Here is a 56,662-nt window from a genome sequence, read left to right on the forward strand (position 1 = left end):
GTGTGCGTCATGCCCTGCCAGTCGCCGAGATGCGTTTCGCGCAACCGGTTGTCGACCCGCAGCTGCAGTCCGGTGCGCTCCCCCAGCACCACCGCGGTGTCGTAGGCGCGCCGCAAATCCGAGCTGACGATCAGCAGCGGCTGATGCTTGCTCAGCACCTCGGCCGCGGCGACGGCCTGCGCGCGGCCCAGCTCGCTCAGCTCGGTGTCCAGCTGGCCCTGCATCCGGCTGCCGAGGTTGAAGTCGGTCTGCCCGTGCCGCAGCATCAGCAGCCGGCGGATTTTCACTGGGAGGCCTCCAGGTTCACGTCCACCGTGGGGCAGTCACGCCAGAGCCGGTCGAGGGAGTAGAAGTCGCGCTCGTCTTGGTGCTGGATGTGGACGACGATGTCGACGTAGTCGAGCAGCGTCCACCGGCCCTCGCGGGCGCCCTCGCGGCGTGCCGGCTTGTAGCCGGCCCGTCGCATCTTCTCCTCGACCTCGTCGACGATGGCGTTCACCTGTCGCTCGTTGGACGCCGACGCGATCACGAAGCAGTCGGTGATGACGAGTTGCCCGGAGACGTCGATGACGACGACGTCGTCGGCGAGTTTGGCCGCGGCGGCGCCGGCGGCCACCGTCGCCATGTCGATGGCTTCCTGGGTGGCCGTCATGTCTTGCGGTAGAGCTCGCGTTTGGAGATGTACTGCACGACGCCGTCGGGCATCAGGTACCACAGCGGCCGGCCGTCGGCGGCGCGCCGGCGGCAGTCGGTCGACGAGATCGCCAGTGCCGGAATCTCGAGCAAGGTAAGTGCGTCGTCCGGCAACCCCTTGAGGACGTCCGCGAGATGTTCACGGCCCAGTTCGTAGCCTGGCCGGTTGACCCCGACGAACCGCGCCATCGCGAACAGCTCCTCCAGGTCATGCCACGACAGGATCGATGCCAGCGCGTCGGCGCCAGTGATGAAGAACAGCTCGGAGTCGGGGTTGAGAGTGTGGAGATCGCGCAACGTGTCTTTGGTGTAGGTGAGACCACCGCGGTCGATGTCGACCCGGCTCACCGAGAACCGCGGGTTGGACGCGGTGGCGATCACCGTCATCAGGTAGCGGTCTTCGGCCCCGCTGACCTGCCGGGTCTTCTGCCAGGGCTGGCTGGTCGGCACGAACACGACTTCGTCGAGGTCGAACCGGTCAGCCACCTCGCTGGCCGCGACCAGATGGCCGTTATGGATGGGATCAAACGTCCCACCCATCACACCCAGCCGCCGCTTTCGCACGATTTGCCAGCTTACTGGAGGGGCCCGGGCTGGCCCGAGTGAGCCACCGCGCTGAATGGTAGTTTTAGGGCATGCGCGCAACCATTGATAAGGCAGGACGATTGGTTATTCCCAAGGCATTGCGCGACCATCTTGGGCTCCGTTCCGGCGAGGTAGAAGTGACCGCCGACGGTGCAGGTCTCCGAGTCGAGCCAATAGCGGGCGAGTCCCTCGAAGAGCGCGACGGGCGGCTGGTCATTCCGGCAGCCGGCGTGCCGATCAGCGATGCTGTCGTGCGGACATTGCGCGATGCCGACCAGCGCTAGGGCGTCCACAGTCCTCGTCGACACCAGCGCCGCCGTCGCACTAGTGGTTGCCGATCACGATCATCACGAGGAAACATTCCGTGCGCTGGGCGGCCGGACTCTCGGTCTCGCCGGCCACGCGGCATTCGAGACGTTCTCGGTCCTCACGCGCTTACCGCCGCCGGCCCGTCGCACTCCTGCGACGGTCACGAGGATGCTCGCGGATACCTTCCCGGAAACCAGGTTCCTCGGGCCTCATGCGGCAACAGCGCTGGTATCTAGGCTCGGAGCGATCGGCATTGCCGGCGGCTCGGTCTACGACGCGCTCGTCGGCGCCACCGCAAACGAGCATCGGCTCACGCTCGTCACGCGTGATCGTCGCGCACTGGAGGTTTATCGGAAGCTCGACGTCGAGGTCGAGCTTCTGGGCTGATGACCTACGCGAGTGTGAATGCGGCGACGGCGCACCGGCGTGTCGCGTCGCGAGATTCACAGTCGCCGACACAGCAAGCCAGACACTAGACCGGCAGCAGTTGGTCGATCACCGCGGCCAGCTGCTTGGCCGACCGGCATTCGTGCATCGTGATCACCTCTTGGTAGCGCGGCACCGCCGAATCGCCACTGCCCCACAGGTGCTTGGGCTCGGGGTTGAGCCAATGCGCATGGCGGCTCGCGGTCACCATGTGCGACAACACATCGATGGCCGGGTCGCGGTAGTTGGTCCGACCGTCGCCGAGCACCAACAGCGAACTGCGCGGCGACAACACGTTGTGGAACTGATCGGTGAACGACACGAACGCGTTGCCGTAATCCGAATGCCCGTCGCGGGTGTAGACCCCGGCCTCCCGGGTGATCCGCTGAATGGCCACCGCCAGGTCGGCGTCGGGCCCGAACAGGTGCGTCACCTCGTCGGTGGTGTCGATGAACGCGAAGACGCGCACGCGCGAAAACTGTTGGCGCAGCGCATGTACCAGCAACAGCGTGAAATGGCTGAACCCGGCGACCGAGCCCGACACGTCGCACAACACCACCAGCTCAGGGCGGGCCGGCCGCGGCTTGCGCAGCACCAGGTCGATCGGCACCCCGCCAGTGGACATCGAGCGGCGGAGCGTCTTGCGCAGGTCGATTGCACCCGCGCGGGCGCGACGCCGTCGGGCCGCCAACCGGGTGGCCAATGTCCGGGCCAGCGGCGCCACCACCCGGCGCATCTGGCGCAGCTGGTCACCGGAGGCGCGCAGGAACTCGACGTTCTCGGAAAGCTGTGGGATGCCGTACATCTGGACGTGATCGCGGCCGAGCTGCTCTGCAGTGCGCCGCTTGGTCTCCGCGTCGACCATCTTGCGCAATTGGGTGATGCGTTGTGCCGCCAGCGCTTTGGCGATCTCTTCCTGCGTCGGTGTCGGCTCGTCGCCGTAAGGCGCCAGCAGCCCGGCCAGCAGGCGCCCCTCGAGCTGGTCCAGCGCCATCGCCTTGAGCGCCTGATACGACGAGTACGACGGGCCGCGGCTGGAGCTGTATTTGCCGTAGGCCTCGACGATTTGGGCGATCATCGCGACCAGCCGCTCGTCCATGTCGACCAGGTCGGCGTTCTGCGTCAGCAGATCCACCAGCATCTGGCGCATGGCCTCGAGGTCGTCGGGCGGTAGCTGAAGTTCGGGTTCGGCGGCCTCCTCCTCCTCGACCACCGCTCTTGCGCCCAGCGCCGCCGGCCACCACAGGTCGAACATCGCGTCGTAGGTCTCGCGGTGGTCGGGCCGGCGCAGCACCGCACAGGCGATGCCTTCGCGCAGCACCTCCCGGTCGCCCAACCCGAGCACCGCCATCACCCGACCGGCATCCACCGTCTCCGACGGACCAACCGAAATTCCTTGCCCACGAAGCGCTTCCACGAACTCCACCAGATGGCCGGGCAGCCCGTGCGGGGCCAGCGGCTGGCTGGGACGAACGCGGCTAACGGCCATCAGTTCAAACGAAGCTCTGCGCCAGCACGTTGCTGGTCCGATTGATGTTTGAGCACGACACCCAGCGTGGCCGCGATCGTCGCGTCGTCGATGGTGTCCAAGCCCAGTGCCAGCACCGTGCGGCCCCAGTCGATGGTCTCGGCCACCGACGGCAGCTTTTTCAGTTGCATGCCGCGCAGCACGCCGATGATGCGTACCAGTTCGTCGGCGATGTGCGCGGGCAGCTCGGGGACGCGAGACAACAGGATTCGGCGCTCCAGCTCGGGACTGGGAAAGTCGATGTGCAGGAACAGGCAACGACGTTTGAGCGCCTCGGACAGCTCACGGGTGGCGTTGGACGTCAGCACCACGAACGGCGCCCGCTCGGCAGTGATGGTGCCCAGTTCGGGGACCGTCACTGCGAAGTCGCTCAAAACCTCCAGTAGCAGGCCCTCGATCTCGATGTCGGCCTTGTCGGTCTCGTCGACCAGCAGCACGGTCGGCTCGGTGCGCCGGATCGCGGTCAAAAGCGGCCGGGAAAGCAGAAACTCCTCGCTGAACACGTCGGTCTTGGTCTGGTCCCAGTCGCCCGAACCGGCCTGAATGCGCAGGATCTGCTTGGCGTGGTTCCACTCGTACAGCGCGCGGGCTTCGTCGACACCCTCGTAGCACTGCAGGCGGACCAGGCCCGACCCGGTGGCCTGCGCGACGGCGCGGGCCAGCTCGGTCTTGCCGACCCCGGCGGGGCCTTCGACCAGCAGCGGCTTGCCGAGCCGGTCGGCGAGGAACACCGCCGTCGCGGTGGCGGTGTCGGGCAGGTAGCCGGTTTCGGCCAGCCGCCGGCCGACGTCGTCGATGTCGGCGAACAGCGGGACGGGCCGCGCGGGAACGGTCACAGGGATTCTCCTAGGGAACACGGGTGTGGCCGTCACCCCAGACGATCCACTTGGTCGAGGTCAGTTCCGGCAACCCCATCGGGCCGCGGGCGTGCAGCTTCTGCGTGGAGATGCCGATCTCGGCACCGAAACCGAACTGCTCACCGTCGGTGAACGCCGTCGACGCGTTAACCATCACCGCGGCGGCGTCGACCCGCTCGGCAAACCGTTGCGCCGCAGCCATATTCGTGGTCACGATCGACTCGGTGTGCCCGGTGCCGTATTCGTTGATGTGCTCGATCGCGGCGTCGACGCCGTCGACCACCGCCACCGCGATGTCCATCGAGAGGAACTCGCGCCGAAGGTCCTCGTCGGACGCGTCGAGGTGCACGGTGACACCCGCGTCCTGCAGCGCCCCGACCAGCCGCGGCAATGCCTGCCCGGCGATCGCCGTGTCGACCAGCAGAGCCTCGGCGGCATTGCACACGCTGGGCCGCCGGGTCTTGGAGTTCAGCAGCACCCGCTCGGCGACGTCCAGGTCGGCGGACTCGTCAACGTAGACGTGGCAGTTGCCGACACCGGTCTCGATGGTCGGCACCTGCGCGTCGCGCACCACGGCGTCGATCAGACCTGCTCCCCCGCGCGGGATCACCACGTCGACCAGCCCGCGGGCCTGGATCAGGTGGGTGACGGTCGAGCGGTCTTCGGCGGAAAGCAGCTGCACCGCGTCCGCCGGCAGGTCCTCGCTGCGGAGCGCAGTGCGGAGCACATCGACTAGCGCGGCATTGGACTTGGCCGCCGACGAGCTGCCGCGCAGCAGCGCGGCGTTGCCGGACTTGAGCGCCAACCCGAACGCGTCGACGGTGACGTTGGGCCGGCCCTCGTAGACCATGCCGACCACGCCCAGCGGCACCCGCACCTGACGCAGTTGCAGCCCGTTGGGCAGGGTGTAGCCGCGCAGCACCTCCCCGACGGGGTCCGGCAGGCCGGCGACCTGGCGCAGCCCGTCGGCAATGCCGTCGATGCGCTGCGGGTTCAGCGCGAGCCGGTCGAGCATGGCCTCCGGGGTGCCGGCGGACCGGGCGGCGTTCAGGTCGTCGGCGTTGGCACCAAGGATCTGGTCGACGTGGGCCACCACCGCGTCGGCGGCGGCGCGCAACGCGTGATCCTTGGCGACCGTCGGCAGCGTGGCCAGCACCCGAGCGGCAACTCGGGCCCGGCGCGCGGCGTCGTGCACCTCTTGGCGCAGGTCGGGACGCGGCGGGGCGTGCACACTCATCAACCCAGGGTATCGGGCGTCGACGAACTGCGACGAGGCGGCTGAGTCGTTGTGGAACCTGATGCGACTCCATAACGTCGGCGGGGTGGCGGCGCGGATCTGTGTGGTGGGCAGCGTGAACATGGACACGGTCTTCGACGTCGAGGTGTTACCGCGCCCGGGCGAAACCGTGCTGGCGACATCGGTACGCGCCACCCCCGGCGGCAAGGGCGCCAATCAGGCGGTGGCCGCGGCGCGCGCCGGCGCGCGGGTGCAGTTCGTCGGCGCGGTGGGTGACGACTCGGCGGCCGAGCATTTGCGCACACATCTGGCGGTGAACGGCGTTGGCACCGAAGGGCTGATCACCGTGGCCGGGCCCAGCGGGACGGCGGTCGTCATGGTGGAATCCGCCGGCGAGAACGCCATTGTCGTCGCGCCGGGTGCCAACGGCGACTTGACGGTCGATTCGGCTGCGGTCCGCGCGATCATCGCCGACTGCGATGTGTTGTTGCTGCAGTTGGAGATTCCGGTTGCGACGGCCGCGGCGGCCGCCCGCGACGCGCGCGCAGCCGGCGCGGTCGTCATGGTCAACGCGTCACCGGCGGGCCGCGACCCGCACGAGCTGGCCGAGCTCACCGACGTGCTGATCGTCAACGAAACCGAAGCCGGGCACTGGGTTTGGCCGGTGGAGCATCGGGTGATCACCCGCGGCGCGGCCGGGGCAACCTACACGGGCGCCGACGGGGACTTCACGGTTGCGGCGCCGACGGTGCAGGCGGTCGACACTGCCGGCGCCGGCGATGTGTTCGCGGGAGTGCTGGCCGCGGGGTGGCTGACGGGTCGCGACCACGCGTTGCGGCGGGCCTGCGCAGCCGGTGCGCTGGCGACGCTGGTGCCCGGCGCCGGGGACTGCGCTCCGCTGAGCGAGGCCATCGACGATGCCGTCGTGGGTAACTGAGTTATCGTCACCTGGTGTCGCTCGACAGCAACCCACGCCCGCCCGACGGCGATTGGTTGGGAACCAAGTTCCTGAAATTCACCCGCGAAGGTCCGTTCGCGATCGTCACGCTGGACCGGCCGGAGGCGCGCAACGCGATGACGCCGGCGATGTACTTCGGCATCCGTTACGCCGTCAGCCGGGTCAACGCCGACGCCGACCTCGCGGGGCTGATCATCACCGGCAGCGGTGACGTGTTTGCACCGGGCGGCGATCTTGGGGGTGGAGGCGACGACAACTGGATGCAGTGGGGCTCGGCGCTGTCGCTGGATGTGACACCGTTTGACACGCTGCGGAAGTCGGCCAAGCCGGTGGTATCCGCAGTCAACGGCCTGTGCCAGGGCGGCGGGCTGCAGATCGCGATGTGCAGCGACGTGGCCGTCGTCAGCGACCGCGCGACATTTCGGGTGCCGGAGTTGTACCGCGGCATCGCCGACACCTACTACAGCCAGATGCTGGCGCGCATCATCGGGCCGGTGCGGACCCGCGACCTGATGTTCACCGGGCGGACCTTGACCGCGGCGGAGGCCGTGGAGTGGGGCATGGTCGCGCGGATGGTTGCCCATGACGAGTTGATGGACGCCGCGCGCGACGTACTGGCCCGGTGCTGCCGCACCGCGCCCGGCGCGCGACGGGTCGTCAAGGCAAGCCTGGACAACTACCTCGGGCTCTACGACCGGATCGGTATGGAAGCCAGCATCGAGGGACCCGAGGCCGTCGAGGGCTTCCTCGCGTTCAGCGAGCGGCGGTCGCCGAATTGGGTGCATCCCGATCTGCGGGTCGACGGCCGGTTGTAGCGCGTTGAGATTGCAGCTACGGCTGTAGTTTTTGCCGATCCACGACCCTCCGCGCAATCTCAACGCAAATCCGTCACTCCTCGGGTATGTCGCGCTCGATCTCCTCGAGCCACGCCCGCGCCGACATGTCCGACGGTGCCCGCCAATCCCCGCGCGGCGACAACGAGCCACCATGCGACACCTTGGGCCCGTTGGGCAGTGCCGAGCGCTTGAACTGGCTGAACGAGTAGAACCGCTGCACGAAGACATGCAGCCAGTGCCGAATCTCGCTCAGCGAATACGACGGCCGCTTGTCCTCCGGGAAGCCGGCCGGCCAGCCGCCGCGGTCGGGATCGCTCCACGCATGCCAGGCCAAAAATGCGATCTTCGACGGGCGGAAACCGAAACGCAGCACCTGGAACAGCGAAAAGTCTTGCAGCACATACGGTCCGACCTTCGCTTCGCTGCTCTGAATCTCCTCGTCCTCGCCGGCCGGCACCAGTTCCGGGGTGATCTCGGTGTCGAGCACCGACTGCAGGGTGTCGCACACCTCCTCGTCGAACTGCCCCGAGGAGATCACCCAGCGAATCAGATGCTGGATCAGCGTTTTCGGCACCCCGCCGTTGATGTTGTAGTGCGACATCTGGTCGCCGACACCATATGTCGACCAACCCAGCGCCAGCTCGGACAGATCGCCGGTGCCCAACACGATGCCGCCCCGCTGATTGGCCAGTCGGAACAGATAGTCGGTGCGCAGCCCGGCCTGGACATTCTCGAACGTGACGTCGTAGACCTCTTCGCCGCGCGCGAACGGATGATCCATGTTGGTGAGCATCAGCTTGGCGGTGTCGCTGATGTCGATTTCTTCGAACGTCACACCCAGCGCCCGCGACAGCCTGATCGCGTTCTTCTTGGTGCGATCCCCGGTGGCGAATCCCGGCAACGTGAACGCCAAAATGTCGCTGCGAGGCCGGTTTTCCCGGTCCATCGCCCGGGCGGCGACGATCAGCGCGTGCGTCGAGTCGAGCCCGCCGGAAATACCGATGACGATCTTCGGATAGTCCAGTGCGCGCAGCCGCTGCTCGAGCCCGGCGACCTGGATGTTGTAGGCCTCGTAGCAATCCTGTTCCAGCCGGTTCGGATCGGACGGCACGAACGGGAACCGCTGGATCTCGCGCAACAGCCCGATGTCGCCGGCCGGTGGATCCAGCCGAAACTCGATGCGCCGGAACGACGCTGACAACTCACGATGGTGGCGACGGTTGTCGTCGAACGTGCCCATCCGCAGCCGCTCGGAGCGCAGCAATTCCAGGTCGACGTCGGCGACCGAGCGTCGTTCCCCTTTGGGGAAGCGCTCCGACGTGGCGAGCAGCACCCCGTTTTCCCAGATCATCGTCTGGCCGTCCCAGGCCAGGTCGGTGGTCGACTCCCCTTCCCCGGCAGCGGCATACACGTAGGCGGCCAGGCAGCGCGACGACGCCGAGCGGGCCAGCAGGCAGCGGTCTTCGGCGCGACCGATCGTGATCGGGCTGCCGGACAGGTTGGCCAACACCGTCGCGCCGGCCAGCGCCGCCTCCGCGCTCGGCGGAATCGGCACGAACATGTCCTCGCAGATTTCGACGTGCAGCACGAAATCGGGCACATCCGACGCTGTGAACAGCAAGTCGGGCCCGAACGGGGCCGCGGTGTCGCCGATCCAGATGGTGCCGCGCTCGTCGTTGCCCGGCGCGATCTGGCGGCGTTCGTAGAACTCGCGGTAGGTCGGCAGGTACGACTTGGGCGCCACCCCGAGAATCGCGCCGCGGTGGATGACGACGGCGGTGTTGTAGATGCGGTGCCGGTAGCGCAGCGGCGCGCCGATCACCAGCACCGGCAACAGGTCGGTGGAGGCCACCACGATGTCGCGCACCGCATCCTCGACCGCGTCGAGCAGCACGTCCTGTAGCAGGATGTCCTCGATCGAGTAGCCCGACAGCGCCAGCTCGGGGAACACGGCCAGCCCGACGCCGTCGTCGTGGCATTCCCGGGCGAGCCGCAGCACCGAGGCGGCGTTGGCCGCCGGGTCGGCGATCGTGGTGTGATGCGTACACGCGGCGACCCGGATAAAGCCCTGGCTGTAGACGTTGTAGAAGTCCATCGTCCCCTCATTGTCGCCCGGCCGGTGTCAATAGTTGCCCATCGGGTATCAACTGATCATGAGCGACACCGCTGTGCTGGTCGTCGACATGCTGAACACCTATCAGCATTCCGACGCCGAACTACTGATACCCAATGTCGAAGAAATCATCGACCCGCTGGCCGATCTGGTGCGACGGGCACGTGAGCGCGACGACGTCGACCTGGTGTACGTCAACGACAACTACGGCGATTTCACCGCCCAGTTCTCCGACATTGTCCGCTCGGCGCTCGACGGGTCGCGGCCGGATCTGGTGCGCCCGATCGTGCCGGCCGAGGGCAGTCGTCAGGTGACCAAGGTGCGCCACAGCGTGTTCTATTCGACGCCGGTGGCGTATCTGCTGGGCCGGCTGGACACCAAGCGGCTGATCCTCACCGGGCAGGTCACCGAGCAGTGCATCCTCTACAGCGCACTCGACGCCTATGTGCGCCACTTTCCGGTCGTGGTGCCGCGTGATGCGGTCGCCCACATCGACGCCGAGTTGGGCGCGGCGGCGCTGAAGATGATGGAGGCCAACATGGAAGCAGAGTTGACGACGGCGGCGGACTGTCTCGACGGCTAACCTCGATTGCGTGGAATCTCCCGAGCTGGTCGCTGTGCTGGCCGGTCGTCGGGTGGCGGTGCTGACCGGCGCCGGGATCTCCACCGATTCGGGCATTCCCGACTACCGCGGGCCGGATTCGCCGCCCAGCAATCCGATGACGATTCGGCAGTTCGTTGGCGATTCTGCTTTCCGCCAACGGTATTGGGCCCGCAATCACGTCGGGTGGCGGCACATGGACGACACGCTGCCCAACGCCGGGCATCGTGCGCTGGCCGCGCTCGAGCGCGCCGGCGTGGTGACCGGCGTGATCACCCAGAACGTCGACCTGCTGCACACCAAGGCTGGTAGCCAGACGGTGGTGAACCTGCACGGTAGCTACGCGCAGGTGGTGTGTTTGCGGTGCGGGCTGACGATGTCGCGGGCAGCGCTGGCCGAAAAGCTGGAGGCGCTCAACCCGGGATTCGTCGAGCGGGCCGAGGCCGTCGGCGGCTTGGCGGTGGCTCCCGACGCCGACGCCGTCGTCGCCGACACCGCGTCGTTTCGCTACGTGGACTGTGAGCGCTGCGGCGGGATGCTCAAACCCGACATCGTCTACTTCGGCGAGAGCGTTCCGAAAGACCGTGTGGCCCAGGCATATTCGTTGGTCGAGGGTGCTGACGCGCTGCTGGTGGCGGGGTCGTCGTTGACCGTGTTCTCGGGCTACCGGTTTGTGCGGCACGCCGCGGCGCGCGGGATGCCGATCGCGATCGTCAACCGCGGCCCCACCCGCGGCGACGACTTGGCCACCGTAAAAGTCGACGGCGGCTGCTCGGATCTGTTGGTGTTGTTGGCTGGTGAGTTGCCGGCGAGTGTGGACTTTTTCCACGGTTCCTGTCAAAAGGCGTGACGCAAGCCCACATTCGGCGCTAGAACGTGCATGGCATCGTGCGGATGCCGTGAATGAAGCTGCCCGCCAGGTATTCCGGATCACCGGCCTCGATATCGGGCAGCGCTCGAAGCAACTCGCCGAAGATGGCACGGAGCTGCGCCCGGGCCACATGTGTCCCCAGACAGTAATGCTGTCCACCGCCGCCGAAACCCACGTGCGGGTTGGGGTCTCGACTCAGATCGAACCGGTCCGGTTGGTCGAATACCGCCTCGTCCCAGTTGCCGGACGCATAGAACATCGCGACTTTCTCGCCGGCCCGGATCGTCTGGCCGCCCAGCTCGTAATCGGTTGCGGCCGTGCGCCGGAAGTTCATCACAGGAGTGGCGAAGCGGATGAACTCCTCGACCGCCACGCCGATGCGGTTGTCGAAATCCTCTAGCAGCCAGGCTCGTTGCTCTGGGAAGTCGGTGAGCGCCTTGAGGGCGTGGCTGGTGGTCTGGCGGGTGGTGTCGTTGCCGGCCACGGCGAGCAAGACAAAGTACGCGGCCACGTCGGCGTCGGTCAGGCGATCGCCGTCGACCTCGGCGTTGACCAGGCTGCTGAACAGGTCGTCGCCGGGGTGGTCGCGCCGCTCAGCGGCCAGCCTGCCGGCGACCTGATGCAGATACATCACGTTTTCGAACATGACCTCGAGCGGATTGCGGCCGTCGAGATAGACAGGGTCGTTGGTCGACACCAGGGCGTCGGCGGCGTGTGCGACCTGCTCCCGCTCGGCGTCCGGAATTCCCACCATGTCCGACAGCGTGCGCAGCGGCAGCTCTTTAGCACAGTGCTCGACGAAATCGGCACCGCTCCCGGCGGCCCGCAGTTCTTCGACGATGGTCTTGGCGTTCGCTTTGATCGAGTCCTCGATCCGCCGGACCTGGCGGGGAGTGAACGCGGCCGTGGCCAGCTTGCGCAGCATGGTGTGCCTCGGCGGGTCCATCGCCAGAAAAGACTGGGTCGATTCGAGCAGCTCCTCGGGATAGTTCTCGAACATCACGCCCTTGCCCGACAGGAACACCTCATTGGTGCGGCTCACCGTGACGATGTCGGCGTGGCGAGTGATCGCCCAAAAACCGGGGTCGTCGGGATCGTTCAGCATGGCGTCTTCGACCGGCGGGTGCCAGCTGACGGGTCGCTCGGCTCGCAGCACTGCAAACGAACGTTCCCGCTCCGCGGCCGTGGTGGACCAGAACGCACGCGAGGACAAGTCGATCGGGTCGTAACCGCGGACAGCCATAGCGCGACGCTATGCCTAGACATAGTGTCTAGTCAAGATGTCAGTTACTCTTTGATGCATGCCCTCGGTAACCCGCAAGCCGCAGGCCAAGCGGCAAGAGCGGCGCGAGCAGATCGAGCGCCGATTGCTCGACGCCACGGAGCGGCTGATGCGCGACGGCGCGAGCTTCACCGAGCTGTCCGTGGACCGGCTGGCCACCGAGGCCGGGATGTCCCGCGCCAGCTTCTACGTCTACTTCGAGGACAAGGGCGATCTGCTGCGCCGGCTCGCCGGCCAGGTCTTCGGTGACCTCGCCGACGCGGCCGAACGCTGGTGGAGCGTGGCGTCGCGGCGCGATCCCGACGATGTCCGTGCCGCGATCAGCGGCATCATCGCCAACTATCGGCGTCACCAACCGCTACTGGTCGCGTTGAACGAAATGGCCGGCTACGACGCCTTGGTCGGCGCTGCTTACCGCGATCAACTGGACCGGATCTCGGGACGGGTGACCCGGGTCATCGAGGACGGCCAAGCCGACGGCTCCATCCGGCACACGCTGCCGGCGACCACTACTGCCAAAACGCTGACGTGGATGGTCGAGCGGACCTGCCAGCAGAACCTTCCGGGCGCGCCGCACGAATACGACGCCGAGTTGGCGGGAGCGCTCACCGAAATCATCTGGGGCGCCCTGTATCTGGAGCCCGTCAGGTAGCGCGAAGAGACGCAGAATCGCACATTCGGGCGCCGGATCGTGCGATTCTGCGTCTGCTCGGCCTCTAGAAGGCGACCAGATCGTCGGCGTGCACGGCGGGCCGGCGCAGTTCGGCGGGCAGCTCGGACGTCGAGCGTCCCATCATCGTGGCCAGCTCGGCGGCGTCGTACGCGACGACGCCGCGGGCCACCGCCGTCGCGTCCGGGCCGCGCAGCTCCACGACGTCGCCGCCATGAAAGCGACCCGACACTGCGGTGATCCCCGCGGGCAGCAGCGAGCGACGCTGTCGCAGCACCGCGCGCACCGCCCCCTCGTCCAGCGTCAGCGAACCCGCCGATTCCGCGGCGTAGCGCACCCAGAACCTTCGCGCCGACATCCGGGCGGGCCGGGCGGCGAACACCGTGCCCACCGAGGCGTCGGCCAGCGCAGTGGCGGCGTCGGTGGCGGCGGCCAGGAGCACCGGCACGCCCGCGTCGGCGGCCAGCATCGCCGAGGACACCTTCGACGCCATCCCGCCGGTGCCCAGGCGGCTGCCCTGCCCGGCGACCACACCGTCGAGATCCGGCGGGCCGGACACCTCCGGGATGAACGTCGCGGATCCTTTGCGCGGGTCGGAGTCGTAAAGCCCATCGATGTCGGAGAGCAGCACCAGCGCGTCGGCGCCGACCAGATGCGCGACCAGCGCCGAGAGCCGGTCGTTGTCGCCGAACCGGATCTCGTTGGTGGCCACCGTGTCGTTCTCGTTGACGATCGCCACCGCGTGCAGGGCCCGCAACCGGTCCAGGGTGCGCTGGGCGTTGTTGTGCTGCACTCGCATCGAAATGTCGTGCGCGGTGAGCAGCACCTGCCCGACCGTGCGCTGATAGCGTGCGAACGCCGCGCTCCACGAATTCACCAGCGCGACCTGCCCGACGCTGGCCGCCGCCTGCTTGGTCGCCAAATCGGTTGGGCGCCGCGACAATCCGAGCGGCTCGATTCCCGCGGCGATCGCACCGGAGGAGACGATGACGACGTCGGAGCCGGCCTTCATCCGTGCCTCGATGGCCTCGGCCAGCCCAGCGAGCCGGCCGGCGTCGAACATCCCGGTCGGCGTGGTCAGTGCAGTGGTGCCGACCTTGACGACGACGCGGCGCGCCGTACGGATGGCGTCGCGCGCGCTACTCATCGACGCCATGCTCGCGACGTTGGCGGCGGGCGGCCTTGCGTTCGGCGGCGCCGACACGCTCGTTGCGTTCCAGCCGTGTGTCCGTGCCGCGGCCCGACAACGGCACATCCACGCCCGCGGCGGTCTGCGGCTCCCAGTCAAATGTCATGTCGCCGATGGTGACTGCGCATCCCGGTTGCGCGCCGAGTCGCAGCAGCTCGTCCTCGACGCCGAGCCGAGCCAGCCGGTCGCCGAGATAGCCGACCGCCTCGTCGTTGTCGAAGTTGGTCTGTGCGATCCAGCGTTCGGGCCGCTCGCCGCGCACCACGAACCCGCCGTGCCCGTCGGCCTGGACGGTGAAACCGGTCTCGTCGACGGGGATCGGGCGGATCACCGGCCGTCGCGGCACCACCACCGGCTGCGCGGCGTGGTATTCGTCGACCATGTCGGCCAACGCAAATATCAACGGCTGCAAGCCTTCTCGTGCAGCCGTCGATACCGAGAACACCGGCCAGCCGCGCTCGGCGACGTCGTCGCGGACGAAGTCGGCCAACTCGCGGGCCTCCGGCACGTCGATCTTGTTGAGCACCACCGCCCGTGGCCGCTCGGCGAGGTTGCCCAGCGTCGAATCCCCTTGCAGGGTGGGCTGATACGCGGCCAACTCGGCTTCAAGCGCGTCGATGTCGGACACCGGGTCGCGGCCCGGCTCCGCGGTGGCGCAGTCCACGACATGCACCAGTACCGCGCATCGCTCGATGTGCCGCAGGAAGTCCAGCCCAAGGCCGCGGCCCTGCGACGCACCGGGAATCAGGCCCGGCACGTCGGCGACGGTGAACGTGCGCTCCCCCGCCGAGACCACCCCGAGGTTGGGCACCAGCGTCGTGAATGGGTAATCGGCGATCTTGGGCTTGGCCGCCGAAATGGCCGACACCAGAGACGATTTCCCGGCCGACGGAAACCCGATCAGCCCGACGTCGGCGACGGTCTTGAGCTCGAGGGTCAGATCGCGGGCTTGCCCTTTTTCGCCGAGCAGCGCGAAACCCGGCGCCTTGCGGGCCCGTGATGCCAGCGCGGCATTGCCCAGACCGCCGCGGCCGCCGGCGGCGGCCTGGAAGCGGGTGCCGGCGCCGACCAGGTCGGCGAGCAACCGCCCGTGTTCGTCGAGAACGACGGTGCCGTCGGGAACCTTGACTTCCAGATCTGCACCGGCGGCGCCGTCGCGGTTGCCGCCCATGCCCTGCTTGCCGGATGGCGCGACGACATGCGGGTGGAAGTGAAAGTCGAGCAGGGTGTGCACCTGCGGGTCGACGACCAGGATGACGCTGCCGCCGCGACCGCCGTTGCCGCCGTCCGGGCCGCCGAGCGGCTTGAACTTCTCGCGATGGACCGAGGCGCAGCCGTTACCGCCGGAGCCTGCCCGCGCGTGGATGACGACGCGGTCGACAAACCGAGCCATCAGGCTTCCTCTTACTCATCGAGTGGGCTGCCTACTCGCGGCGTTCAGCCCTGCCCGGCCGGGACGATGCTGACGGTCTTGCGTCCCCGCTTGACACCGAACTGCACGGAGCCGGCCGCCTTGGCGAACAGCGTGTCGTCGCCGCCGCGGCCCACGTTGACGCCCGGGTGGAAGTGGGTGCCGCGCTGGCGGACCAGGATCTCGCCGGCCTTGACGAGCTGGCCGCCGAACCGCTTCACGCCGAGCCGCTGGGCGGCCGAGTCGCGGCCGTTGCGTGAGCTGGAAGCGCCCTTCTTGTGTGCCATGTCGTGTCGCCTCCGCTGCTACTTGATGCCGGTGACCTTCAGGACCGTCAGCTGCTGACGGTGACCCTGACGCTTGTGGTAGCCGGTCTTGTTCTTGAACTTGTGGATACGGATCTTGGGGCCTTTGGTGTGCTCGAGCACCTCACCGGTCACGTTCACCTTGGCCAGCGCTGCGGCGTCGGTGGTGACCTTGGCGCCGTCGACCACCAGCGCGACCGGCAGCGACACCTTGGCGCCGGGCTCGGAGTCGAGCTTTTCGACCTTGACGACGTCTCCGACCGCGACCTTGTACTGCTTGCCGCCGGTCTTGACGATTGCGTAGGACGCCATCGGTACGTCTACCTCTTCTTCGGGCGCGCGCTACCCGGGGGCTGCGCGCGGTGGGTCTGGGGGATCGCCTAGCAGAGCCTGGCGACAACTGGTCAAGGATACGTGACCAGCGGCTACAGGATCAAACCGGCTCCGCCCCGGCTAGTCCTCGTGGATCGGGGGGCCCGCCGGCCGGGCCGCGGCGCGACGCCGCCGCGGTCGCTCAGCGGATGCGGCGACGGCGGGTTGGTCGGCCGCGTCCTCATCGTCGGAATCAGAGTCCTCGTCGAGGTCGTCGATGTCGAGGTCGTCCTCGTCGTCTTCGTCCTCGTCGTCGAGATCCTCGTCGATGTCCTCGTCGTCGTCGAGTTCGACCTCATCCTCGTCGTCTTCGGTTTCGTCGAAGTCGGTGTCGTCCAGATCCTCTTCGGCGACCTCGCGGGCAACTTCCTCTTCGACCTGCGTGTCGGGTTCGTCGGCAGCCGTCGGCGCCTCGGTGTCTTCGGTGTCCTCGTCCTGGCGGCCGCCGTTGGCCGCAGCCATCGCCTTGAACATCGGGTGCTCGCCGGGAGCGTGCGCAGGCACTTTGGCCACGGGCACCTCGTCGGCCTTGCCCTTCTTGGAGCGCCGGCCGCGCCGGCCGCCCTCCGACTTGCGACCCGTCGCCGAGGTGGAGTCGACAGGGTCGGCATGCAGCGTGATGCCGCGGCCGCTGCAGTGCGGGCAGGTGGTGGAGAACGCTTCGATCAGCCCGGTGCCCAGCCGCTTGCGGGTCAGCTGCACCAAGCCCAGCGACGTCACCTCGGACACCTGGTGACGAGTGCGGTCGCGGGCCAGCGCCTCCGTCAACCGGCGTAGCACCAGATCCCGGTTGGACTCGAGCACCATGTCGATGAAGTCGATGACGACGATGCCGCCGATGTCGCGCAGCCGCAGCTGACGCACGATCTCCTCGGCCGCTTCCAGGTTGTTCTTGGTGACCGTCTGCTCCAGGTTGCCGCCGGACCCGGTGAACTTGCCGGTGTTGACGTCGACGACGGTCATCGCCTCGGTCCGGTCGATCACCAGCGTCCCGCCCGAGGGCAGCCAGACCTTGCGGTCCATGGCCTTGGCCAGCTGCTCGTCGATGCGGTGCACCGCGAAGACGTCGGGCCCCTCCTGGCCGTCCGAACCGGGGGCCTCGTATTTGGTGAGCTTCGAAACCAGCTCCGGCGCAACCGAATTCACGTATTCGGTGATGGTGTTCCAGGCTTCGTCGCCGGAGACGATCAGCTCGGCGAAGTCTTCGTTGAACAGATCGCGGATGACCTTGACCAGCACGTCGGGCTCTTCGTAGAGCGCCACCGCGGCGCCGGCCGCCTTCTCCTTGGTTTCGGCGGCCTTGGCTTCGATCTGGCCCCACCGCTCCTGCAGCCGGTTGACGTCGGCGCGGATGTCTTCTTCTTTGACGCCCTCGGACGCGGTGCGGATGATCACCCCGGCGTCGGACGGCACCACCTCACGCAGAATTTCCTTGAGCCGCTGGCGTTCGGTGTCGGGCAGCTTGCGGCTGATGCCGGTCGACGACGCGCCCGGCACATACACCAGGTAGCGGCCGGCCAGCGACACCTGGGTGGTCAGCCGGGCGCCCTTGTGACCGACCGGGTCCTTGCTGACCTGCACGACGACGTAGTCGCCCGGCTTGAGGGCCTGCTCGATCTTGCGGTTGGCGCCGCCGAGGCCGGCGGCCTCCCAGTTGACCTCGCCGGCGTAGAGCACGCCGTTGCGCCCGCGGCCGATGTCGACGAACGCCGCCTCCATCGACGGCAACACGTTCTGCACGATGCCCAGGTAGATGTTGCCCACCAGCGACGCAGAAGCAGCAGAGGTCACAAAATGCTCGACGACGATGCCGTCTTCCAGCACCGCGATCTGGGTGTAGCGGGCGCCGGGGTGCGGGGGCTCGGTGCGGACCTTGTCGCGCACCACCATCACCCGCTCGACCGCCTCGCGGCGGGCCAGGAACTCGGCTTCGCTCAGCACCGGCGGGCGGCGCCGTCCGGCGTCGCGGCCGTCGCGGCGGCGCTGCCGTTTGGCCTCCAGCCGCGTCGAGCCGTTGATGCCCTGGATCTCGCCGCTGTCGCTTGCGGCGGTGTCCTTGTCGTTGCGGGGGGTGCGCTCGTGCACCACGGTGTTGGGCGGATCGTCGGGCGATGGACCGTCGTCGCCGTCGTCGCCGGACCCGGACTTGCGGCGACGACGGCGCCGGCGGCGGCGGGTGGCCGTCTCGGTCGCGTTGTTGTCGTCATCGCTGTCGGTGTCGTCGGCGTCGGTGCCCTCGGCGTCCGCGGAATCCTGGTCGTCGTCGCCGTCGTCGCCCTGCCCGCGGCTGTCCCCTGCGCCCTGCTCACCGCGTCCGCGGCCACGGCCGCGACGGCCCCGCCGGCGGCGCCGGCCGGCCGGGCGCTCGGCCTGTTCCTCGTCGCCTTCGTCGTCGGTCTCGTCGTCGTCCGAGTCCTCGTCGGCGTCGCCGGAGTCGTCGGCTACCTCGATCGGTTGCGGCGCGACGAACAGCGGCATGTACTCGGGGCGCTCGGCCGTCGTCTCCAGCATCAGCCGGGACTCGGGTTCGCCCGCCTCATCAGCCGGGGCCTCGGCCGCCGGCGCGTTAGCCAGCAGATCACGCACCCGGACCGCGTCTTCGCGGTCCACCGTGGAATGCGCGCTGCGGATCCGGCCGTCGAGCTCGGTAAGCGCGTCGAGCACGCGTCTGCTGGTCGTGCCCAGCGCTCGGGCCAGCGAATGGACCCTTAGCCGATCGGGCAGGTCCTCGTGCTGGGGCGCGTCTTCTGGAAGGTCTGAGGATGGGGCACCGTCTATCACGTAATCTCCTCAAGCCCCCGGGCGCGTCCTGCAGACGCGGCCACGCGAGGGCTTCGCTATGTGCCCGGGTCACTTCTCCCGGGCTTGTATTGGTCTCGCGCCGAGCGGCTCGTGTCGAACTCACTAGGCGCCGGTCTGAATGATGGCTGGACAGTCGGCGCCGCACCGCGGGTAGCGATGGTCGCGCTTGTCGAAGTCTTCATTCGGGTGTCGGAAGCCGGTCCGGCGACGTTCACCCGCGCTCCAGTATCCCACACGGTGCCGTCGTGTCGGAAAAAGTGCGCCAAAGCTAGAGCGCCAGACGCCAGCCCCACCGCTGCCGAGTCTGCGCCCAGGGCGTCCAGCCTGCGCTCAGAGTGCAAATCCGCGGCGAATGACGCTCTCAGCGCAGTCTCGACGCCCGAGCCTCTGTCAGCCAGGGAACCAGAGCGCGATTTCGCGCTCGGCCGACTCGGCCGAATCGGAGCCGTGCACCAGGTTGAACTGTGTCTCCAGCCCGAAGTCGCCGCGGATGGTGCCCGGCGCGGCCTTCTCCACCGGGTCGGTGGCGCCGGCGAGCTGGCGGACCGCCGCAACCGCTCGCGGGCCCTCCACGATGGCCGCGACCACTGGCCCCGACGTGATGAACTCCAGCAATGACGCGAAAAACGACTTGCCCTCGTGCTCGGCGTAGTGCTGGTGGGCCAGCTCGTCGGCGACGTTGCGCAATTCCAGCGCGGCGAACGTCAGCCCCTTGCGCTCGATGCGGCCGATGATCTCGCCTACCAAGCGTCGCTGCACGCCGTCGGGCTTGATCAACAGCAGGGTCCGCTCCACGGCGGAAAGCGTACCTGGCCAGTCACTCAGGGGGCGGTTGTTGGCCCGGCAACAGGCCGCGTCGCTGTCGACGCAGCACCTCGGCGCGGAAGTAGGCGATCAGCGCCCACACCCCGGCGAAGAGCAGCCCGATGAACCCGATCCCCGGATACACCAGGAAGCCGGCGATCGGCACCGCCTGCACCGCGAGATTCGCCCAGATGGCCCAGGACCGGCCCTGCACCCCGGCCAGCAGAACCAGGACCACGGCCAAGCCGATCAGATAGCCCAGTGCGACGGGCGTCAGCCCGCCGCCGACCGCGCCAACCACCGGCAGCGCCAGCAGCACCACGATCGCCTCGAGGATCAGCGTGCCAGCCATCACGCCGCGGAAGCTCTTCCACGGGTCCGGCGCGGTCATGCCGGGTCCTTCCCGAACAAGGTGCGGGCCGCGCCGGCGGTGACCACCGAGCCGGTGATGACGATCCCGGTTCCGGAGAACTCTTCACCCTCGGCGGCGGCCTCGTCGACCAGCGCGGTGGCGGCCTCGATGGCGTCGCGCAGGTCGACGGCGGTGAGCACCCGGTCCGGCCCGAACCGCTGCTCCGCCGTCAACGCCAGCGTCTCGACGTCCAGCGCCCGCGGAGATCCGTTGTGGGTCACCACGATTCGGTCCAGCACCGGCTCGAGCGCGGCCAGGATGCCGTCGACGTCCTTGTCGGCCAGCACGCTGATGACTCCGACCAGAAACCGGAAGTCGAACTCGTCGGCCAGCGTCTGGGCCAGCGCGGCGGCGCCGGCGGGATTGTGCGCGGCGTCGATGTAGACGGTCGGGGCGCTGCGCATCCGCTCCAGCCGGCCAGGGCTGGTGACGGCGGCGAACCCGGCCCGCACAGAGTCGACGTCGAGTTGGCGGTCCTTGCCGGCTCCGAAGAACGCCTCGACCGCCGCCAGCGCCACCGCCGCGTTGTGGGCCTGGTGTTCGCCGTGCAGGGGCAGGTGGACGTCGGAGTAAACCCCGCCGAGTCCTTGCAGCGTCAAAAGTTGCCCACCGACGGCGATCTGGCGGTCCAACACCGCGAACTCCGAGTCCTCCCGGGCGACGGCGGCGTCGGTCCGAACCGATTGCGCCAGAAGCACTTCCATTGCTTCGGGCCGCTGTCGGCCGATCACCGCGACGGTGTCGGACCCGGTGATGATGCCGGCCTTTTCGCCGGCGATCCCGGTGATGTCGTCGCCGAGGTAGTCGACGTGGTCGATGCTGATCGGGGTGATGACGGCGACGGGTGCGTCGATGACGTTGGTGGCGTCCCAGCGTCCGCCCAGCCCGACCTCGATGACGCCGACGTCGATCGGCGCGTCGGCGAACGCCGCGAACGCCATCGCGGTGAGCACTTCGAACTTGCTCATCGCCGGGCCGCCGGCCTCCTGCGACTGCTGGTCGATCATCTGCACGAACGGCTCGATCTCCCGGTAGGTTTCGACGTACTGCGCGGGACTGATCGGCTGCCCGTCGATCGCGATGCGCTCGACCGCGGACTGCAGATGCGGGCTAGTGGTGCGGCCGGTGCGGCGATTGAACGCGGTCAGCAACGCGTCGACCATCCGGGCCACCGAGGTTTTGCCGTTGGTGCCGGCGATGTGGATGCACGGATAGCTGCGCTGCGGCGAGCCGAGCAGGTCCATCAGCGCGTTGATCCGGGTCAGGCTCGGCTCGATTTTCGTTTCCGGCCAACGCTGATCGAGCAGGTGCTCGACCTGCAGCAGCGCCGCGATCTCGTCTGGCGTCGGAGCGTTCACATTGCGGCCAGGCGGCTGGTGATCCGGTCCACTTCTTCTTGGGCCACCCGCTGGCGGTCGCGGATCTTGTCGACGACGTGCGCGGGCGCCTTGTCCAAGAACGCGCTGTTGTCGAGTTTCGCGCTGGTGCCGGCCAATTCCTTTTGCGCGGCGGCCAAATCCTTTTCCAGGCGGCGCCGTTCGGCCTCGACGTCGATGGTGCCCGAGGTGTCGAGTTCGACGACGACGGTGGCACTACTCAGCCGGACTTCCAGGGACGCCGACGGGCTGAAGTCGGCGTCGGGCGCGGTCAGCCAGGCCAGCGACGTCACCGCAGGTACCTGGGCGCCCAGACCCGCCTCATCGATGCCCGACAGCCGGGCCGGCACCTTCTGCCGGTCGGCCAGGCCTTGGTCGCTGCGGAACCGCCGGACCTCGGTGACCAGCTTCTGCATGTCGGTGATCCGTTGTGCAGCAACAGGATCCAAGTCGATACCGGACGGCTGCGGCCAGTCGGCGATCACCAGCGACTCCTGTCCGGTGACCGCCTGCCACAGCGACTCGGTGATGAACGGGATGACCGGATGCAACAACCGCAGCAGCGTATCCAGCACGGCGGCCAGCACGGCGTTGGTGTGCGAAAGCCCGGCGGCCAGTTGCGTCTTGGCCAGCTCCACGTACCAGTCGCAGAACTCGTCCCAGGTGTAGTGATAGAGCGCCTCACAGGCCCGGCTGAACTCGTAGCGCTCGAAAGCCGAATCGACCTCGGCGCGAACCTCTTCCAGTCGACCCAGGATCCACCGGTCGGCGTCGGTCAACTCGTCGGGCAGCGGCGCCAGCGCTGCACCATTAAGCAACGCGAACCGCGTCGCGTTGAACAGCTTGGTGCCGAAGTTGCGCGACGCCCGGACATGGTCCTCCCCGATGGACAGGTCCCCGCCCGGGCTGGCGCCGCGGGCCAAGGTGAACCGCAGCGCGTCGGCGCCGAACTTCTCCACCCAGTCCAACGGGTCGACGCCGTTGCCTTTCGACTTGCTCATCTTGCGGCCGAACTCGTCGCGGATCAGTCCGTGCAGGAACACGTCGGTGAACGGCACCTGCGGACCTCGGCGCCCGCCCAGCGTGATGGCGTCATCGCCGCCGACGAAGGTGCCGAACATCATCATCCGGGCCACCCAGAAGAACAGGATGTCGTAACCGGTAACCAAAACACTTGTCGGATAGAACTTTTCCAGCTCAGGAGTGCGCTCAGGCCAGCCCATCGTGGAAAACGGCCACAGCGCCGAGGAGAACCAGGTGTCCAGGACGTCGTGGTCTTGCTCCCAGCCGTCGGGCGGGGTTTCGTCGGGGCCGACGCACACCTGCTCACCGTCCGGGCCGTGCCAGATCGGGATGCGATGCCCCCACCACAACTGCCGCGAAATGCACCAGTCGTGCATGTCGTCGACCCACCCGAAGAAGCGCGGCTCCAGGCTGGCCGGGTGAATCACGGTGTCGCCGTTGCGCACTGCGTCGCCGGCGGCCTTGGCCAGCGACTCCACCCGCACCCACCACTGCAGCGACAGCCGCGGCTCGATAGGCTCGCCGGTGCGGTCGGAGTGCCCGACGCTGTGCAAATACGGCCGTTTCTCGGCCACGATGCGGCCCTGCGTCGCGAGCGCTTCCCGCACCGCCACCCGGGCTTCGAAACGGTCCATGCCGTCGAATTGTGTTCCGGTGCCGGCGATTCGACCTTTGGTGTCCATGATCGACGGCATCGGCAGCTGATGGCGCAGGCCGATCTCGAAGTCGTTGGGGTCGTGGGCCGGGGTGACTTTGACTGCGCCGGTGCCGAATTCGGGGTCGACGTGCTCGTCGGCGACGACGACGAGCCGCCGGTCGACGAACGGGTGCGGCAGCGTGGCGCCGACGAGGTCGCGGTACCGCTCGTCGTCGGGATGCACCGCGATCGCGGTGTCGCCCAACATCGTCTCGACCCGGGTGGTGGCCACCACGATGCTGGGCCCGTCGGGTGAGCCGTAGCGGAACGACACCAGTTCGCCCTCGACGTCCTCGTAGCGCACCTCGAGGTCGGAGATCGCGGTTTCCAGCTCCGGCGACCAGTTCACCAGCCGCTCGGCCTGGTAGATCAGCCCGGCGTCGTAGAGCCGCTTGAAAATCGTGCGCACCGCGCGGGACAGGCCCTCGTCCATGGTGAAACGGTCGCGGCTCCAGTCCACGCCGTCGCCGAGCCGGCGCATCTGGGCGCCGATCGTGCCGCCGGAGTCACGCTTCCAGTCCCACACCTTCTCGACGAACAGCTCGCGGCCGAAGTCCTCTTTGGTCTTGCCGTCGACCGCGAGCTGCTTTTCCACCACGATCTGGGTGGCGATGCCGGCGTGGTCCATGCCCGGCAGCCACAGCACCTCGTAGCCCTGCATCCGCTTGCGGCGGGTCAGCACGTCCATCAGCGTGTGGTCCAGTGCGTGGCCCATGTGCAATTCGCCGGTCACGTTCGGCGGCGGCAGCACGATCGAGTACCCGGGCTTGGCACTGGTCGGATCCGCCGTGAAGTAGCCGGCGTCCACCCACCGCTGGTAGATGGTGCTCTCGACCGCGCCCGGATCCCAGGACTTGGGCAGGGCATCGGCGGCGCGGCTCGGGCTGGTCACCGGTCAATTCTATGGAGGGCGACGGCCCGCCTCGACGTCCGCCCTTGTGGGGCTGGTTACTTCTTGCCGAAAAGTCCGCCGAGGATGTCGCCCGCTTTGCTGCCGAGCGCGTCACCCAACACGCTGCCCAGCGACTTGTTGCGGCTGCCGGACATCCCGCTGATGATGCTGCCCAGCACGTCGTTGAGCGCGCCGCCGGACGCCTTCTCCTCCGCGGGCGCTGCCCCGCCCTTCTGCTGCGTCATCTGCTTGCCGATGTAGGCCAGCACGATCGGGGCCAGGATCGGCAACAGCTTCTGGATCAAGTCGGCGTTGCCGGCTCCGGAACCCGAGAGCGCCGCCGCAACCTGGCTGGTGTCGTTGCCGCCGAAGATCTTTGCGATCGCCTGCTGGCCCTGGTTCTCGTCGACCTGGTTGACGTTGACACCGGTGTCCAGCAGACCCCGGACGGCGTGGCTGCTGACCTCCGACTCGATCGCCGACGCGTTGTCGGGGTCCTGCGCGTTCTGGTGCACACCACCAACCAGCACCGGCACCAGCAACTGAACCGCGTTGTTGACCTCGGATTCGTCGACGCCGAGCTTGCCTGCAATGTCGCTCGTGGGAATTTGGGCGAAAAGATCATCAAGGCCGGCCATGGACACGTCCACCTAACGTTTCTCGATTGTGTAGTGAAGCGGTACTGACCCTAGTCCAGTTGATCTTGTCGGACAGCGGTTCAGCGCCGCTCAATTCAACCGCGCAGTGTCCAGCGACACCCCCGCGCCGGGGAACCGCGCCAACAGGGCGTCGCCCATCGCGGCGGCCGGCGTGAGCACGCCGCGCAGGTCGGAGAGTTTGTCGCGGTCCAGGGCCAGCGCCAGGCCACTCTCGCCGAGCAGCACCGACGTCGCCTTGTAGCCCGGGTCGCCCCGCTGCGCCATCTTCGCCACATAGCGCGCACCGGTGGTCGTGGTGGTGTAGGTCTCGGCCTGGTAGAAGCCGCGCTCACGCGTGGCCGCGCTGGGGCCGCTGCCCGGTTTGGGGGCCAACCGTTCGACCAGCCGTCGCGGAAGCAACCGGAAATAGCGGCTGCCCAGCGCAAAAGTTGCGTTGCCGACCCCGGTGACCACCGCGGACGCCGCCGGCGCCGCGAACGACGAGCCCACACTCATGTGTTCGCTGTAGCGGAACTGCCTACCGTAAGCCCAGTCCTGTAATGCGTTGCTGCGCCGCACAATTCGCGTGTTGTATGGCGCCATCAAAAATCCCGCGGTCCAGCTGCCGGCCAGCTCCGGTGCGATGTCGCGACCACGGCGCCTCGGCAGATCGGGCTGCGGGCCGAGGTCCGGTTCCGCGGAGCGGTCGGGACTCAGCGTGTACGGGTCGTCGAGCTGGCGCCGCGCATCGGGGTCGTTCGACGCGGTGTCCATCACTTCCATCATCGAGGCGATGGTGCCGCCGGAAAGCCCACCGGAGAACCGCCGCAACACGAAGTCGGTGTCGGCGAGCTGACCGGTGCCGTCCTCGCTGACCGCCCGATGCAACGCATACACCGTCAAATCCGAAGGGATGGAATCGAATCCGCATGCATGCACAATCCGCGCGCCGGTGTCGGCGGCCTGCTTGTGGTACAGGTCGATGCTGTTGCGCACGAACATCGCCTCGCCGGTCAGGTCGGCGTAGTCGGTGCCCGCGGCGGCGCAGGCGCCGACCAGCGGCAGCCCGTAGCGGGTGTACGGCCCTACCGTGGTGATGACCACCTGCGTCCGCGCCGCCATTGCATCCAGCGTGGACGGCGACGAGGCGTCGGCCTCCAACAGCGGCCAGGATTGGGCCGCGGCGCCCAGGGTTTCGCGCACCTTGGCCAATCGCTCGGTCGAGCGTCCGGCCAGCGCGATGCGGGCGTCACCCCCTGCGCTGGCGAGGTATTCGGCGGTCAGCCTTCCCACGAAGCCCGTCGCCCCGTACACGACAATGTCGAACTCTCGCTGGGTTCCTGTCACGGCGCCGACGCTACTCCCAGGATTTCGGGCAACTCGCCGGTCTCCCCGAGCACATGTTCGGCCAGGAACGCCAGCACCACCTGATACCAAATCTTGGTGTGCTGCGGCGCCACCACCCAGTGGTGCTCGGACGGAAAATACAAGAACCGGTGCGGGCTGGTGCCGTCGTCGGCGGCGGGCAGGCCGGACTGCGCGAGCAGCTCGTACCACAGCCGCAGCGCTTCGCCGATCGGCACGCGATAGTCCTTGTCGCCGTGGATGATCAGCATCGGAGTGGTGATCGCCTCGACGAAGCGGTGCGGTGAATGCGCGGCGGTCATCTGCGGGGTCATCTCGCGACGCCAGTAGTAGGCCACGTCGGTGGTGGGGCCGAATTGGTCGAGCGCCCACAGACTGGCGTGCGTCACGATCGCGGCGAACCGGTCGGTGTGGCCGGCCACCCAGTTGGCCATGTAGCCGCCGAACGACCCGCCCATCGCGGCCGTGCGGCCGGCGTCGATGCGCGGATGCCGGCCGGCGGCGTCGCTGGCTGCCATCAAGTCCTCGAACGGCGGCCCGCCCCAGGCACCCCAGCCACGCTGAACGAACGCCTGCCCGTAGCCGGTGGACAGCGCGGGGTCGGGCAACAGCACCGCGTAGCCCTTGGCGGCCATCAGCCACGGGTTCCACCGCCACGACCAGCTGTTCCAGCTGCCCAGCGGCCCGCCGTGAATCCACAGCAACAGCGGCGCCGGCGCGGTGTCCTCTGGCAGCACAAGCCAGGACCGCACCGTCGCGCCGTCCGGCGCGGTTGCGCTGAGTTCTGTCAATGTTCCTGGCAGCGTGGGCAATTCGACACACGGCAACACGGTGACCGCGCCGCCGGGATCGATCCGCACCGGGTGCGGCGGCGTCGCGTAGGAGCTGCGCAGTGCGAACAGCACCCCGCCGGGGGCGGCGACGACGTCGGTGTAGCCGAAATCGTCATTGGTGAGTTGGGTGACGGCGCAGCTGGCGACGTCGACCGCGAACACCGGAATGCGCCCGGCCTGGTCGGCGGTGACGATCAGCGCGGCGCCGTCGCTCGACCACGTCACCGTGGCCGGCCAGCGGTCCCAGTCCTCGGCCAGGGTCACCGGCTGCTCGCCGAACCGTAAGCATTGCAACGTCGTTCGAGGCGCGCGCTCCGGTGTGGAGATGGTTTCGCGGGTGAACGCCACGGCCGACCCGTCGGGCGAGATCGCGGGATTGCCGAGGTCGGCGTCCGGATCGTCCGCGATTACGCTGCGTTCGCCGGAGGTCAGGTCGATGCGCATCAGCACCGACCGCTGCGCAGGTCCGGGACTGGCCACCCGCCACGTCGTCACCAGGAACCGGCCGTCGGCGCTGATGTCGAAGCCGGCCTCGCGCAGCGCCCCACCCGGATTCGGGGTCAGGTCGCGCGGGCCGGACGCATCGAAGAAGTGCGGCTGGTCGGGGCCAAGATCCTTGTCCCAGAAGCGAACCGGGAATCCGGCGTGCAGGATCGCGGTCACCTTGGAGTCCTTGCGCAGATCCCGCAGCCGCCGATCGTCGTCGACGCCGTCGGCCGAAGCCAGCAGCGGCGCCGCGATCACTGCCGCGTCGGCGTCACGCGCGGTGCGCACCACACTGACTCCCCCGGGCATGCTGAGCACTTCCACCGCTTCGCCGCCGCCCGCAGGCAATCGCCACAGCGAGGCCGGCGGCTTCTCGTCATCCGATGTCGGCCGCGACGACACGAACAGCAGGTCGCCGTCGACGGTGAAGGCCGGCGACGACTCACCGTGCGCGCCGCGCGTCAGTCGGCGCGCGGGCGCCCGGCCGGCCGGATCGACTTCCCAGACCGCGCTGATGTACTCGGCGCGCTTGTCGTCGAGTTCGGCCACCGTGGTCACCAGCCGGGACCCGTCGGCCGACACGGCCAGGCCGGAAACCCGCGGCAGCGCGAGGTAGTCGTCGAGATCGTCGAATGCCGTTGCCGTCATCCGTCTTGGGTAGCACAAGCACCCACCCGATAAGTTCGGCCGCATGGCGCAACGCATCGTCGTCGTCGGCGCGGGCATCGCGGGTCTGGCAAGCGCGGTGGCGCTGCAGCGGTGTGGCCGCGAGGTCTCGGTGATCGAAGAACGCACCGACACCTCGGCCGGGGCCGGGATCAGCATCTGGCCCAACGCGCTGGCCGCACTGGACCACATCGGCGTCGGGGATCGGGTCCGCGACGCCGGTGGCCGGGTCACCGCCGGTGCGCTGCGCTGGCGCGACGGCTCGTGGCTGCGCCGTCCCGCCGACGAAAGATTGGTCACCGCGCTCGGGGAGCCGATGGTGGTGGTGCAGCGCTCGGTCTTGCGGGACATCCTTGCCGCAGCGCTGGCGCCCGGCACGGTGGAATACGGCCTCTCGGCCGCCGGCATCGTGATGAACGGAGGCGTGCGGCTCGAGCTGTCGGACGGCACGGACCGCACGGCCGATGCGGTCGTCGGCGCCGACGGGATCCGCTCGCTGGTGGCGCGGCACCTCAACGGCACGCTGGAACACCGCTACGCGGGCTACACGGCGTGGCGTGGGGTGGCCTCCTGTGCCATGGACCCGCAATTGGCGGGCGAGACGCTGGGCCCCGGGGTGCAAACCGGCCACGTCCCGATGGGGCCGGACCGCACCTATTGGTTCACCACCGAGCGGGCGCCGGAAGGCCGGGTGTCGCCCGACGGCGAGTTGCCGTACTTACAGAAGAAGCTGGCCGGCTGGCCGGAGCCCATCCCGGGCATGCTGGCGGCGACGGCACCGGCCGACGTGTTGCGCAACGACCTCTACGACCGCAGCCGCGCCCGACGCTGGGCGCGCGGCCCGGTAGTGCTGGTCGGCGACGCCGCCCATCCGATGCGCCCGCATCTGGGCCAGGGCGGCTGCCAGGCGCTCGAAGACGCCGCGGTACTGGCCGCCTGTGTCCGGCAGGCCGCCGACCTGGCGAGCGCATTCGAGCGGTTCGCCGCGTTCCGGCGGCGACGGGTTGCCTCGATCGTCCGGGAGGCGGCGCTGATCGGCCGGGTGATCAATGCCCGCCCGGCGATTCTGAGCGCCGTCGCCAGCCGGGCCAGCGTGCTGGTTCCCGAAGCGGTGCTGACCCGGCATCTGGCGTCGGTGGCGGCCCGGTCGGCCTTCGCCGTCCCTAAATAGACGACGGTGCCGGACCCGAAGGCCCGGCACCGTCTTGTCTAGCTGTTGGGTCAGCCGCGGCGGCCGCAGACCGGCCACGCGCCGATGCCCTGCGTACGCAGAACGTTCTCGGCCACTCGGATCTGCTCCTCGCGGCTCGCGCTGGCCGGAGAGCCGGAGCCACCGTTGGCACGCCAGGTGCTCGGGGTGAACTGCAGACCACCGACGAAGCCGTTGCCGGTGTTGATCGACCAGTTGCCACCGGACTCGCACTGCGCGATCGCGTCCCAGTTCACGCTGTAGGCCTTCTTCACCGGCGCAGGAGCGGGCTCCTCGGGAGCGGCCTCCGGGGCCGGGGGCGCCTCGGGAGCCGGAGGAAGGCCCTCGGGAGCCGGAGGCAGGTCCTCCGGAGCCGGGGGCAGGTCCTCGGGAGCCGGCGGCAGGTCCTCGGGAGCCGGCGGCAGGTCCTCGGGGGCCGGAGGCAGATCCTCCGCAGGCGCTGCGTCACGCATGGTGCCGAGGGCGGCGTTCGAGTCCCAGGCCTCGCCTTCCGCGTAGGCGGTCGCGGCAAAGGGCGCGAGCGGCGCAGCGGCAAGCGCCCCGGTGATCGCGGCCATGATGAGCGTCTTGTGGACGTTCTTCAACATCGTTCCTTTCGCGGTGCGCGCGCCAAAGCAAGCCCACGAACGTGGGCTTGGGGTGCCTGTGCAGGCCGGGTTGGTGCTTTGGACCGTGCCGTCTCGTTCAGGCACGACAGCGGGGGCGTGGTCCGCCCGACGGGCTAGTGCCCGATGGCCGCGACGGCCGTGCCGTTCGCAGCCCCGCTCACACGCGGGTCCGTGGATTCGATTTTGGTGGCCGTTGAGGGCCGACACGGACCGTACGAGACCGGATTGCATTCGTCATCTCACGCGACACGCATATCTCGGTTCGATAACGACCGGATTATCGGCGGTTCGGATAATTGTCTTCCCAGGTCACCGATGTCTTTTTCGCCGGCGTCAAACCGGAGAAATCAGTAGTGCGCCGTGAGCCAAATCACGCAAATATTGTGAGCTGGGACACCGATTTGCCGTACGCAAACTGCCCGTTTCACGACTGACGCGGTGTCAGCAAGGCTGTTCGCGACCTGGAGCGCGCCGGAACGCTGACACGCCCCGATTCGGGTTCCGTGAACGGGGCTCCCCTTCCGAATGCGCTAGAATTGCCCTAAACCTTTGTGCGGCAGACGTTTTAGTCTCCACTTCCGTGGAGAAGGCTGCGCAAGGTGACAATGCCCAAATTTGAGCAGTACGAGCCGAACCGGCTTTTGGTCTCGTCAACCACGCAGTGCTACAACAGCTTTCGGTACGCCAGCACTGCGGGCCAACAAATCTCCGGCACCCCGGCCGGCTCGGGGCCCAGGTCACCCGCGGGCAGAAGGGCGATGGCCGCAGTGGGCAGCAATTTGCCGCGGAACATCCAATTTCGACGGGGCCAGCACGTCCCTTCAGACTCGTCGGCAGCTGTAATCCCTTCTGCAGCAAGGGTTTACCGGCTCGCTCTCAGCGAACTTTCGATATTAACAATGCTGTCCGGTGAATACGCCGCCGAATTTCTCAATTTTTGCGACGGGAATTTGCACCAAGAATTGGCGGAAATACCGCAGAATTGTGCGGGCTCAGCGACTGGATTTGACCAGCGCGCGCAGATCGTCCGCCGAATTCACATTGCTCAGCGGCCGGGAATCGGAGACCACGATCCGTTGAGTGTCGGCGCCGTCGACCAGCGCCCGCATGGCCCGCTCGCCGGCGGCCACCAGCGCGTCGATCCTGTCAGCCAGGTCGGTCCGGTACACCGCGGCCAGGTAGTGGTCGCGGCCGTCCCATGGCAACGTCACCTCGGCGTCCACCTCAGCTGCCCGGTCGGCCAGCGTGTCGATCAAATCAACCGTCAGCAACGGCATGTCGACGGCGCAGACGAATGCCCACGTGGTGCCGGCCTCCCGGGCGGCGCGCAGCCCGCGTCCGGTCGCCAACAGCGGACCCAGCCCGCGCACCTCGTCACGCAGGATGTCCGCCCGCAGGTCCGGCAGCGGCTGTCCCGGGGCGGCGACGACGAATACCGGCTGGCAACGCTTGCCCAGGATCCCGACCACGTGCTCGACCATCGTGGTTGGGCCTTCGGAACCCGAAATCTCCTCGGGTACTGCGAGAGTGGCCTTGTCGCGACCCATCCGCCGTGACGCGCCCCCCGCCAGCACTACCCCTGCCAACGAGGCCGGCCCGTTCGCCACGTCAGGCGACGGTCCAGGTGTCGCGGCCCCGCAGCAGCGATTGCAGCCCGGCGCGATCCGCCGGCGCAGTCGCCGCCGCAGCAGTCACCTGTGCGCGTGCGGCGTCGTCGTAGGTTGGCCGGCTCACCTGGCGGAAGATGCCCATCACGGTGTGCTCGAGGTTCTGGTCGGACAGCCGCGACAGCGCGAATGCGTAGGCCGAATCGGCGGCGTGCGCGTCGTGCACGACGATCTCGTCGGCGCTGACGTCGGCGGTCTTGGCCACCTCGAGCCCGAATCCCGAACGCACCACGCAGTATTCGTCGTTGGCGCCGAAGACGATCGGCTCGCCGTGGTGGACGTTGATCACCCGCTCCTCGGAGCCTTCTTTGCGCAGGGCGTCGAACGAACCGTCGTTGAAGATCGGGCAGTCCTGCAGGATCTCGACCAGCGCCGAGCCGCGGTGGGTGGCCGCGGCGCGCAGTACCTCCGACAGCCCCTTGCGGTCGGAGTCCAGCGCCCGCCCGACGAAGCTCGCCTCGGCACCCAGTGCCAGGGACACCGGGTTGAAGGGCTGGTCGAGCGAACCCATCGGCGTCGACTTGGTGACCTTGCCGACCTCGGAGGTGGGCGAGTATTGCCCCTTGGTCAGGCCGTAGATGCGGTTGTTGAACAGCAGAATCGTCAGGTTGACGTTGCGGCGCAAGGCGTGCACCAAATGGTTGCCGCCGATCGAGAGCGCGTCGCCGTCACCGGTGACCACCCACACCGACAGGTCCTCGCGGGCCAGCGCCAAGCCGGTCGCGATGGCCGGCGCGCGGCCGTGGATGGAGTGAAGTCCGTAGGTCTCCAGGTAGTACGGGAACCGGCTGGAGCAGCCGATGCCGCTGACGAACACGATGTTCTCGCGGCGCAGCCCGAGCTCGGGCAGGAAGTTGCGGATGGTGTTGAGGATGACGTAGTCACCACAACCGGGGCACCAGCGCACCTCCTGGTCACTGGTGAAGTCCTTGGCCTTCTGCGGCGCATCCGTGGTCGGGACTCCGCTGACGGCGCTCAACCCCAGGTCCTGCCCGATTACGTCAGTCATGCTTCTGCTCCCACCGTCGCCGCTGCCATCCTGGCGACCATTGCCTTGTCTTGCTCGATCTCGGCCAGCGTCCCGCCCAGCGCGGCGCTGATCAGCCGGCTCACTTCGTCGGCCAGGAAGGACAGCCCCTGCACCTTGGTGACCGACTGGATGTCGACCAAATACTTCCCGCGCAGCAGCAGCGCCAGCTGACCCATGTTCATCTCCGGGCACACCACCTTCGGGTAGCGGCGCAGCACGTCGCCCAGATTGGCCGGGAACGGGTTCAGATAACGCAGGTGGGCGTGCGCCACCTTGATGCCCCTGCGGCGCGCCCGCCGGCACGCTTCGCCGATCGGACCGTAGGTGCTGCCCCACCCGATCAGCAACAGCTCGGCGTCACCGGTCGGGTCGTCGACCTCGAGGTCAGGGACGCGGATCCCGTCGATCTTGGCCTGGCGCAACCGCACCATCAGGTCGTGGTTGGCCGGCTCGTAGGAGATGTTGCCCGACCCGTTGGCCGCCTCCAGCCCGCCGATGCGGTGTTCCAGACCCGGGGTGCCGGGAATCGCAAACTGCCGCGCCAGGGTTTCGGGGTCGCGGGCATAGGGCTGGAACGGCTCGTCGGCCTTGGCGAAGGTGTGCTCGATGGGTTCCAGGGTGCTGACGTCGGGGATCTGCCACGGCTCTGAGCCGTTGGCGATCGCGCCGTCGGACAACACGATCACCGGGGTGTGGTACGACACCGCGATGCGCACCGCCTCCACGGCGGTCTCGAAGCAGTCCGACGGCGACCGCGGCGCCAACACCGCGACCGGCGATTCGCCGTTGCGCCCGTACATCGCCTGCAGCAGGTCGGCCTGCTCGGTCTTGGTCGGCATACCCGTCGACGGACCGGCACGCTGAACGTCGATCACCAGCAGCGGCAGCTCGGTCATCACGCCCAGCCCGATCGCCTCGGACTTCAGCGACAAGCCCGGCCCGGAGGTGCTGGTGACCCCCAGCGCGCCGCCGTAGGCGGCGCCCAATGCCGCACACACGCCGCCGATCTCGTCTTCTGCCTGGAAGGTGATGACGTTGAAGTTCTTGTGCTTGGACAGCTCGTGCAGGATGTCGGAGGCCGGCGTGATCGGGTAGCTGCCGAGCACCACCGGGATGTCGGCGAGCTGGCCGGCTGTGACGATCCCGTACGCCATCGCGGTGTTGCCGGAGATCTGGCGGTACTCCCCCGCGGGCAGTTTCGCCGGGGAGACGTCGTAGGTGGTCCCGAACGCCTCGGTGGTTTCGCCGTAGTTCCACCCGGCCTTGAGCGCCAGCACGTTGGCCTCGGCGATGTCGGGCTTGCGGGCGAACTTCTCGCGGATGAACGCCTCGCTGGTTTCGATCGGCCGGCCGTACATCCAGGACAGCAGGCCCAGCGCGAACATGTTCTTGGCCCGCTGGCCGTCCTTCTTCGACGCGCCGATTGCCTCGACGGCGCCGAGCGTCAGCGTCGTCATCGCCACCGGCTGCACGACGTACTCGGACAGCTCGCCGGATTCCAGCGGATTGTCCTGGTAGCCGACCTTGGCCAGGTTGCGCTTGGTGAACTCGTCGGAGTTGGCAATCACCAGTCCGCCGCGCGGCAGGTCGCCGATGTTGGCTTTCAGCGCCGCCGGGTTCATCGCGACCAGCACGTCGGGCCGGTCTCCGGCCGTCAGGATGTCGTATTCGGCGATCTGGATCTGGAACGACGAGACGCCGGGCAGGGTGCCCTGCGGTGCACGGATCTCGGCCGGGTAGTTGGGCTGGGTGGCCAGGTCGTTGCCGAACAACGCGGCCTCGGAGGTGAACCGGTCACCGGTGAGCTGCATGCCGTCGCCGGAGTCTCCTGCGAAGCGGATGACGACTTGTTCCAGCTTCTGCCGCTTGGACGCTGCCGTGCTGGCTGAATGAGATTCTGACCTGGCTCCGTCCTCGTTCGGACCCACGTCCCCGCCTTCCGTCGCTGTCTGTCGCACGGGCACTCTGCGTTGCGCGCCTACCGGTACCCGCCGCCGAAGCAAAACCCCGGCCGCGTTTTATGTCACTGGTAGTACCGATTATTGCACTGCTCTTAGGGTTTAATTCACGCCCACGCGCATGACTACCGTATCGCCATCGGTTCAAAAAACGAGGTCAGACGCGCGGTGCGGAAGCGTGCAGGGGTGAAGTGTGGTGTTCATCACTTTTGCTGGAATGCAAAGTCTAAGAACAAAAACTACGCATGAGTAACATTAGCTAGCACCCCGGAGGGGTCGCGAATTACGCGCTCTTGTCGCGGCGTTCGGTGCGCGACGGCTTGCGCGGCACGATCGTGGGCAGCACGTTGTCCTGCACCGTCTCCTTGGTCACAACGACCTTGGCGACGTCGTCGCGGCTGGGGATGTCGTACATCACCGGCAGCAGGACTTCTTCCATGATTGCGCGCAAGCCGCGGGCACCGGTGCCGCGGTGGATCGCCTGTTCGGCGATGGCCTCCAGCGCATCGGTGGTGAATTCCAGTTCCACGCCGTCCATTTCGAAGAGCCGGGTGTATTGCTTGACCAACGCGTTCTTCGGCTGGGACAAGATCTTGACCAGCGAGTCCATGTCCAGGTTGGTCACCGAGGCCACCACCGGCAGCCGGCCGATGAATTCCGGGATGAGCCCGTACTTGATCAAGTCTTCGGGCATGACCTCGGCGAAGTGATCGGTGGTGTCGATCTCGGCTTTGGAGCGGACCTCGGCGCCGAAGCCGAGCCCGCGTTTGCCGACCCGGTCGGAGACGATCTTTTCCAGCCCAGCGAACGCGCCGGCCACGATGAACAACACGTTGGTGGTGTCGATCTGGATGAACTCCTGGTGCGGGTGCTTGCGCCCGCCCTGCGGCGGCACCGACGCCTGGGTGCCCTCCAGGATTTTCAGCAGCGCCTGCTGTACACCCTCGCCGGAGACGTCGCGGGTGATCGACGGGTTCTCGCTTTTGCGCGCGATCTTGTCGACCTCGTCGATGTAGATGATGCCGGTCTCGGCGCGCTTGACGTCGTAGTCGGCGGCCTGGATCAGCTTGAGCAGAATGTTCTCGACGTCCTCGCCGACGTATCCGGCTTCGGTCAGCGCGGTGGCGTCGGCGATGGCGAATGGCACGTTGAGCATCTTGGCCAGCGTCTGGGCCAGGTAGGTCTTGCCGCACCCGGTCGGGCCCAGCATCAGGATGTTGGACTTGGTGAGCTCGACGGGCTCACTGGCGCGGGAGTCGCGGCCCTTCTCGCCGGCCTGGATGCGCTTGTAGTGGTTGTAGACCGCGACGGCCAAGGTGCGCTTGGCGGTGTCCTGGCCGATGACGTAGCCCTCCAGGAATTCGCGGATCTCCGCGGGCTTGGGCAGCTCATCGAGTTTGACGTCGTCGGCGTCGGCGAGTTCCTCTTCGATGATCTCGTTGCACAGATCGATGCACTCGTCGCAGATGTATACGCCGGGGCCCGCAATGAGCTTCTTGACCTGCTTTTGACTCTTCCCGCAGAACGAGCACTTCAGCAGGTCACCGCCGTCTCCGATGCGCGCCATGGTGCTGGGAGCCTACTTCCTGTTCACCGTTTGTTGTGGTATGCCGCGTGTATTTCCCGACGCTACCCGCTTGCTCCGGCGCGACGCGACCGTTAAGGCCGAATCGCGTCAGTGATATTCGTGCCTGTCCGCTCAGAACATATCGCCTCACGGCGCTTGGCGCGCCTCGTAACGCGCCGCCGTGTCCCTGGCGTGTCGCGGCCGTTACTGGACCGATTCGCACCGCCCTACGCTGGGCCTGTGGGAATGGCCGTGCCCGACGATACCGTGTTGGTCGGCGACGGCGGACTGGCCACCGAGCTCGAGGCGCGCGGGCATGATCTTTCCGACCCGTTGTGGTCGGCGAGGCTGCTGGCCGACGCTCCCGCGGAGATCGCCGCGGTGCACCGGGCGTTCTTCGCCGCGGGAGCCATGTATGCGACGACCGCCAGCTACCAAGCCTCGTTCGAGGGTTTCGCCGCTCGCGGCATCGGCCGGAAGGACGCCGAGGGGCTGCTGCGGCGCAGCGTCGAACTGGCCAGAGCGGGCCCCTGGGTTGCGGCGTCGATCGGCCCCTACGGCGCGGCGCTGGCCGACGGCTCCGAATACCGCGGGCGCTACGGGCTTTCCGTCGCGCAGTTGGAGTCCTGGCATCGCCCGCGGTTGGAAGTGCTGGCCGAGGCCGGCGCCGACGTGCTCGCGCTAGAGACGGTGCCCGACGTCGACGAGGCCGAGGCATTGGTGAACCTGGTGCACGCGTTGGGGGTGCCGGCCTGGCTGAGCTACACCATCGACGGCGTCTTCACCCGGGCCGGACAGCCGTTGGCCGAGGCGTTCGCCGTCGCCGCGGGCGTGCCGGAGATCGTCGCCGTCGGGGTCAACTGCTGCTCACCCGACGACGTCTTGCCGGCGATCTCGGCGGCGGCCGAAACGGGCAAGCCGGTGATCGTTTACCCGAACAGCGGCGAGCGCTGGGACAGCGGCCGTCGCGCCTGGGTGGGGCCGTCGCGGTTCTCGGCAGATCTTGTGCCGCAATGGGTTTCGGCGGGAGCGCGGATCGTCGGCGGATGTTGCCGGGTGCGGCCGGCCGACATCGCCGACCTGGCCGCCGCGCTGCGGTGATTACGCCGGCTGCGCCGAGAGCTTGCGGTACTCCAGCACGGTGTCGATGATCCCGTAATCCTTGGCCTCTTCGGCGGTCAGGATCTTGTCGCGGTCGGTGTCCTTGCGGATCACCTCGGCTTCCTTGCCGGTGTGGCGAGCCAGCGTCGTCTCCATCAGCGTGCGCATCCGCTCGATCTCGGCGGCCTGGATTTCCAGGTCGGAGAACTGGCCCTGGATGACACCCGACAGCGACGGCTGGTGAATCAGCACCCGCGCGTTGGGCAGCGCCATCCGCTTACCGGGCGTGCCCGCGGCCAGCAACACCGCCGCGGCCGAGGCGGCCTGACCCAGGCACACCGTCTGGATGTCGGCCCGCACGTACTGCATGGTGTCGTAAATCGCCATCAGCGAAGTGAATCCGCCGCCGGGCGAGTTGATGTACATCGTGATGTCGCGGTCGGGATCCAGCGACTCGAGCACCAACAGCTGCGCCATGATGTCGTTGGCCGACGCGTCGTCGACCTGGACGCCGAGGAAGATGATGCGCTCCTCGAACAGCTTGTTGTACGGGTTGGATTCCTTGACGCCCCAACTCGAATGCTCGATGAACGACGGCAGGATGTAACGGGCCTGTGGTGCGATTTCGGGATTCATGATGCGGCTCCGTTGACGGGGGCGTTGGTGATGATGTGGTCGACGAAGCCGTATTCCAGGGCTTCGGCGGCGGTGAACCAGCGGTCGCGGTCCGAGTCGGCCATGATCCGCTCGATCGGCTGGCCGGTGAATTCCGCGTTGAGCCGGAACATTTCCTTCTTGATGACGGCGAACTGCTCGGCCTGAATCGCGATGTCGGCCGCGCTGCCGGTCACGCCGCCCAGCGGCTGATGCATCAGGATCCGGGCGTGCGGCAAGGTATAGCGCTTGCCTTTGGTGCCCGCCGCCAAGAGGAACTGGCCCATCGAGGCCGCCATGCCCATCGCGTAGGTGGCGATGTCGCACGGGGCGAGCACCATCGTGTCGTAGATCGCCATGCCGGCGCTGATCGACCCGCCGGGCGAATTGATGTACAGCGAGATGTCTTTGGTCGGGTCCTCGGCGGCGAGCAGCAGAATCTGCGCGCAGAGCCGGTTGGCAACGTCGTCGTTGACCTCAGAACCCAGGAAGATGATGCGCTCGGAGAGCAAGCGCTCATAGACCGAGTCGACGAGGTTCAGACCCTGCGTGTTCGAACGCATGTCACCGCTCACAGTGGACTACCTGCTTTCTCGTGTTCCGTATGAACGACACTAACCAACCGTTGCCGTGGTGCACTCCCCCAAGTGCCCGCGTTCGCTCAGAGCTTCACTCGGCGTCGCCCGCAGGCTCCGTCTCGTCGGCTTCGTCCGCGCCACGGCGAGGAAAGAACTCGCTGGTGTCGATCACATTCCCGTCGCTGTCGGTGACGGTGGCCGCCTCGACCACCGCGGCGATGGTCAGCCCGCGGCGGACGTCGGCGAACATGGCCGGCAACTGGTTGTTCTGCTGCATGTAGGCCAGCAGCTGCTGCGGCTCCACCCCGTATTGCTGTGAGGTCATCACCAGCCGCTCGGTCAGGTCGTCCTGGCCCACCTGGATGTCCAAGTCGTCGGCCAGCGCGTCGAGCAGCAGCTGCGTCTTGATGGCCTTTTCCGCGCCGGCGCGGGTGTCGGCGTCGAACTCTTCGCGCGACGATCCCTGCTCGGCGAGCGCCTCGGCGAATTTGGCTTCGTCGTGATCGAAGCGGTGGATGGCGTTGTGCAGCGCGTCGTCGACCTGGGCCTGCACGACCGCCTCGGGCAGCGGCATGTCGACCTGGTCGAGCAGGGCGTCGAGTGTGGCGTTGCGGATCGCCTCCGCCTGCTGGATGCGCTTGACCCGTCGCACCTGGTCGGACAGGTTGGCCCGCAGCTCCTCGATGGTGTCGAATTCGCTTGCCAATTGGGCGAATTCGTCGTCGGGCTCGGGCAGTTCGCGTTCCTTGACCGACCCGACAGTGACGGTGACCTCGGCGTCCTGCCCGGCGTGCGGGCCGGCGGCCAGCTTGGTGGTGAAGGTTGCGGATTCGCCCGCCGAGAGCCCGACGATCGCTTCGTCGAGACCGTCGACCAACTGGCCGGACCCGACCTCGTGAGACAGCCCCTGCGTCGTCGCCTCCGGCACGTCCTCGCCGTTGACCGTGGCGGACAGGTCGATCGAGACGAAGTCGCCGTTGGCGGCGGGCCGCTCGACTGACGTCAGCGTGCCGAACCGGGCCCGAAGCGACTGCAGTTCGGCGTCGACGTCCTCGTCGCTGACCTCGATGGGGTCGACGGTGATCTTCAACGCACTGAGGTCAGGCAGCGTGATGTCCGGGCGCACGTCGACCTCGGCGGTGAAGGTCAGCTCCTGGCCGTACTCCTTGTTGGTCACCTCGATGTCCGGCTGGCCCAGCGGCCGCACCTCCGACTCCGTCACTGCCTGGCTGTAGCGGCTGGGCAGGGCTTCGCTGATGACCTGGTCGAGCATCGCCTCGCGGCCGAAGCGCGCCTCGAGCAGCTTGGCCGGCGCCTTGCCCGGACGGAAACCGGGCAGCCGCACCTGCTTGGCCAGCTCTTTGTAGGCGCGGTCGAAGTCGGGTTCGAGCTCCGTGAACGGCACCTCGACATTGATCCGAACCCGGGTCGGGCTCAACTGCTCGACGGTGCTCTTCACGGCTGTACTCCTCGGTGTCGGTTCTGATGGGCGTCGGTGCTCGGCGCGGAGTCGGGGTGACAGGATTTGAACCTGCGGCCTTCCGCTCCCAAAGCGGATGCGCTACCAAGCTGCGCTACACCCCGCGGTGACCTCGCGATCCTACGGCCCTCCGGCGGCAACCTCACGGCAAGGTCACGGGAGCGCGTCATTTGGATTTGATGTCGGACGCGCCGTACAGTCTGGCTCGACTAATCCACGCGGGCGTAGCTCAATGGTAGAGCCCTAGTCTTCCAAACTAGCGACGCGGGTTCGATTCCCGTCGCCCGCTCCAAGCCAAGCCTTCGCACCAGTCAAGTGCGGGGAGAGCCGCCACCACCTGGGCTGAGAATGCCGACAATTCAGTAGAGAGGCGCCATGGCCGAGGTCGATATCCAAGGCTCATGCACGTCCCGCTTCGAGCGGGTACGCGACGCGTTCGAACAGAACTTTGCGCTGCGCAACGAGATCGGCGCCGCCGTCGCGGTCTGGGTGGACGGGGATCTCGTCGTCAACCTCTGGGGTGGTTCGACCGATGCCGCCAGGACCCGGCCATGGCGGGAAGACACGCTGGCGAATGTGCTCTCGGGCACCAAGGGACTGACGAGCACATGCGTGCACCACCTCGCCGACCGCGGCGAGTTGCACCTGGACGCGCCGGTGGCGCGGTATTGGCCGGAATTCGGCCAGGCCGGAAAGGAAGCCATCACGGTCGCGATGGTGATGAGTCACCGCTCCGGGGTGATCGGACCGCGTACCCGGCTGTCCTGGGAGGACGTCGCCGACTGGGATTTCGTCTGCGAGCGGCTCGCGGCCGCCGAACCGTGGTGGGAACCCGGTACCGCCCAGGGCTACCACATGACTACTTACGGTTTCATTCTCGGCGAGGTGTTCCGCCGGGTCACCGGCCGCACGGTTGGCCAGTATCTACGCACCGAGATCGCCGAACCGCTCGGCGCCGAAGTCCACATCGGCTTGCCCCGCCACGAACAACACCGCTGCGCCGATCGGGTGAACAAGCCGCACATCCGCGAGATGCTGGCCGACGTCGAAGCCCCCGGCTATCCCAGCACGCTAGACGAACATCCGAAGGCAGGTCTCTCCATCGCGATGGGCTTCGCCCCCGACGACGAGCTCGCTTGCAACAACCCCGCGCTGTGGCGGGAGCTGGAGTTCCCGGGCACCAACGGGCACGTGTCCGCATTGGGCCTGGCGACGTTCTACAACGCGCTCGCGCAGGAGAAGCTGCTGAGCCGTGATCACATGGAGCGGATCCGGGTGTCGCAGGGCGGTTTCGACACCGACCTGGTCCTTGGCCGCCGGGTGGCCGACCACGGGTGGGGTCTGGGCTACATGCTCAACCAGCGCTGCGTCAACGGGCCCAACCCGCACATCTTCGGACACGGCGGACTGGGCGGCTCGTTCGGATTCGTCGACTTAGAGCACCGAATCGGCTACGCCTACGTGATGAATCGGTACGACGCCACCAAAGCCAACGCCGACCCGCGCAGTCTTGCCCTGAGCAACACGGTCTACGCCGCGCTCGGGGTTATGCCGGAGTGACCCTGGAGCCGACGGCCCCGTACATTTAGTGCTCACGCAATTCCTGCGCGCAGCTCACCGGTGGAATCTAGTCTTCCAAACTAGCGAAGACGGCTCGATTCCCTGCGACCGCTCAGGGCGGGCGTGGAGTCCAAGGAGGGCAACAAATCCGCCAGACACGCGCCATAGGCGACGTCGACATCCATGGCTCGTGCGCTTTGGGCTTCGAGAAAGTTCGCGACGCGTTCGAGCAGAACTTTGCCCTGCGCAATGAAGTCGGCGCCGCGGTGGCGGCGTGGGTGGACGGGGATCTCGTCGTCAACCTGTGGGGCGGCTCCGCCGACGCGGCCGGTACCCGGCCGTGGCGTCAAGACACACTGGCCACCATCTTGTCCGCGACCAAGGGGCTGACCAGCACCTGTGTGCATCAGCTCGCCGAGCGTGGCGAGATCGACCTAGGCGCGCCGGTGGCGCGCTACTGGCCAGAGTTCGCGCAGGCCGGTAAACAAAGCATCACCGTCGCCATGGTGCTGAGCCACCGTTCCGGAGTGATCGGGCCGCGCGCCCGGCTGCGCTGGCAGGACGTCGCCGACTGGAACTTTGTCTGCGAACAGCTGGCCGCCGCCGAACCGTGGTGGACGCCGGGTACCGCGCAGGGCTATCACCTGGCCACGTTCGGGTTCATCCTCGGCGAAGTGGTCCGCCGGGTGACCGGTTGCACGCTTGGTCAGTACCTGCGCACTGAGATCGCCGAGCCGCTGGGCGCCGACATCCACATCGGCTTGTCGGCGGCCGAACTACTCCGCTGCGCGGACCTGGTCGACAAACCGCATCCCCGCGACATCCTGGCGAACGCACCGGACGACCCGGTCACGCTGGCCGAGGATCCGAAGGCCGGGCTGTCAGTCGCGTGGGGTTTTGTGCCCGACGACGAGTTCGGCTCCAACGACCGCACGCGGTGGCGACAGCTGGAGTTCCCCGACATCGGGGGTCATGTCTCGGCGCTCGGTCTGGCGACGTTCTACAACGCGCTCGCCCAGGAGAAACTGCTGAGCCGCCGCCACATGGAGTTGGTCCGGGTGCCGCAGGGCGGCTTCGAGACCGACCTGGTGCTCGGTCCCCGAGTCGCCGACCACGGCTGGGGCTTGGGCTACATGCTCAACCAGCGCTGCGTCAACGGGCCCAACCCGCACATCTTCGGACACGGCGGACTGGGCGGCTCATTCGGATTCGTCGACTTAGAGCACCGAATCGGCTACGCCTACGTGATGAATCGGTACGACGCCACCAAAGCCAACGCCGACCCGCGCAGTGTTGCGCTGTCCAGTGAGATCTACGCGGCGCTGGGGGTTAAGGCAGGCTGACGCAGGCCTTAGTGCCCGCCGCCGCCCCCGCCACCGCCGCCGTGGCCGCCGCTGCCGCCTCCGGCGGCACCGCCGTCTTCCCCGCCGCCGACGCCGCCGGGTGCTGGCCCGCCAGGGCCGGGTCCGCCGGGACCGGGACCGTAATCCCCGCCGGGACCCGGGCCGTTGCAGTAGGGGCCGTTTCCGGGGTTCCAGTCGTCGCCCGGATTGCACGGGTAAGTCGGGAAAGCCGTCATTTGCGCGTGGACGTCGCTGGCCGCGCCGAGCCCGACCAGGCCGAAGCCTGCCGAGAGTAAGGCCGTCGTTGCGGCGACGCGTACAGATTTCTTCATCTTCGGGCGGTACCCCGAGCGCGTGTGCGGGAAACGGCTTTTGGGTGAGAGATAGAGCGACGGTCGCGGGGTTTGGCCGCGACCGTCGCTTGCGGTGGTCAGGTGGGGTTAGCGGCGGGGTCCGCCAGGGCCACCCGGCCCGCCAGGCCCGCCCGGTCCGCCAGGACCGCCGGGGTGGTCACCAGGGCCGCCGGGTCCGCCCGGACCGCCCGGGTGGTCGCCAGGTCCGCCCGGTCCCCAGTGCGGGTCGGGATGGGGGTTGGGCCCTGGTCCGCGCCAGTTTTCGTGGCAGCCGTTCCAGTCCCAGTTAGGGCCCCAGCCGGGGTCCCAGAAGTCACCCGGGCACCATTGCGGGAACGGCCCGGGCTGGGCGTGAGCGTCGGTTGCGGTGCCGACGCCGGCCAGGCCCAATCCGACGGCGACGACGGCTGTTGCTGCGGTGATGTGTGCGATTCGTTTCACGCTTTTCTTCGTATCAAACGAACCTATGCGTGAGATGTGAGTCGGTTTTGAATGGAATGCGTTGCGCACCAAGCTTGATCAATGTAGCGGAGTCTGCTACCGCTGACATTCGGGGCACCAGAAGACGTTCCGGCCTTCCAGTTCCGCGGTACGGACTGTCGTGGCACACACCCGGCACGGGTCCCCTGCGCGGCGATAGACATAGGTGCGCGGACGGTCGGGCAGATACGACGGCGCGCCGTGGTCGTGCTCGGGGCGCACCACGAAAATCTTGCCGCGGCGTAGCCCGATTTTCATCAGCGCGACCAAATCTGTCCACGCCGCCTTGAATTCGGCTTCGGTGACCGCACGGCCGACCCGATAGGGGTCGATGGCGTGACGGAACAACAGCTCGCTGCGGTAGACGTTGCCGACACCGGCGATGACCGTCTGGTCCATCAACAACGCGCCGATTGGCCTGCGGGACTTGCTGATCCGCGCCCATGCCCATTCCGGGTCGGCGTCGCGGCGCAACGGGTCGGGGCCGAGCCGGGCCACCACGTCGGCAACCTGCGCGTCGTCGATTAGTTCGCACACCGTCGGGCCGCGCAGGTCGGTGCCGTACTCGGCGCCGACCATCCGCATCCGCACCTGACCGACCGGCGCCGGCATCGGGGTGGGGTGCTCGGTGAAACTGCCGTAAAGGCCAAGGTGCACATGCACTATCGGGCCGTCGGCGTAGTGGTGGAACAGGTGCTTGCCCCACACGCTGGTGTGTCGCAGCACGAGGCCGTCGACGGCGGCCGCCGCGAACCGGCCCTGCGGGCTGGACACTGCGACCGGCGCGCCGGCGAACCGCCGCTGGTGCAGCCGCGCCAGCCGGTGCAGGGTGTGGCCTTCGGGCACGGCGTTATTCGGCTGCAGCGCCGGGCACCGGCGGCGCTTGATGGGTGCGTTCGTATTCGGTGAGGATGTCGATACGACGTTGGTGGCGTTCGGCTTCCGACCACGGCGTGCTGACGAACGCGTCGACGATGGCCAGCGCCTCCGGGAGGGTATGCATGCGCCCGCCGATACCGATCAGTTGTGCATTGTTGTGCTCGCGGGCCAGCGTCGCGGTTTCCACGCTCCACGCCAGCGCGCACCGGGCGCCGGGAACCTTGTTGGCAGCAATCTGCTCACCGTTGCCCGACCCGCCGAGCACGATGCCCAGGCTGCCGGGGTCGGCCACCGTGCGCGCTGCGGCGGCGATGCAGAATGCCGGGTAGTCGTCGTCGGCGTCGTAGCTGAACGCTCCGCAGTCGATCGGCTCGTGGCCGGCCTTTTGCAGGTGTTCGATGATCTGCTGCTTGAGCTCGTAGCCGGCGTGGTCGGAACCGAGGTAGACGCGCATCCCGACATTCTTTCATTGCGGCGAGCGTGCGCGTCGCCGGCCGATACGCCGATCTACCCACCGGGATTGCGCACGCTCGCCGAAGGACTCGCTAGTCGAATTCGGGCCGTTCGGTGCGCGTGCGCTTGAGCTCCCAGAAGTGTGGGTAGGAGGCGAAAGTGACCGAGGCGTCCCAGAGCTTGCCGGCGTCCTCGCCGCGCGGGATCTTCGACAGCACCGGGCCGAAGAACGCGACGCCGTTGACGTGGATGGTGGGTGTGCCGACGTCCTCGCCGACGGCATCCATCCCGGCGTGGTGGCTCTTGCGTAGCGCCTCGTCGTATTTGTCGGTGTCGGCGGCGTCGGCCAGCTCGGCCGGCAGGCCGACCTCGGCCAGCGATTGCTTGATGACGTCGTCGAGGTCCTTGTTGTCCTCGTTGTGGATGCGGGTGCCCATCGCGGTGTACAGCGGCGCGAGAACCTTGGCGCCATGAGCCTGCTCGGCGGCAATCGCGACCCGCACAGGTCCAAAGGCTTTTGCCATCCGTTCGCGGTACTGCTCGGGCAGGTCGTCGCGGCCCTCGTTGAGCACCGCCAGGCTCATCACGTGGAAGTTGACCTCGATGTCGCGGACCTTTTCGACCTCCAGGATCCAGCGCGACGTGATCCATGCCCACGGGCACAGCGGATCGAACCAGAAATCGGCGACTGACTTCTTGGGCATGGGGATCCTCTCTTTGGCGGTGCGGCTAACCGTCCAGCACAACCGTAACCGCGGGACGACTGTTCCCGGGCCCGGGTTGTGGCGGCGACCCACTGCGCCCGGCTTCGCCGCGCTTGCGATCGCCGCCGGGTTGTCGCGGCGACCCACTGCGCCCGGCTTCGCCGCGCTTGCGATCGCCGCCTAGGTTGGAGCCGTGGCTCTTCCCAACCTCACCCGCGACCAAGCAGTTGAACGCGCCGCGCTGATCACCGTCGACGGCTACCGGATCAGTCTGGACCTCACCGACGGCAACGGCGCGCCCGGCGAGCGCACCTTCCGCTCGACCACCACCGTGGAGTTCGATGCGCTGGCCGGTGCAGACACCTTCATCGACATCGCCACCGACACGATCCACAGCGCCACCCTCAACGGCCGCGACCTCGACGTGTCGGCGTATGACGAATCGACCGGCATCGCGCTGACCGGCCTCGCCGAGCACAACGTCGTCGTCGTCGACGCCGATTGCCTCTACACCAACACCGGCGAGGGCTTGCACCGGTTCGTGGATCCGGTCGACGACGAGGTGTACCTGTACTCGCAGTTCGAAACCGCGGACGCCAAGCGGATGTTCGCCTGCTTCGACCAGCCCGACCTGAAGGCCACGTTCGACATCACCGTGACCGCACCGGCGCACTGGCAGGTGGTCTCCAACGGGGCCCCCGTCAGTAGCGACGGCGGTGTGCATACCTTTGCCACCACGCCGCGGATGAGCACCTACCTGGTGGCGCTGGTCGCCGGGCCGTACGCCCGGTGGGACGACGCGTACAGCGACGAGCACGGCGAGATCCCGCTCGGTGTCTTCTGCCGGGCGTCGCTGGCGCAGTACCTGGATCCGGACCGGCTGTTCACCGAAACCAAGCAGGGATTTGGCTTCTACCACAAGCACTTCGGTGTGCCCTACGCATTCGGTAAATATGACCAGCTGTTCGTTCCGGAGTTCAACGCAGGCGCAATGGAAAACGTCGGCGCAGTCACCTTCGTGGAGGACCTCGTCTTCCGCAGCAAGGTCACTCGTGCGTCGTATGAGCGCCGCGCCGAAACGGTGCTGCACGAGATGGCGCACATGTGGTTCGGCGATCTGGTGACGATGCGCTGGTGGGATGACCTGTGGCTCAACGAATCGTTCGCCACCTTCGCCTCGGTGCTGTGCCAAAGCGAGGCAACGGAATACACGCAGGCGTGGACGACGTTCGCCAATGCCGAGAAGTCGTGGGCCTACCGCCAGGACCAGCTGCCGTCGACCCATCCGGTGGCCGCCGACATTCCCGACTTGGCCGCCGTCGAGGTGAACTTCGACGGGATCACCTACGCCAAAGGCGCTTCCGTGCTCAAGCAACTCGTCGCGTATGTCGGGCTGGAGCAGTTCCTGGCCGGCCTGCGCGACTACTTCCGTGAGCACGCCTTCGACAACGCGACGTTCGACGACCTGCTGAGCGCACTCGAAAAGGCCTCGGGCCGCGACCTATCCGACTGGGGACGGCAATGGCTCAAGACCACCGGGCTGAACACGCTGCGCGCCGATTTCGCCGTCGACGCCGCCGGCCGGTTCACCCGCTTTGCGATCACCCAGAGCGGAGCGGAGCCGGGCGCCGGTGAAACCCGGGTGCATCGGCTCGCGGTCGGCATTTACGACGACGACGGCGCTGGCCGGCTGGTCCGGGTGCATCGCGAAGAGCTCGACGTGACCGGGCCGAGTACCGAAGTGCCTGCGCTGGTTGGTGTTTCGCGAGGGCAGCTGGTGCTGGTCAACGACGACGACCTGACGTATTGCTCGCTGCGGCTCGACTCGGACTCGTTGCAGACGGCTTTGGGCCGGATCGCCGACATCGCCGAGCCGCTGCCGCGCACACTGGTGTGGTCGGCGGCCTGGGAGATGACCCGCGAGGCCGAGTTCAAAGCCCGCGACTTCGTGGCACTGGTGTCGCGTGGTGTGGGCGCCGAAACCGAAGTCGGGGTGGCGCAACGGCTTTTGCTACAGGCACAGGCCGCATTGGGCTCCTACGCCGAACCCGGCTGGGCGCGATCGGAGGGCTGGCCGGCGTTCGCGGATCGGCTGCTGGAGTTGGCGCGCGAGGCTCAGCCGGGCTCCGATCACCAGCTGGCGTTCGTCAACGCGCTGTGCTCGTCGGTGCTTTCCGAGCGGCACACCGACGTCTTGTCGGCGTTGCTCGACGGCGATCCCGCGGAATCGGGGCTGCCGGGCCTGGACGTGGACACCGATCTGCGCTGGCGCATCATCATCGCGCTGGCCAGATCCGGCGTCGTCGACACCGACGTTATCGACGCCGAGGTGCAGCGCGATCCGACGGCCGCCGGCAAGCGCCATGCCGCGCAAGCCTCCGCCGCGCGGCCGCAGCCGGCGGTCAAGGACGAGGCGTGGACGACCGTGGTGGAGGACGACACGTTGCCGAACGTCACCGGCCGCTCGATCATCGGCGGCATCGTCTCACCGGGACAGGCCGAGTTGCTCAAACCGTTCACCGCGCGCTACTTCGCCGACATCCCCGGAGTGTGGAAGCGCCGGTCCAGCGAGGTGGCGCAGACGGTGGTCATCGGGCTCTATCCGTCGTGGGATATCAGCGACGACGGCGTCACCGCCGCCGACGAGTTCCTCGCCGACCCGGAGTTGCCGCCTGCGTTGCGACGGCTGGTGCTCGAAGGGCAGGACGGCGTCAAGCGGGCGTTGCGGGCGCGGCGGTTCGACGCCTCTGATTAGCGCGAGCGTGCGCTAAACACGGTTTGTGATCGGCGTGTCGACCGGGGCCACGCACGCTCGCGCTGATGGGGGCTAGGCCGGTGAGATGCCGGAGCTGATCTCCCGGACCGCACTGACCAGCCCGTCGATCAGATTGCCGTCCTGAAACGCCGCAGCGGCGGCGGCAACACCCTGCGGCGCCGCCGATTCGGCGCCGCGGCCGCGGACCTGCGAGCCGTACACCACCTCGATCGCATGCTGGTCGGGCGAGACCGCGATCAGCACCGCGTTGTCCGGCGTCGGCACCTTGGCCAGGATTTCCCGGGCCCGGGCGGCCGTGTCGTCGCCCAGGTCACCGACGTAGACGGCGAAGCGCGCCCCGGCTGCCCGCGACCCGTAGGTCAGCGCGTCGTCGATGGCGACCAGGTCCTTGATCGGGAACGGGTAGTGCACCGAGATGTCACCGGGCTCGGTGACTCCGGACACTCGTCCGCTGGCGGTGGCCACCCAGCCGTTGGGCAGCTCGGGTGGAGCAACGGTTGCGACCTCACCACTTGCCACTGGCGCCACCTCCCACGGTGAATTCGGCGGTGCCGTGGCCGTGGTGGCCGCCGATGTTCTCGTCGGTGGCGGCCCACAGGATCGGCGGGTGCGTCCACGGCTCGGACATCTTGTAGGTCGGCGGGTGGACACCCTTATGCGACCAGATCAGCGCCACCAGCACGAGCACCAGCAGCAGCGGGATTCCCACGAAGTAGAGGTGGATCTCCATCATGCTCACGACGCAAACCGTATCCCATCGCGAGTTAGGCGGCGCCCTCCCCCAGATACCGCGCCCACGACGGGTCGAGCTCCTTGACCGACGACAGCAGCCGCCAGTGCTGCCCCTTCGGCGAGGTCGGTGCCAGTCGCAGCGACCAGCCCAGCTCGGCCAGCAGCCGGTCACCCTTGCGGTGATTGCACGTCGAGCAGCACGCGACGCAGTTCTCCCACGAGTGATCCCCGCCGCGGCTGCGGGGCACCACATGGTCGACCGTGTCGGCCTTGGCGCCGCAGTAGGCGCAGCAGAAGCGGTCGCGGTGCATCAGCGCGGCGCGGGTCATCGGGACACGCGCCCGATACGGCACCCGCACATAGGTGCGCAGCCGGATCACCGACGGCACCGCGATCGCCCTGGTCGCCGAGTGGATGATCGGCCCGGCCGGGTCGTCGTGCACCACGTCGGCCTTGCCGCAGATCAGCATGATGATCGCCCGTCGCATCGGCAGCGCGGTGAGCGGCTCGTAGGTGGAGTTCAGCAGCAGCACCCGCCGGCGATTCCAGATGGAACCCGTGTCGTGCTGGACGGAGGGACGACTGTCGACACTGTGCAGGCATGCACCGGTCGGGCTGGCCGCGGCACCCGGACTGCGGTGACCGCGGCGTCTCTTATGCTGCGCCATACGTCCTCCGCCGAACAGTCCACCATGATTCGGCCTGGATCGCATAGCGAATTGGGCGGTGTTCGCTGGTCATTCCGGTGAACAACCGGTGCGGGTAGCCGACCACCCGTGCCGATGCCCCACAATGGGAAGCGATGGAACCAGTACAGCAGCAGTCGTTTTACGACGCCGTCGGCGGCGCCGAGACCTTTCATGCCATCGTGTCGCGCTTCTACGAATTGGTGCCGCAGGACGAGATCCTGCGTGAGGTGTACCCCTTAGACGACCTGGCCGGCGCCGAGGAACGGTTGCGGATGTTCCTCGAGCAGTACTGGGGCGGCCCGCGCACCTACTCCGAACGACGCGGCCACCCCCGGCTGCGGATGCGCCACGTGCCGTTCCGGATCTCGCCGATCGAACGCGACGCCTGGTTGCGCTGCATGCACATCGCGGTCGGGTCCATCGACTCTCAGACGCTGGACGACGCGCATCGCAAAGAACTGCTCGATTACCTGGAAATGGCCGCCCACTCGTTGGTCAACGCGCCGTTCTGATGAGCGACCCCTGGTGGCGTGACGCCGTCTTCTACCAGGTCTATCCGCGTTCCTTCGCCGACAGCAACGGCGACGGCGTCGGCGACCTGGACGGGGTGACAGCCCGACTGGACTACCTGGTGCAGCTGGGCATCGACGCGATCTGGATCAACCCGGTCACCGTGTCGCCGATGGCCGACCACGGCTACGACGTCGCCGATCCGCGGGACGTCGACCCGTTGTTCGGCGGGCTGGCGGCCCTCGAGCGGCTGATCGCCGCGGCGCACGAGCGCGGCATCAAGATCACGATGGATCTGGTGCCCAACCACACCAGCTCACAGCACCCCTGGTTTGCCGCCGCGCTGGCCGCCGGCCCGGGCGCCGACGCGCGCGAGCGCTACATCTTCCGCGACGGCCGCGGCCCCGGCGGCCAGCAGCCGCCGAACAACTGGGAATCGGTGTTCGGCGGGCCGGCCTGGACCCGCGTCATCGAGCCCGACGGCAACCCGGGCCAGTGGTATCTGCACCTGTTCGACGCCGAGCAGCCGGACCTGAATTGGGACAACCCGGAGGTCTTCGACGACTTCGAGAAGACGCTGCGGTTCTGGCTGGAGCGCGGGGTGGACGGCTTTCGCATCGACGTCGCGCACGGGATGGCCAAGCCGCCGGACCTGCCGGACATGCAGTCGGTCGAGCACAACCGGATGCTGCGCAACAAGGACGACGATCCGCGGTTCAACCACGCCAGCGTGCACGCGATTCACCGCGACATCCGGCGGGTCGTCGACGACTATCCGGGCGCGGTGACCATCGGCGAGGTGTGGGTCTACGACAACGCCCGCTGGGCCGAGTACCTGCGGCCCGACGAGTTGCACCTCGGCTTCAATTTCCGGCTGGTGCAGGCCCGTTTCGGCGCCGCCACCATCCGCGATGCCATCGAGAACTCGCTGGCGGCCGCGGCGATCGAAAACGCCACGCCCACTTGGACTTTGTCCAACCACGACGTCGACCGCGAGGTCACCCGGTACGGCGGCGGCTCGGTCGGGCTCGACCGTGCGCGGGCGATGGCGATGGTGATGCTCGCGCTGCCCGGCGCGGCGTTCATCTACAACGGCGAGGAACTCGGGCTGCCCAATGTCGAACTGCCCGATGAGGTGTTGCAGGATCCGACGTGGGAGCGCTCCGGGCACACCGAACGAGGACGCGACGGGTGCCGCGTTCCGCTGCCATGGTCCGGCGACACTCCCCCGTTCGGGTTTTCGACGACCGCAGACACCTGGCTGCCGATGCCTTCTGAGTGGGCGGCGCTGACCGTCGAGAAGCAGCTGGCCGAGCCCGACTCGACGTTGTCGTTCTTCAGGAACTTGCTCCAATTACGAAGGCAGCGCTCAGAATTCGTCGGTGGCGGCATCGAGTGGCTGCCCGCACCGCGCGGCGCGCTGATGTTCAAGCGGCCCGGCGGGCTGGTGTGCGTACTCAGTGCCGGCACACGACCGGTGCGACTGCCGGACGGTGACTTGCTGCTGACGAGCGCGCCGGTGACCGGCGGCTTGTTGCCGCCGAACGCGGCGGCGTGGCTGACGTAGTCCTCGGTAAGCATCCCAGTCTGGTACCGTTTTGGTATGAGTACCCAGATCGCCGTGCGGCTACCTGACGAAATTGTCGCCTTCCTCGATCGCGAGGTCAGCGAAAACCGCGCACCCAGCCGTGCTGCGGTCGTGTTACGGGCACTCGAGCGAGAACGGCGCCGTGAGATCGCCGCCCGCGACGCCGCCATTCTCGCGGCTAGTGAACCCGATCAAGACCTAGACGCACTCGCCCAATTCTCCGCAAAACTGGCTGCCGACATCGATTGATGCGGCCCATCCACCTCGCACATCTCGACAAAACTCGGCCCGTGGTGATCCTGACACGAGAGCTGGTCCGGCCGCACCTCACCCGCGTCACCATCGCGCCCGTGACCGGCACCATTCGAGGCTTGTCCACCGAAGTCCTTGTCGGTACCGAGAACGGCCTTCAACAGACCTCAGTTGTCAGCTGCGACAACATCACAACGATCCCCACCGACGCGATAGGACGCCATATCGGCTATCTGCTGCCGCACCAGGACCTGGCGCTCTCGCAAGCGATCCGCGCAGCATTCGATCTCGAATAGGCCGCGCTACAAAAGCACGCGGCGCCGATACACCGAGCCGAACCGCGCGTCGACGCGCAACCAGGTCGGCAGGATCCGCACCCGCACGATCTCGTCGGCGTCGACGGCCTCCGGCGACTGCGGCAGGAAACCCATTGCGGTCAAGGCGAATACGCAACGCATCGGAACGCCGACGCTGACGTCGGCCGAGCTGACCCGCAGCACCTCTTGATCGAGCAACGATGCCGGCGGGCCGTGGGCGCTGCCGTGCTCCTTGGCCAGCGCCGCGCCGCGCTGCGCCAAATCCAGCATCAGGCGCGCCGGTACGTCGTCGAGGTGGGCGAACCCCGTGTCCGGGGGCAGCGCCCCGCGCCAGGCGGAGTCCATCGGGAAGCCGGGGTCGACGTAGCCGGCGCTGTCCATCACCGAGAGCCCGCGGGCCAATTGGTCTGCGCCGACGGACAAATCGTCGGGCCGCATGCGGCCGGCAACCACCCTGCTGGCCAGCACGTCGAAACCCGTTGCCACCCAAGCGGTCAGCACCTGATCGGAGCGGGCGCGCAGCCGGATCACCGCGGCGTCGTCCAGCCGCATCGCCCGCTCTACGAATGCGGCCAGATCGCCGCGCTGGGTCGCATCATCCAGCCACAGCCCCCGCTCGGCTACCGCAGCCACCGCTGTAAGTACTCCCGGTGCTGCGGCGTGAGCCGCACCAGCCGCTGCTCGTCGATGTGGACTGCGGCCAACTGTGTTTCGGCGATCACGGCCGGCTTGGATGCCGGATCGGCGCTGACCGAGCGCACCTCGTAGCCGATGGTGAAGTCCACCGCCCGCAACCGCTTCACCCACATGGTCACCTGCAGCGGCGAATCCGCCAGCCGAAGCTGGTCTTTGTAGGTCACCCGCACGTCGGCGATCAGCAGGCCGATCGTGGTGATGTCGGCGCCAAAAGGTTCGCTCAGAAACGGGACGCGGGCCTCTTCGAGAATCGTGACCATGGTCGCGTGGTTGATGTGCTGGTACATGTCGATGTCCGACCAACGCACCGGAACCGGTGCGACGAATCCGACGGTATCTATGCGCCGCTCCTCCCCATCGCTTCGCTCTGCATCGTCGCTGGCGGTCACCCTGAGGATCCCCGTCCGCTCGTTCGTGTCATGCGCCGAATCTGACGCGCCGCCACCGACAACGTCGCCAGATCCTTCTGCCCGCTTTCGTAGATCTCCGTGAGTGTGCGGCGCGCCCGCTCCACCCGCGACGCGCTGGTGTGTTCCCATTCGGCGATCTTCTCTTCCCCGCTTTCATCCGGCTCGCCCACGGCCAGCACGTCGAAACACAGCGCCCGCAACGACGCGTAGATGTCGTCACGAATCGCCAAGCGGGCCAACGAATGCCAGCGATCTGTGCGGGGCAGTTGGGACACCGCGGTCAGCAGGCCGTCGGTGCCCAGGCGGTCCATCAGCGCGAAGTAGGTGTCGGCGACCTCGGCGGCGTCGCGTTCGTCGATGTCGGCGATGTCGATGATGTCCAGCAGGCTGTACCGGTACAGCCCGGTGGCCACCATGTACGCCAACTCCTCCGATGCACCCTGCGAAACGAATTCGCCCGCTTCCTTTTCCACGATCGCCTTGTCGTCGCCGCGCAGCCACTCCGACATCCGCGGGGTCAGCGCCTGCACCTTCTTGGCGAATCGGTTGATCTCGGCGCCGACCGCCAGCGGCTGCGGACGGTAGTTGAGCAGCCAGCGTCCCGCGCGGTCGATCAGCCTGCGGGTGTCCAGCGTCATCCGGTCCGACAACGTGACCGGCACGTCCGCGTCGCGGATCTGCCGCCATATCTCCCCGACCCCGAAGATCGCATCGGTGGCGACGTAGGTCCGGACGGCGTCGACCTGGCCCACCCCGACGTCTTCGGTGATCCGGTAGGCGTAGGTGATCCCGCTGGTGTCCACCAAATCGTTGACCAGCATGGTGGTTACGATCTCGCGGCGCAGTTGGTGCGAGCGGATCTCGCTACCGAACCGCTCGCGCAGCACCGACGGAAAGTACTTCGGCAACCGGGCCGCGAACACTTCCTGATCCGGCAGGTCGGTGGCCAGCAGTTCGTCCTTGAGCCCTAGCTTCACATGCGCCATCAGCGTGGCGAGTTCGGGCGACGTGAGCCCCAGACCGGCTTCGGCGCGCCGGTGAATCTCCTTCTCCGACGGCAGCGCTTCGAGTTCGCGGTTCAGGCCGCGCTCGGCGACCAGGTACTTGATCTGGTCGGCGTGCACGGGCAGCAGGCTGGCGGCGTTAGTGCGGCTGGTGCCCATCAGGTCGTTCTGGTCGACGTTGTCGGACAACACCAACTCGGCGACCTCGTCGGTCATCGACTCCAGCAGCTCCGTGCGCTCCTCGGGCTTGACCTTGCCCGCGGTGACCAGCGCGTCGATCAGGATCTTGATGTTGACCTCATGGTCGGAGCAGTCCACGCCGGCCGAATTATCCATTGCGTCGGTGTTGATCCGGCCGCCACACAGGTCGAACTCGACACGGCCCAGCGACGTGACGCCCAGGTTGCCGCCCTCGGCAATCACCTTGGCGCGCACCTGGTTTGCGTTGACGCGCACGGGGTCGTTGGCCCGGTCCCCCACATCGGCGTCGGACTCGGTTTCGGCCTTGATGTAGGTCCCGATGCCGCCGTTGTACAGCAGGTCCACCGGCGCCTTGAGGATCGCGCGCACCAGGTTCGGCGGCGCCATCTCGCTGACGTCGTCCTCGATCCCCAGCGCAGCACGGACCTGCTCGCTGATCGGGATCGCTTTGTGCTCGCGGCTGTGCACGCCGCCGCCCTCGCTGATCAGCGAGGTGTCGTAGTCGTCCCAGCTGGAGCGGGGCATGTCGAACAGTCGCTTGCGCTCGTCCCATGAGCGCGCCGCGTCGGGATCCGGGTCGAGGAAGATGTGCCGATGGTCGAAGGCGGCGACCAGCCGAATGTGCTTGGACAGCAACATGCCGTTGCCGAACACGTCGCCGCTCATGTCGCCGATGCCGACGACGGTGAAGTCCTCGCTTTGGGTGTCAACTCCCATTTCGCGGAAGTGGCGCTTGACGGCTTCCCATGCGCCGCGGGCGGTGATGCCCATCGCCTTGTGGTCGTAGCCGACCGATCCGCCGGAGGCGAACGCGTCGCCCAGCCAGAACCCGTAGCACTTGGCGACATCGTTGGCGATGTCGGAGAACGCGGCGGTCCCCTTGTCGGCGGCCACCACCAGGTAGGCGTCGTCGCCGTCGCGGCGCACCACCTCGGGCGGGGCGCTGACCTCACCGGTGGTGTGGTCGACGTTGTCGGTGATTTCGAGCATGCCCGAGATGAACAGCTTGTAGCATGCGACGCCTTCCTCGCGGCCGGCGTCGCGGTCCCCGGCCGGGTCGCCGGTCGGCAGCGGCGGCCGCTTGACGACGAAGCCGCCTTTGGCGCCGACCGGCACGATGACGGCGTTCTTCACCGCCTGCGCCTTGACCAGGCCGAGGATTTCGGTGCGGAAGTCTTCGCGGCGGTCCGACCAGCGCAGCCCGCCGCGCGCGACGTGGCCGAATCGCAGGTGTACGCCTTCGACGCGCGGCGAGTAGACGAAGATCTCGAACTTGGGCCGCGGCAGCGGCAGCTCGTCGACCAGCTGGGCGTCGAGCTTCAGCGACAGCACGTTTTTGGCTCGCACCGAATCTTCGCGTGTCACAAAGTAATTGGTTCGCAGCGTCGCCTGGATCAGCGATGCGAATGCCCGCAGGATCCGGTCGGTGTCCAGGCTCTGCAGCGCGTCGATGTCCGCGGCGACCGCAGCGACCGCCGCTTGCGCATCGCGGCTCTTGGACGTGTCCGACGGATCGAACAGCGCCTCGAACAGTGCCACCAGCGCCGCTGCGGTGTGCGGGTTCTCGTTGACCACCGATTCGATGTGGGTCTGGCTGTAGGGAAATGCGGCCTGCCGCAGATACT

The 56,662-nt window shown here is 67.7% G+C and carries 56 protein-coding genes and 2 tRNA genes (2 of these 58 running past the window's edge); 18 read left to right on the plus strand and 40 right to left on the minus strand.

Going from position 1 to position 56,662, the window contains the following annotated elements; translation table 11 throughout:
* The 3 genes in view from gpgP to nadD are tightly spaced (each overlapping or abutting the next) and all read right to left on the minus strand, a layout consistent with a single transcriptional unit that may run on beyond the window.
* Positions 1–287, minus strand: partial view of a glucosyl-3-phosphoglycerate phosphatase gene (gpgP, locus tag MFM001_RS07550; protein WP_116374622.1) — the start only. 376 nt of this gene lie to the left of the window's left edge; the window shows 287 of its 663 coding nt (coding positions 1–287); its start codon is at positions 285–287; the stop codon falls past the left edge of the window.
* Positions 284–652 (minus strand): ribosome silencing factor, encoded by a 369-nt coding sequence (rsfS, locus tag MFM001_RS07555; RefSeq protein WP_116374623.1) that lies wholly within the window; start codon positions 650–652, stop codon positions 284–286. The genes gpgP and rsfS overlap by 4 nt, the downstream gene beginning before the upstream one ends.
* Positions 649–1,242 carry a nicotinate-nucleotide adenylyltransferase gene (gene nadD / locus MFM001_RS07560; protein WP_255422203.1) on the minus strand — a complete coding sequence of 198 codons (594 nt, stop codon included), beginning with the start codon at positions 1,240–1,242 and terminating at the stop codon, positions 649–651. Before nadD ends, rsfS begins: the two co-directional genes overlap by 4 nt.
* 86 nt (positions 1,243–1,328) lie before the next feature.
* Between nadD and MFM001_RS07565 the strand changes: the two genes are divergently transcribed.
* Both MFM001_RS07565 and MFM001_RS07570 read left to right on the plus strand, forming a co-directional pair.
* Complete coding sequence (locus MFM001_RS07565) at positions 1,329–1,562, plus strand: AbrB/MazE/SpoVT family DNA-binding domain-containing protein (protein WP_116374625.1); 234 nt, start codon at positions 1,329–1,331, stop codon at positions 1,560–1,562.
* Positions 1,546–1,974 (plus strand): type II toxin-antitoxin system VapC family toxin, encoded by a 429-nt coding sequence (locus tag MFM001_RS07570; RefSeq protein ID WP_116374626.1) that lies wholly within the window; start codon positions 1,546–1,548, stop codon positions 1,972–1,974. Before MFM001_RS07565 ends, MFM001_RS07570 begins: the two co-directional genes overlap by 17 nt.
* A gap of 85 nt (positions 1,975–2,059) precedes the next feature.
* Here MFM001_RS07570 and MFM001_RS07575 read toward each other — a convergent pair whose 3' ends face one another.
* Genes MFM001_RS07575 through MFM001_RS07585 form a run of 3 tightly spaced genes read right to left on the minus strand, consistent with a single transcriptional unit; the run spans position 2,060 to position 5,635 of the window.
* A complete protein-coding gene (locus MFM001_RS07575; RefSeq protein WP_116374627.1) occupies positions 2,060–3,502 on the minus strand; it encodes a VWA domain-containing protein in 1,443 nt (480 codons plus the stop codon).
* On the minus strand, positions 3,502–4,377 hold the full coding sequence (locus MFM001_RS07580) for a MoxR family ATPase (RefSeq protein ID WP_062541015.1): 876 nt from the start codon (positions 4,375–4,377) through the stop codon (positions 3,502–3,504). Before MFM001_RS07580 ends, MFM001_RS07575 begins: the two co-directional genes overlap by 1 nt.
* A gap of 10 nt (positions 4,378–4,387) precedes the next feature.
* Positions 4,388–5,635: a glutamate-5-semialdehyde dehydrogenase gene (locus MFM001_RS07585; RefSeq protein WP_116374628.1), complete on the minus strand. Its 1,248-nt coding sequence runs from the start codon at positions 5,633–5,635 to the stop codon at positions 4,388–4,390.
* A 61-nt stretch (positions 5,636–5,696) separates the two neighbouring features.
* Between MFM001_RS07585 and MFM001_RS07590 the strand changes: the two genes are divergently transcribed.
* Both MFM001_RS07590 and MFM001_RS07595 read left to right on the plus strand, forming a co-directional pair.
* A complete protein-coding gene (locus MFM001_RS07590) occupies positions 5,697–6,572 on the plus strand; it encodes a ribokinase (protein ID WP_116374629.1) in 876 nt (291 codons plus the stop codon).
* 14 nt (positions 6,573–6,586) lie between these two features.
* Positions 6,587–7,408 carry an enoyl-CoA hydratase/isomerase family protein gene (locus MFM001_RS07595; protein ID WP_116374630.1) on the plus strand — a complete coding sequence of 274 codons (822 nt, stop codon included), beginning with the start codon at positions 6,587–6,589 and terminating at the stop codon, positions 7,406–7,408.
* A 73-nt stretch (positions 7,409–7,481) separates the two neighbouring features.
* On the opposite strand, the gene MFM001_RS07600 is transcribed toward MFM001_RS07595, so the two are convergent.
* Positions 7,482–9,524: an NAD(+) synthase gene (locus MFM001_RS07600; RefSeq protein WP_116374631.1), complete on the minus strand. Its 2,043-nt coding sequence runs from the start codon at positions 9,522–9,524 to the stop codon at positions 7,482–7,484.
* Positions 9,525–9,582: 58 nt separating this feature from the next.
* Here MFM001_RS07600 and MFM001_RS07605 point away from each other — a divergent pair, with 58 nt between their 5' ends.
* Positions 9,583–10,125: a cysteine hydrolase family protein gene (locus MFM001_RS07605; protein ID WP_116374742.1), complete on the plus strand. Its 543-nt coding sequence runs from the start codon at positions 9,583–9,585 to the stop codon at positions 10,123–10,125.
* A gap of 10 nt (positions 10,126–10,135) precedes the next feature.
* Positions 10,136–10,993, plus strand: a complete 858-nt coding sequence (locus MFM001_RS07610; protein ID WP_116374632.1) for an NAD-dependent protein deacetylase — start codon at positions 10,136–10,138, stop codon at positions 10,991–10,993.
* A 19-nt stretch (positions 10,994–11,012) separates the two neighbouring features.
* Here MFM001_RS07610 and MFM001_RS07615 read toward each other — a convergent pair whose 3' ends face one another.
* Positions 11,013–12,257 (minus strand): cytochrome P450, encoded by a 1,245-nt coding sequence (locus MFM001_RS07615; RefSeq protein ID WP_116374633.1) that lies wholly within the window; start codon positions 12,255–12,257, stop codon positions 11,013–11,015.
* A 58-nt stretch (positions 12,258–12,315) separates the two neighbouring features.
* Between MFM001_RS07615 and MFM001_RS07620 the strand changes: the two genes are divergently transcribed.
* Complete coding sequence (locus tag MFM001_RS07620) at positions 12,316–12,948, plus strand: TetR/AcrR family transcriptional regulator (RefSeq protein ID WP_116374634.1); 633 nt, start codon at positions 12,316–12,318, stop codon at positions 12,946–12,948.
* A 64-nt stretch (positions 12,949–13,012) separates the two neighbouring features.
* On the opposite strand, the gene proB is transcribed toward MFM001_RS07620, so the two are convergent.
* The 12 genes from proB to MFM001_RS07680 form a co-directional block, all read right to left on the minus strand.
* Entirely contained in the window at positions 13,013–14,113 is a 1,101-nt protein-coding gene (gene proB, locus MFM001_RS07625; protein ID WP_116374743.1) for a glutamate 5-kinase, read from the minus strand.
* Entirely contained in the window at positions 14,106–15,548 is a 1,443-nt protein-coding gene (gene obgE, locus MFM001_RS07630) for a GTPase ObgE (protein WP_116374635.1), read from the minus strand. Before obgE ends, proB begins: the two co-directional genes overlap by 8 nt.
* Before the next feature lie 44 nt (positions 15,549–15,592).
* Positions 15,593–15,853 (minus strand): 50S ribosomal protein L27, encoded by a 261-nt coding sequence (rpmA, locus tag MFM001_RS07635; RefSeq protein WP_116374636.1) that lies wholly within the window; start codon positions 15,851–15,853, stop codon positions 15,593–15,595.
* A gap of 18 nt (positions 15,854–15,871) precedes the next feature.
* A complete protein-coding gene (gene rplU / locus MFM001_RS07640; RefSeq protein WP_116374637.1) occupies positions 15,872–16,183 on the minus strand; it encodes a 50S ribosomal protein L21 in 312 nt (103 codons plus the stop codon).
* A 141-nt stretch (positions 16,184–16,324) separates the two neighbouring features.
* Positions 16,325–19,024, minus strand: a complete 2,700-nt coding sequence (locus MFM001_RS07645; protein ID WP_116374638.1) for an Rne/Rng family ribonuclease — start codon at positions 19,022–19,024, stop codon at positions 16,325–16,327.
* 411 nt (positions 19,025–19,435) lie between these two features.
* Entirely contained in the window at positions 19,436–19,840 is a 405-nt protein-coding gene (gene ndk / locus MFM001_RS07650; protein ID WP_116374639.1) for a nucleoside-diphosphate kinase, read from the minus strand.
* A gap of 22 nt (positions 19,841–19,862) precedes the next feature.
* Complete coding sequence (locus MFM001_RS07655) at positions 19,863–20,240, minus strand: DUF4233 domain-containing protein (RefSeq protein WP_116374640.1); 378 nt, start codon at positions 20,238–20,240, stop codon at positions 19,863–19,865.
* Positions 20,237–21,619 carry a folylpolyglutamate synthase/dihydrofolate synthase family protein gene (locus MFM001_RS07660; RefSeq protein WP_116374641.1) on the minus strand — a complete coding sequence of 461 codons (1,383 nt, stop codon included), beginning with the start codon at positions 21,617–21,619 and terminating at the stop codon, positions 20,237–20,239. Before MFM001_RS07660 ends, MFM001_RS07655 begins: the two co-directional genes overlap by 4 nt.
* The gene (locus MFM001_RS07665) at positions 21,616–24,249 is read right to left on the minus strand and encodes a valine--tRNA ligase (protein ID WP_116374642.1); all 2,634 of its coding nucleotides are present in this window, start codon (positions 24,247–24,249) and stop codon (positions 21,616–21,618) included. The genes MFM001_RS07660 and MFM001_RS07665 overlap by 4 nt, the downstream gene beginning before the upstream one ends.
* Positions 24,250–24,305: 56 nt before the next feature.
* Positions 24,306–24,887, minus strand: a complete 582-nt coding sequence (locus tag MFM001_RS07670) for a DUF937 domain-containing protein (RefSeq protein ID WP_116374744.1) — start codon at positions 24,885–24,887, stop codon at positions 24,306–24,308.
* 90 nt (positions 24,888–24,977) lie between these two features.
* Complete coding sequence (locus MFM001_RS07675; RefSeq protein WP_116374643.1) at positions 24,978–26,234, minus strand: trans-acting enoyl reductase family protein; 1,257 nt, start codon at positions 26,232–26,234, stop codon at positions 24,978–24,980.
* On the minus strand, positions 26,231–28,219 hold the full coding sequence (locus tag MFM001_RS07680) for a S9 family peptidase (protein ID WP_116374644.1): 1,989 nt from the start codon (positions 28,217–28,219) through the stop codon (positions 26,231–26,233). Before MFM001_RS07680 ends, MFM001_RS07675 begins: the two co-directional genes overlap by 4 nt.
* Before the next feature lie 43 nt (positions 28,220–28,262).
* Here MFM001_RS07680 and MFM001_RS07685 point away from each other — a divergent pair, with 43 nt between their 5' ends.
* Positions 28,263–29,408, plus strand: coding sequence for an FAD-dependent monooxygenase (locus MFM001_RS07685; protein ID WP_116374645.1), 1,146 nt, complete (start codon positions 28,263–28,265; stop codon positions 29,406–29,408).
* A 50-nt stretch (positions 29,409–29,458) separates the two neighbouring features.
* Here MFM001_RS07685 and MFM001_RS07690 read toward each other — a convergent pair whose 3' ends face one another.
* From MFM001_RS07690 to clpX, 5 genes are all read right to left on the minus strand, one after another.
* On the minus strand, positions 29,459–30,031 hold the full coding sequence (locus tag MFM001_RS07690) for a transglycosylase family protein (protein ID WP_116374745.1): 573 nt from the start codon (positions 30,029–30,031) through the stop codon (positions 29,459–29,461).
* Between the two features lie 1,016 nt (positions 30,032–31,047).
* Positions 31,048–31,662 carry a molybdenum cofactor guanylyltransferase gene (gene mobA, locus MFM001_RS07695; RefSeq protein WP_255422200.1) on the minus strand — a complete coding sequence of 205 codons (615 nt, stop codon included), beginning with the start codon at positions 31,660–31,662 and terminating at the stop codon, positions 31,048–31,050.
* 1 nt (position 31,663) lies between these two features.
* The gene (locus MFM001_RS07700; RefSeq protein ID WP_116374647.1) at positions 31,664–32,731 is read right to left on the minus strand and encodes a 2-oxoacid:ferredoxin oxidoreductase subunit beta; all 1,068 of its coding nucleotides are present in this window, start codon (positions 32,729–32,731) and stop codon (positions 31,664–31,666) included.
* Entirely contained in the window at positions 32,728–34,680 is a 1,953-nt protein-coding gene (locus tag MFM001_RS07705; RefSeq protein WP_116374648.1) for a 2-oxoacid:acceptor oxidoreductase subunit alpha, read from the minus strand. Before MFM001_RS07705 ends, MFM001_RS07700 begins: the two co-directional genes overlap by 4 nt.
* Positions 34,681–34,993: 313 nt before the next feature.
* Positions 34,994–36,277, minus strand: a complete 1,284-nt coding sequence (clpX, locus tag MFM001_RS07710) for an ATP-dependent Clp protease ATP-binding subunit ClpX (protein ID WP_116374649.1) — start codon at positions 36,275–36,277, stop codon at positions 34,994–34,996.
* Positions 36,278–36,523: 246 nt separating this feature from the next.
* On the opposite strand from clpX, the gene mmuM reads away from it, so the two are divergent.
* Positions 36,524–37,378 (plus strand): homocysteine S-methyltransferase, encoded by an 855-nt coding sequence (mmuM, locus tag MFM001_RS07715; RefSeq protein WP_116374650.1) that lies wholly within the window; start codon positions 36,524–36,526, stop codon positions 37,376–37,378.
* Here mmuM and clpP2 read toward each other — a convergent pair whose 3' ends face one another.
* The 4 genes from clpP2 to MFM001_RS07735 form a co-directional block, all read right to left on the minus strand.
* A complete protein-coding gene (gene clpP2 / locus MFM001_RS07720) occupies positions 37,379–38,014 on the minus strand; it encodes an ATP-dependent CLP protease proteolytic subunit ClpP2 (protein ID WP_116374651.1) in 636 nt (211 codons plus the stop codon). It lies immediately after the preceding gene.
* The gene (locus tag MFM001_RS07725; protein WP_116374746.1) at positions 38,011–38,595 is read right to left on the minus strand and encodes an ATP-dependent Clp protease proteolytic subunit; all 585 of its coding nucleotides are present in this window, start codon (positions 38,593–38,595) and stop codon (positions 38,011–38,013) included. The genes clpP2 and MFM001_RS07725 overlap by 4 nt, the downstream gene beginning before the upstream one ends.
* Before the next feature lie 106 nt (positions 38,596–38,701).
* Positions 38,702–40,069, minus strand: a complete 1,368-nt coding sequence (gene tig / locus MFM001_RS07730; RefSeq protein WP_116374652.1) for a trigger factor — start codon at positions 40,067–40,069, stop codon at positions 38,702–38,704.
* A gap of 51 nt (positions 40,070–40,120) precedes the next feature.
* Positions 40,121–40,194 (minus strand) — tRNA-Pro (locus MFM001_RS07735).
* 114 nt (positions 40,195–40,308) lie between these two features.
* Here MFM001_RS07735 and MFM001_RS07740 point away from each other — a divergent pair.
* From MFM001_RS07740 to MFM001_RS07750, 3 genes are all read left to right on the plus strand, one after another.
* Positions 40,309–40,382: transfer RNA gene (locus MFM001_RS07740), tRNA-Gly, on the plus strand.
* Between the two features lie 83 nt (positions 40,383–40,465).
* Positions 40,466–41,650: a serine hydrolase domain-containing protein gene (locus tag MFM001_RS07745; RefSeq protein ID WP_116374653.1), complete on the plus strand. Its 1,185-nt coding sequence runs from the start codon at positions 40,466–40,468 to the stop codon at positions 41,648–41,650.
* Positions 41,651–41,814: 164 nt separating this feature from the next.
* Positions 41,815–42,993, plus strand: a complete 1,179-nt coding sequence (locus tag MFM001_RS07750) for a serine hydrolase domain-containing protein (RefSeq protein ID WP_116374654.1) — start codon at positions 41,815–41,817, stop codon at positions 42,991–42,993.
* 8 nt (positions 42,994–43,001) lie between these two features.
* On the opposite strand, the gene MFM001_RS24610 is transcribed toward MFM001_RS07750, so the two are convergent.
* From MFM001_RS24610 to MFM001_RS07775, 5 genes are all read right to left on the minus strand, one after another.
* The gene (locus MFM001_RS24610; protein ID WP_192886885.1) at positions 43,002–43,325 is read right to left on the minus strand and encodes a hypothetical protein; all 324 of its coding nucleotides are present in this window, start codon (positions 43,323–43,325) and stop codon (positions 43,002–43,004) included.
* Positions 43,326–43,433: 108 nt separating this feature from the next.
* Entirely contained in the window at positions 43,434–43,787 is a 354-nt protein-coding gene (locus MFM001_RS07760; RefSeq protein ID WP_192886878.1) for a hypothetical protein, read from the minus strand.
* 96 nt (positions 43,788–43,883) lie between these two features.
* The gene (locus MFM001_RS07765) at positions 43,884–44,672 is read right to left on the minus strand and encodes an Fpg/Nei family DNA glycosylase (protein ID WP_116374655.1); all 789 of its coding nucleotides are present in this window, start codon (positions 44,670–44,672) and stop codon (positions 43,884–43,886) included.
* Between the two features lie 4 nt (positions 44,673–44,676).
* Positions 44,677–45,159, minus strand: a complete 483-nt coding sequence (locus tag MFM001_RS07770; RefSeq protein ID WP_116374656.1) for a ribose-5-phosphate isomerase — start codon at positions 45,157–45,159, stop codon at positions 44,677–44,679.
* Positions 45,160–45,250: 91 nt separating this feature from the next.
* Positions 45,251–45,862, minus strand: coding sequence for an Rv2466c family mycothiol-dependent reductase (locus MFM001_RS07775; RefSeq protein WP_116374657.1), 612 nt, complete (start codon positions 45,860–45,862; stop codon positions 45,251–45,253).
* Between MFM001_RS07775 and MFM001_RS25105 the strand changes: the two genes are divergently transcribed.
* Together MFM001_RS25105 and pepN are read left to right on the plus strand one after the other, a co-directional pair.
* A complete protein-coding gene (locus MFM001_RS25105; RefSeq protein ID WP_142760677.1) occupies positions 45,861–46,046 on the plus strand; it encodes a hypothetical protein in 186 nt (61 codons plus the stop codon). The two genes, MFM001_RS07775 and MFM001_RS25105, sit on opposite strands and share 2 nt — an antisense overlap.
* Positions 46,047–46,055: 9 nt before the next feature.
* Entirely contained in the window at positions 46,056–48,617 is a 2,562-nt protein-coding gene (gene pepN, locus MFM001_RS07780; RefSeq protein ID WP_116374658.1) for an aminopeptidase N, read from the plus strand.
* A 72-nt stretch (positions 48,618–48,689) separates the two neighbouring features.
* Here the strand turns inward: pepN and MFM001_RS07785 are convergent, their stop codons facing one another.
* Genes MFM001_RS07785 through MFM001_RS07795 form a run of 3 tightly spaced genes read right to left on the minus strand, consistent with a single transcriptional unit; the run spans position 48,690 to position 50,038 of the window.
* Entirely contained in the window at positions 48,690–49,157 is a 468-nt protein-coding gene (locus tag MFM001_RS07785) for a DUF5130 domain-containing protein (RefSeq protein ID WP_116374659.1), read from the minus strand.
* On the minus strand, positions 49,144–49,368 hold the full coding sequence (locus MFM001_RS07790) for a hypothetical protein (protein ID WP_116374747.1): 225 nt from the start codon (positions 49,366–49,368) through the stop codon (positions 49,144–49,146). Before MFM001_RS07790 ends, MFM001_RS07785 begins: the two co-directional genes overlap by 14 nt.
* A gap of 34 nt (positions 49,369–49,402) precedes the next feature.
* Positions 49,403–50,038, minus strand: a complete 636-nt coding sequence (locus MFM001_RS07795) for an HNH endonuclease (protein ID WP_116374660.1) — start codon at positions 50,036–50,038, stop codon at positions 49,403–49,405.
* A gap of 134 nt (positions 50,039–50,172) precedes the next feature.
* On the opposite strand from MFM001_RS07795, the gene MFM001_RS07800 reads away from it, so the two are divergent.
* From MFM001_RS07800 to MFM001_RS07815, 4 genes are read left to right on the plus strand one after another with little or no spacing between them, the layout of a single operon-like run.
* Positions 50,173–50,571 (plus strand): globin, encoded by a 399-nt coding sequence (locus tag MFM001_RS07800; RefSeq protein WP_116374661.1) that lies wholly within the window; start codon positions 50,173–50,175, stop codon positions 50,569–50,571.
* Complete coding sequence (locus MFM001_RS07805; protein ID WP_116374662.1) at positions 50,571–52,136, plus strand: alpha-amylase family glycosyl hydrolase; 1,566 nt, start codon at positions 50,571–50,573, stop codon at positions 52,134–52,136. The genes MFM001_RS07800 and MFM001_RS07805 overlap by 1 nt, the downstream gene beginning before the upstream one ends.
* A 36-nt stretch (positions 52,137–52,172) precedes the next feature.
* A complete protein-coding gene (locus MFM001_RS07810; protein WP_116374663.1) occupies positions 52,173–52,406 on the plus strand; it encodes a YlcI/YnfO family protein in 234 nt (77 codons plus the stop codon).
* Positions 52,406–52,705 (plus strand): type II toxin-antitoxin system PemK/MazF family toxin, encoded by a 300-nt coding sequence (locus MFM001_RS07815; protein ID WP_116374664.1) that lies wholly within the window; start codon positions 52,406–52,408, stop codon positions 52,703–52,705. The genes MFM001_RS07810 and MFM001_RS07815 overlap by 1 nt, the downstream gene beginning before the upstream one ends.
* Positions 52,706–52,711: 6 nt before the next feature.
* Here MFM001_RS07815 and MFM001_RS07820 read toward each other — a convergent pair whose 3' ends face one another.
* The 3 genes in view from MFM001_RS07820 to MFM001_RS07830 are tightly spaced (at most 44 nt apart) and all read right to left on the minus strand, a layout consistent with a single transcriptional unit that may run on beyond the window.
* Positions 52,712–53,359, minus strand: a complete 648-nt coding sequence (locus tag MFM001_RS07820) for a hypothetical protein (RefSeq protein WP_116374665.1) — start codon at positions 53,357–53,359, stop codon at positions 52,712–52,714.
* A complete protein-coding gene (locus MFM001_RS07825; protein ID WP_255422205.1) occupies positions 53,347–53,763 on the minus strand; it encodes a thioesterase family protein in 417 nt (138 codons plus the stop codon). The genes MFM001_RS07820 and MFM001_RS07825 overlap by 13 nt, the downstream gene beginning before the upstream one ends.
* A 44-nt stretch (positions 53,764–53,807) precedes the next feature.
* Positions 53,808–56,662, minus strand: partial view of an NAD-glutamate dehydrogenase gene (locus tag MFM001_RS07830; RefSeq protein ID WP_116374749.1) — the 3' portion only. The gene runs 1,945 nt beyond the window's last position; 2,855 of the gene's 4,800 nt are visible here — the last part of the coding sequence; its start codon lies beyond the right edge, outside the window; the stop codon is at positions 53,808–53,810.

This window comes from Mycobacterium sp. MFM001 (assembly GCF_003402475.1).
Taxonomy (GTDB): Bacteria; Actinomycetota; Actinomycetes; order Mycobacteriales; family Mycobacteriaceae; genus Mycobacterium.

Coding starts and splice junctions, on each gene's coding strand:
- rsfS (WP_116374623.1), bottom strand. CDS start 652: ATGACGGCCACCCAGGAAGCCATCGACATGGCGACGGTGGCCGCCGGC.
- MFM001_RS07565 (WP_116374625.1), top strand. CDS start 1,329: ATGCGCGCAACCATTGATAAGGCAGGACGATTGGTTATTCCCAAGGCA.
- MFM001_RS07570 (WP_116374626.1), top strand. CDS start 1,546: ATGCCGACCAGCGCTAGGGCGTCCACAGTCCTCGTCGACACCAGCGCC.
- MFM001_RS07575 (WP_116374627.1), bottom strand. CDS start 3,502: ATGGCCGTTAGCCGCGTTCGTCCCAGCCAGCCGCTGGCCCCGCACGGG.
- MFM001_RS07585 (WP_116374628.1), bottom strand. CDS start 5,635: ATGAGTGTGCACGCCCCGCCGCGTCCCGACCTGCGCCAAGAGGTGCAC.
- MFM001_RS07590 (WP_116374629.1), top strand. CDS start 5,697: ATGCGACTCCATAACGTCGGCGGGGTGGCGGCGCGGATCTGTGTGGTG.
- MFM001_RS07600 (WP_116374631.1), bottom strand. CDS start 9,524: ATGGACTTCTACAACGTCTACAGCCAGGGCTTTATCCGGGTCGCCGCG.
- MFM001_RS07605 (WP_116374742.1), top strand. CDS start 9,583: ATGAGCGACACCGCTGTGCTGGTCGTCGACATGCTGAACACCTATCAG.
- MFM001_RS07615 (WP_116374633.1), bottom strand. CDS start 12,257: ATGGCTGTCCGCGGTTACGACCCGATCGACTTGTCCTCGCGTGCGTTC.
- MFM001_RS07620 (WP_116374634.1), top strand. CDS start 12,316: ATGCCCTCGGTAACCCGCAAGCCGCAGGCCAAGCGGCAAGAGCGGCGC.
- proB (WP_116374743.1), bottom strand. CDS start 14,113: ATGAGTAGCGCGCGCGACGCCATCCGTACGGCGCGCCGCGTCGTCGTC.
- obgE (WP_116374635.1), bottom strand. CDS start 15,548: ATGGCTCGGTTTGTCGACCGCGTCGTCATCCACGCGCGGGCAGGCTCC.
- rpmA (WP_116374636.1), bottom strand. CDS start 15,853: ATGGCACACAAGAAGGGCGCTTCCAGCTCACGCAACGGCCGCGACTCG.
- rplU (WP_116374637.1), bottom strand. CDS start 16,183: ATGGCGTCCTACGCAATCGTCAAGACCGGCGGCAAGCAGTACAAGGTC.
- MFM001_RS07655 (WP_116374640.1), bottom strand. CDS start 20,240: ATGACCGCGCCGGACCCGTGGAAGAGCTTCCGCGGCGTGATGGCTGGC.
- MFM001_RS07670 (WP_116374744.1), bottom strand. CDS start 24,887: ATGGCCGGCCTTGATGATCTTTTCGCCCAAATTCCCACGAGCGACATT.
- MFM001_RS07680 (WP_116374644.1), bottom strand. CDS start 28,219: ATGACGGCAACGGCATTCGACGATCTCGACGACTACCTCGCGCTGCCG.
- MFM001_RS07685 (WP_116374645.1), top strand. CDS start 28,263: ATGGCGCAACGCATCGTCGTCGTCGGCGCGGGCATCGCGGGTCTGGCA.
- MFM001_RS07700 (WP_116374647.1), bottom strand. CDS start 32,731: ATGACTGACGTAATCGGGCAGGACCTGGGGTTGAGCGCCGTCAGCGGA.
- clpX (WP_116374649.1), bottom strand. CDS start 36,277: ATGGCGCGCATCGGAGACGGCGGTGACCTGCTGAAGTGCTCGTTCTGC.
- mmuM (WP_116374650.1), top strand. CDS start 36,524: ATGGCCGTGCCCGACGATACCGTGTTGGTCGGCGACGGCGGACTGGCC.
- clpP2 (WP_116374651.1), bottom strand. CDS start 38,014: ATGAATCCCGAAATCGCACCACAGGCCCGTTACATCCTGCCGTCGTTC.
- MFM001_RS07725 (WP_116374746.1), bottom strand. CDS start 38,595: ATGCGTTCGAACACGCAGGGTCTGAACCTCGTCGACTCGGTCTATGAG.
- MFM001_RS07745 (WP_116374653.1), top strand. CDS start 40,466: ATGGCCGAGGTCGATATCCAAGGCTCATGCACGTCCCGCTTCGAGCGG.
- MFM001_RS24610 (WP_192886885.1), bottom strand. CDS start 43,325: ATGAAGAAATCTGTACGCGTCGCCGCAACGACGGCCTTACTCTCGGCA.
- MFM001_RS07770 (WP_116374656.1), bottom strand. CDS start 45,159: ATGCGCGTCTACCTCGGTTCCGACCACGCCGGCTACGAGCTCAAGCAG.
- MFM001_RS25105 (WP_142760677.1), top strand. CDS start 45,861: ATGGGGATCCTCTCTTTGGCGGTGCGGCTAACCGTCCAGCACAACCGT.
- MFM001_RS07775 (WP_116374657.1), bottom strand. CDS start 45,862: ATGCCCAAGAAGTCAGTCGCCGATTTCTGGTTCGATCCGCTGTGCCCG.
- MFM001_RS07790 (WP_116374747.1), bottom strand. CDS start 49,368: ATGGAGATCCACCTCTACTTCGTGGGAATCCCGCTGCTGCTGGTGCTC.
- MFM001_RS07795 (WP_116374660.1), bottom strand. CDS start 50,038: ATGGCGCAGCATAAGAGACGCCGCGGTCACCGCAGTCCGGGTGCCGCG.
- MFM001_RS07800 (WP_116374661.1), top strand. CDS start 50,173: ATGGAACCAGTACAGCAGCAGTCGTTTTACGACGCCGTCGGCGGCGCC.
- MFM001_RS07805 (WP_116374662.1), top strand. CDS start 50,571: ATGAGCGACCCCTGGTGGCGTGACGCCGTCTTCTACCAGGTCTATCCG.
- MFM001_RS07810 (WP_116374663.1), top strand. CDS start 52,173: ATGAGTACCCAGATCGCCGTGCGGCTACCTGACGAAATTGTCGCCTTC.
- MFM001_RS07815 (WP_116374664.1), top strand. CDS start 52,406: ATGCGGCCCATCCACCTCGCACATCTCGACAAAACTCGGCCCGTGGTG.